Source organism: Aquimarina sediminis (genome assembly GCF_002895435.1).
In the GTDB taxonomy this organism is placed as follows: Bacteria; Bacteroidota; Bacteroidia; order Flavobacteriales; family Flavobacteriaceae; genus Aquimarina; species Aquimarina sediminis.
In genome coordinates, this window is the sequence record NZ_POYJ01000005.1 from 57,672 (window position 1) to 115,342 (window position 57,671).

50 protein-coding genes (2 of these 50 cut by a window edge) are annotated in these 57,671 nt (G+C 32.6%); 11 read left to right on the top strand and 39 right to left on the bottom strand.

Annotated features, from left to right (window positions below):
* From C1X07_RS12775 to C1X07_RS12795, 5 genes are all read right to left on the bottom strand, one after another.
* Positions 1-932, bottom strand: the 5' end (the start) of a protein-coding gene (locus tag C1X07_RS12775) for a response regulator (protein ID WP_103070420.1). It extends 1,174 nt beyond the left edge of the window; the window shows 932 of its 2,106 coding nt (coding positions 1-932); its start codon is at positions 930-932; the stop codon falls past the left edge of the window.
* A gap of 110 nt (positions 933-1,042) precedes the next feature.
* Positions 1,043-2,053, bottom strand: a complete 1,011-nt coding sequence (locus C1X07_RS12780) for a pirin family protein (RefSeq protein ID WP_103070421.1) — start codon at positions 2,051-2,053, stop codon at positions 1,043-1,045.
* 3 nt (positions 2,054-2,056) lie between these two features.
* A complete protein-coding gene (locus C1X07_RS12785; protein WP_103070422.1) occupies positions 2,057-3,550 on the bottom strand; it encodes a S10 family peptidase in 1,494 nt (497 codons plus the stop codon).
* A gap of 25 nt (positions 3,551-3,575) precedes the next feature.
* The gene (locus tag C1X07_RS12790; protein ID WP_103070639.1) at positions 3,576-4,952 is read right to left on the bottom strand and encodes an amidohydrolase family protein; all 1,377 of its coding nucleotides are present in this window, start codon (positions 4,950-4,952) and stop codon (positions 3,576-3,578) included.
* A gap of 179 nt (positions 4,953-5,131) precedes the next feature.
* Entirely contained in the window at positions 5,132-5,707 is a 576-nt protein-coding gene (locus C1X07_RS12795) for a YdeI/OmpD-associated family protein (RefSeq protein WP_103070640.1), read from the bottom strand.
* Between the two features lie 131 nt (positions 5,708-5,838).
* Between C1X07_RS12795 and C1X07_RS12800 the strand changes: the two genes are divergently transcribed.
* The 5 genes from C1X07_RS12800 to C1X07_RS12820 all read left to right on the top strand — a co-directional run bounded on the left by C1X07_RS12800 (position 5,839) and on the right by C1X07_RS12820 (position 10,985).
* Positions 5,839-7,476, top strand: coding sequence for an ABC-F family ATP-binding cassette domain-containing protein (locus tag C1X07_RS12800; RefSeq protein WP_103070641.1), 1,638 nt, complete (start codon positions 5,839-5,841; stop codon positions 7,474-7,476).
* 337 nt (positions 7,477-7,813) lie between these two features.
* Positions 7,814-8,536: a hypothetical protein gene (locus C1X07_RS12805; protein ID WP_128755272.1), complete on the top strand. Its 723-nt coding sequence runs from the start codon at positions 7,814-7,816 to the stop codon at positions 8,534-8,536.
* Between the two features lie 159 nt (positions 8,537-8,695).
* Positions 8,696-9,037, top strand: a complete 342-nt coding sequence (locus C1X07_RS12810) for a VOC family protein (protein ID WP_103070424.1) — start codon at positions 8,696-8,698, stop codon at positions 9,035-9,037.
* Positions 9,038-9,134: 97 nt separating this feature from the next.
* Positions 9,135-9,740, top strand: coding sequence for an FMN-dependent NADH-azoreductase (locus C1X07_RS12815; protein ID WP_103070425.1), 606 nt, complete (start codon positions 9,135-9,137; stop codon positions 9,738-9,740).
* A gap of 150 nt (positions 9,741-9,890) precedes the next feature.
* Complete coding sequence (locus C1X07_RS12820; protein ID WP_164914156.1) at positions 9,891-10,985, top strand: C1 family peptidase; 1,095 nt, start codon at positions 9,891-9,893, stop codon at positions 10,983-10,985.
* Positions 10,986-11,360: 375 nt separating this feature from the next.
* Here the strand turns inward: C1X07_RS12820 and C1X07_RS12825 are convergent, their stop codons facing one another.
* The 3 genes from C1X07_RS12825 to C1X07_RS12835 all read right to left on the bottom strand — a co-directional run bounded on the left by C1X07_RS12825 (position 11,361) and on the right by C1X07_RS12835 (position 17,893).
* Complete coding sequence (locus C1X07_RS12825; RefSeq protein WP_206604240.1) at positions 11,361-12,896, bottom strand: SusD/RagB family nutrient-binding outer membrane lipoprotein; 1,536 nt, start codon at positions 12,894-12,896, stop codon at positions 11,361-11,363.
* A gap of 190 nt (positions 12,897-13,086) precedes the next feature.
* Complete coding sequence (locus C1X07_RS12830; RefSeq protein WP_164914158.1) at positions 13,087-16,524, bottom strand: SusC/RagA family TonB-linked outer membrane protein; 3,438 nt, start codon at positions 16,522-16,524, stop codon at positions 13,087-13,089.
* Positions 16,525-16,759: 235 nt separating this feature from the next.
* Positions 16,760-17,893, bottom strand: a complete 1,134-nt coding sequence (locus C1X07_RS12835; protein WP_103070429.1) for a FecR family protein — start codon at positions 17,891-17,893, stop codon at positions 16,760-16,762.
* 166 nt (positions 17,894-18,059) lie between these two features.
* Here C1X07_RS12835 and C1X07_RS12840 point away from each other — a divergent pair, with 166 nt between their 5' ends.
* On the top strand, positions 18,060-18,611 hold the full coding sequence (locus C1X07_RS12840; RefSeq protein ID WP_103070430.1) for an RNA polymerase sigma factor: 552 nt from the start codon (positions 18,060-18,062) through the stop codon (positions 18,609-18,611).
* 139 nt (positions 18,612-18,750) lie between these two features.
* Entirely contained in the window at positions 18,751-18,882 is a 132-nt protein-coding gene (locus tag C1X07_RS25390) for a hypothetical protein (protein WP_262494915.1), read from the top strand.
* A 27-nt stretch (positions 18,883-18,909) separates the two neighbouring features.
* On the opposite strand, the gene C1X07_RS12845 is transcribed toward C1X07_RS25390, so the two are convergent.
* The gene (locus tag C1X07_RS12845; RefSeq protein WP_103070431.1) at positions 18,910-20,220 is read right to left on the bottom strand and encodes a phosphatidylserine decarboxylase family protein; all 1,311 of its coding nucleotides are present in this window, start codon (positions 20,218-20,220) and stop codon (positions 18,910-18,912) included.
* Between the two features lie 362 nt (positions 20,221-20,582).
* Between C1X07_RS12845 and C1X07_RS12850 the strand changes: the two genes are divergently transcribed.
* The 4 genes from C1X07_RS12850 to C1X07_RS12865 all read left to right on the top strand — a co-directional run bounded on the left by C1X07_RS12850 (position 20,583) and on the right by C1X07_RS12865 (position 25,958).
* Positions 20,583-21,287, top strand: a complete 705-nt coding sequence (locus tag C1X07_RS12850; protein WP_103070432.1) for a DUF4386 domain-containing protein — start codon at positions 20,583-20,585, stop codon at positions 21,285-21,287.
* Between the two features lie 381 nt (positions 21,288-21,668).
* Entirely contained in the window at positions 21,669-23,723 is a 2,055-nt protein-coding gene (locus C1X07_RS12855; protein WP_103070433.1) for a LodA/GoxA family CTQ-dependent oxidase, read from the top strand.
* A complete protein-coding gene (locus C1X07_RS12860; RefSeq protein ID WP_103070434.1) occupies positions 23,710-24,846 on the top strand; it encodes an NAD(P)/FAD-dependent oxidoreductase in 1,137 nt (378 codons plus the stop codon). The genes C1X07_RS12855 and C1X07_RS12860 overlap by 14 nt, the downstream gene beginning before the upstream one ends.
* A 206-nt stretch (positions 24,847-25,052) precedes the next feature.
* Positions 25,053-25,958, top strand: coding sequence for a sterol desaturase family protein (locus tag C1X07_RS12865; protein ID WP_103070435.1), 906 nt, complete (start codon positions 25,053-25,055; stop codon positions 25,956-25,958).
* Between the two features lie 331 nt (positions 25,959-26,289).
* Here C1X07_RS12865 and C1X07_RS12870 read toward each other — a convergent pair whose 3' ends face one another.
* The 30 genes from C1X07_RS12870 to C1X07_RS13015 form a co-directional block, all read right to left on the bottom strand.
* Positions 26,290-26,994: a hypothetical protein gene (locus tag C1X07_RS12870; protein WP_128755274.1), complete on the bottom strand. Its 705-nt coding sequence runs from the start codon at positions 26,992-26,994 to the stop codon at positions 26,290-26,292.
* A gap of 202 nt (positions 26,995-27,196) precedes the next feature.
* Entirely contained in the window at positions 27,197-28,555 is a 1,359-nt protein-coding gene (locus C1X07_RS12875) for a S41 family peptidase (RefSeq protein WP_103070437.1), read from the bottom strand.
* Between the two features lie 72 nt (positions 28,556-28,627).
* A complete protein-coding gene (locus C1X07_RS12880; protein ID WP_103070438.1) occupies positions 28,628-29,422 on the bottom strand; it encodes a helix-turn-helix domain-containing protein in 795 nt (264 codons plus the stop codon).
* Positions 29,423-29,459: 37 nt separating this feature from the next.
* Positions 29,460-30,083 (bottom strand): transglycosylase domain-containing protein, encoded by a 624-nt coding sequence (locus tag C1X07_RS12885; protein ID WP_103070439.1) that lies wholly within the window; start codon positions 30,081-30,083, stop codon positions 29,460-29,462.
* 185 nt (positions 30,084-30,268) lie between these two features.
* Complete coding sequence (locus tag C1X07_RS12890) at positions 30,269-31,078, bottom strand: VanW family protein (RefSeq protein ID WP_103070440.1); 810 nt, start codon at positions 31,076-31,078, stop codon at positions 30,269-30,271.
* 56 nt (positions 31,079-31,134) lie between these two features.
* Positions 31,135-31,707, bottom strand: a complete 573-nt coding sequence (locus C1X07_RS12895; RefSeq protein WP_103070441.1) for a hypothetical protein — start codon at positions 31,705-31,707, stop codon at positions 31,135-31,137.
* Between the two features lie 60 nt (positions 31,708-31,767).
* Positions 31,768-32,445 (bottom strand): suppressor of fused domain protein, encoded by a 678-nt coding sequence (locus tag C1X07_RS12900; protein WP_103070442.1) that lies wholly within the window; start codon positions 32,443-32,445, stop codon positions 31,768-31,770.
* A gap of 131 nt (positions 32,446-32,576) precedes the next feature.
* The gene (locus tag C1X07_RS12905; RefSeq protein WP_103070443.1) at positions 32,577-32,870 is read right to left on the bottom strand and encodes a hypothetical protein; all 294 of its coding nucleotides are present in this window, start codon (positions 32,868-32,870) and stop codon (positions 32,577-32,579) included.
* Positions 32,871-32,913: 43 nt separating this feature from the next.
* The gene (locus tag C1X07_RS12910) at positions 32,914-33,366 is read right to left on the bottom strand and encodes a 5' nucleotidase, NT5C type (RefSeq protein WP_103070444.1); all 453 of its coding nucleotides are present in this window, start codon (positions 33,364-33,366) and stop codon (positions 32,914-32,916) included.
* A 5-nt stretch (positions 33,367-33,371) separates the two neighbouring features.
* Positions 33,372-34,100, bottom strand: a complete 729-nt coding sequence (locus C1X07_RS12915) for an alpha/beta hydrolase (RefSeq protein ID WP_241507256.1) — start codon at positions 34,098-34,100, stop codon at positions 33,372-33,374.
* A 425-nt stretch (positions 34,101-34,525) separates the two neighbouring features.
* Positions 34,526-34,984: a GyrI-like domain-containing protein gene (locus tag C1X07_RS12920; protein WP_103070446.1), complete on the bottom strand. Its 459-nt coding sequence runs from the start codon at positions 34,982-34,984 to the stop codon at positions 34,526-34,528.
* A gap of 271 nt (positions 34,985-35,255) precedes the next feature.
* Entirely contained in the window at positions 35,256-35,552 is a 297-nt protein-coding gene (locus C1X07_RS12925) for an antibiotic biosynthesis monooxygenase (RefSeq protein WP_103070447.1), read from the bottom strand.
* Positions 35,553-35,690: 138 nt separating this feature from the next.
* Positions 35,691-36,815, bottom strand: coding sequence for an aminotransferase class I/II-fold pyridoxal phosphate-dependent enzyme (locus tag C1X07_RS12930; RefSeq protein ID WP_103070448.1), 1,125 nt, complete (start codon positions 36,813-36,815; stop codon positions 35,691-35,693).
* A 4-nt stretch (positions 36,816-36,819) separates the two neighbouring features.
* A complete protein-coding gene (locus C1X07_RS12935) occupies positions 36,820-37,776 on the bottom strand; it encodes a Rossmann-fold NAD(P)-binding domain-containing protein (RefSeq protein ID WP_103070449.1) in 957 nt (318 codons plus the stop codon).
* Positions 37,777-38,109: 333 nt separating this feature from the next.
* On the bottom strand, positions 38,110-39,018 hold the full coding sequence (locus C1X07_RS12940) for an NAD(P)/FAD-dependent oxidoreductase (protein ID WP_103070450.1): 909 nt from the start codon (positions 39,016-39,018) through the stop codon (positions 38,110-38,112).
* 455 nt (positions 39,019-39,473) lie between these two features.
* Positions 39,474-40,076 carry a hypothetical protein gene (locus tag C1X07_RS12945; RefSeq protein ID WP_103070451.1) on the bottom strand — a complete coding sequence of 201 codons (603 nt, stop codon included), beginning with the start codon at positions 40,074-40,076 and terminating at the stop codon, positions 39,474-39,476.
* On the bottom strand, positions 40,066-40,563 hold the full coding sequence (locus C1X07_RS12950; RefSeq protein WP_103070452.1) for an RNA polymerase sigma factor: 498 nt from the start codon (positions 40,561-40,563) through the stop codon (positions 40,066-40,068). Before C1X07_RS12950 ends, C1X07_RS12945 begins: the two co-directional genes overlap by 11 nt.
* A complete protein-coding gene (locus C1X07_RS12955; protein ID WP_128755275.1) occupies positions 40,556-41,395 on the bottom strand; it encodes an alpha/beta fold hydrolase in 840 nt (279 codons plus the stop codon). Before C1X07_RS12955 ends, C1X07_RS12950 begins: the two co-directional genes overlap by 8 nt.
* A 177-nt stretch (positions 41,396-41,572) precedes the next feature.
* Complete coding sequence (locus C1X07_RS12960) at positions 41,573-42,028, bottom strand: nuclear transport factor 2 family protein (protein ID WP_103070454.1); 456 nt, start codon at positions 42,026-42,028, stop codon at positions 41,573-41,575.
* A 144-nt stretch (positions 42,029-42,172) separates the two neighbouring features.
* The gene (locus C1X07_RS12965; RefSeq protein WP_103070455.1) at positions 42,173-43,291 is read right to left on the bottom strand and encodes an AraC family transcriptional regulator; all 1,119 of its coding nucleotides are present in this window, start codon (positions 43,289-43,291) and stop codon (positions 42,173-42,175) included.
* A 58-nt stretch (positions 43,292-43,349) separates the two neighbouring features.
* Positions 43,350-44,051, bottom strand: a complete 702-nt coding sequence (locus tag C1X07_RS12970; RefSeq protein WP_128755276.1) for a hypothetical protein — start codon at positions 44,049-44,051, stop codon at positions 43,350-43,352.
* Between the two features lie 340 nt (positions 44,052-44,391).
* Positions 44,392-44,928 (bottom strand): GNAT family N-acetyltransferase, encoded by a 537-nt coding sequence (locus C1X07_RS12975; RefSeq protein WP_103070457.1) that lies wholly within the window; start codon positions 44,926-44,928, stop codon positions 44,392-44,394.
* A 115-nt stretch (positions 44,929-45,043) separates the two neighbouring features.
* On the bottom strand, positions 45,044-45,862 hold the full coding sequence (locus C1X07_RS12980) for an arginase family protein (RefSeq protein WP_103070458.1): 819 nt from the start codon (positions 45,860-45,862) through the stop codon (positions 45,044-45,046).
* Between the two features lie 65 nt (positions 45,863-45,927).
* Entirely contained in the window at positions 45,928-47,583 is a 1,656-nt protein-coding gene (locus C1X07_RS12985; protein WP_103070459.1) for a M1 family metallopeptidase, read from the bottom strand.
* 103 nt (positions 47,584-47,686) lie between these two features.
* A complete protein-coding gene (locus tag C1X07_RS12990) occupies positions 47,687-49,024 on the bottom strand; it encodes a M28 family metallopeptidase (protein WP_103070460.1) in 1,338 nt (445 codons plus the stop codon).
* A gap of 83 nt (positions 49,025-49,107) precedes the next feature.
* Positions 49,108-50,634 carry a nuclear transport factor 2 family protein gene (locus C1X07_RS25030; protein ID WP_164914159.1) on the bottom strand — a complete coding sequence of 509 codons (1,527 nt, stop codon included), beginning with the start codon at positions 50,632-50,634 and terminating at the stop codon, positions 49,108-49,110.
* 186 nt (positions 50,635-50,820) lie between these two features.
* Positions 50,821-52,203 (bottom strand): DUF4302 domain-containing protein, encoded by a 1,383-nt coding sequence (locus C1X07_RS13000; RefSeq protein ID WP_103070461.1) that lies wholly within the window; start codon positions 52,201-52,203, stop codon positions 50,821-50,823.
* 16 nt (positions 52,204-52,219) lie between these two features.
* Positions 52,220-53,125 carry a substrate import-associated zinc metallohydrolase lipoprotein gene (locus C1X07_RS13005; RefSeq protein ID WP_103070462.1) on the bottom strand — a complete coding sequence of 302 codons (906 nt, stop codon included), beginning with the start codon at positions 53,123-53,125 and terminating at the stop codon, positions 52,220-52,222.
* An 11-nt stretch (positions 53,126-53,136) separates the two neighbouring features.
* The gene (locus C1X07_RS13010; RefSeq protein WP_103070463.1) at positions 53,137-54,618 is read right to left on the bottom strand and encodes a RagB/SusD family nutrient uptake outer membrane protein; all 1,482 of its coding nucleotides are present in this window, start codon (positions 54,616-54,618) and stop codon (positions 53,137-53,139) included.
* Between the two features lie 12 nt (positions 54,619-54,630).
* A protein-coding gene (locus C1X07_RS13015) for a SusC/RagA family TonB-linked outer membrane protein (RefSeq protein WP_164914160.1) crosses the window boundary here: on the bottom strand, positions 54,631-57,671 show its 3' portion. It continues 658 nt past the right edge of the window; 3,041 of the gene's 3,699 nt are visible here — the last part of the coding sequence; its start codon lies beyond the right edge, outside the window — the gene reads right to left on this strand; its stop codon occupies positions 54,631-54,633.

The following is a 57,671-nucleotide window of genomic DNA, read 5'->3' on the forward strand; positions in this document are numbered from 1 at the left end:
ATATCCTTAGCCGTTTTTAAGGCTTTGGTTTTTTGGTGTACCATACAGGTCAAGTAGAAGTTTATGTCTACTATTATTATAATACCCAGTAGAATTATAAAAGTAAGAATAACTAAAAAATTAGCTTTTTTGTAAAAAGGTTTTGTTTGTGTATATAACCAGTTTTCTACTATATTTTGTTTTTCATTATCAGAAATACTATAGACTGCTTTTTGGATTATTTGGTTTAAAAATTTGTTTGATTTATCAACTGCAATGCTGGGAACATAAGAGTACTTTGTTTCTGATACAATTTTAATATTATCTAAGTTTCTGGATTTTATTAAAAAATTAGCTACTGTTTTTGGACCAAAATAGGCACCTATTTTTCCTGTTTGAACTTGTTGAATACACTGGACTTCATTTGGATAGGTTTGAAGTATAATTCTAGGAGCTTTTTTACGCAGATATTCTTCTGATGAATACCCTAGTGGAACAGCAATTTTTTTTTCATAAAAATCATCCAAAGTAAGTCCTGTAGGGGTATCTTTTGAAGCAACAATAACAAATGGAGTGGTAAAAAATTTGGTGTAAAAATTTAAGTATTGATCGCGATCCCAGGTTTGCTGAGCCTCAAGAATCATATCTACCTCTTTGTTTTTTGCATCCTTTACTAGGTCAGACCAATTAGAATAGTACTTTCTCTTGAATTTATGATCTATTTTACTCTCAATGAGGTTAAAATACTCCATAAAAATACCTTCGATTGTATTGTTTTCGTTTATAAACTGGTACGGCGGATAATATGGAAATAATGCAATTGTAATAGAATCATTTTGTTTTAACCAGCTCGTTTCTGTATCTGATAATATTTTTTCTTCTGAGCAAGAAAAAAATATAATTGAATACAGAAATAAAAAAAGAAGTAAACGAAGTGTTTTTCTATTGTACATTTAGATAAAATCTTCTAAGGCAATGATAATGACTTGGTTAAAGATAGTGTAATATTAATATTCTTAAACTAAAATTAGAAATAATTTAAGTGTCTGCTAAATGATACTGATTACTTTTTTATTTCTGTTCCATCAGGAAATAAAGCAAAACGTCCTTTGGTAGGGGAGTGCACATGATCATGACTAGCCCATGGCCAGCCACCAAATTCTGTTTGTTGATATTCTGATATTGCCTCTCGTATTTCAATCTGACTATTCATAACAAAAGGACCATGTTTTACAACAGGCTCATTAATGGGCTTACCTTGTAACAATAATAAATGACCTTCTGTATCTCCATTTTTGAGTATAAAATCTTGATCAGCATTTAGAATAATTTCATGATTGACAGGGATAGTATACCCTTCGGAAGTAACATCATTTCCTTTAAAGAAGTATAAGGATCTATTGATACCCGTTGTTGCTTTAGGAAAAGAAAAAGAAGCATTGGGCTCCATTTTCATAGTCCATATTGCTACTTCATTTTTAGAATCGGCTGCCCACGAATCGGGAGCAGGTGATGTTGCTATCTTACCTTTTAATTCTCCCGCAATTATTGTAATCTCTGTAGTATTATTATTGTTATCTCTTACACTAATTACAGGGATTTCTTCGTTCCAAAGCATTTTGAAGTGCGGATCTACCATTTTTTTATTTCGGGGCAGGTTAAGCCATATTTGAAACAATAAAAATGGATTGTCTTTTTCTGTATTTAGCAAAGGAAACATTTCTGAATGCTGAACACCTTTACCAGCAGTCATCCATTGTACATCCCCATTGCCAAACCGTCCAGCAGCTCCTAAGGAATCAGAATGGTCAACCAGCCCTTTCTGAACTATAGTAACGGTTTCAAAACCACGATGCGGATGAGCAGGAAACCCTGGGATTTTGGTGCCATGGTACATTCTCCATCCGTCTTTAGGGGTAAAATCTTGACCAATGTTACGACCTTCTAATGAGACGCCTGGACCAAGTTTTCCGTTTCCTTTTGGGTAATTATCCTCATGATACGCACAAAACAAAAATGGATCAGTAGTTTCCCAAGGGAAACCTAAAGGTTTTATTTTAATGATAGCAGACATAGTTTAGTATTTTGATCCTTTATTAATATGAGTAGATGAGTTAGTAATAAATGCTCGTATATCATCATTTGCCTTGATCAAATCCTCATTACGAAGATACATCATATGACCACTACGATATCCTTTAAAACTAAGACGGTCTGTGAGTTTTCCATTAGCATTTAATTGCCACATTATATATTTGGCATTAAAATAAGTAGTAGCGCCATCATAATAACCTGACTGTATCATTGTATGTAAATTAGCATTCATCGCCATAGCATTTCTTAGGTTTTCTCCTGTACGATTATCAGACCTGTCCCAAGGTCTCACAGGACCAAACATGTTATATTTTAAGTCGGTTTTAAATTTAAGTTCTTGACTATAATAATAGTTTATTGCTGGAGTAAAAGCATGGAGCCATGATGTTAACTCACTATTATAATCAGGATTATCTCCTGCTTCTTTTATGTCCATTCCTTTATACCGAGAATCCAATCGACCTATAGTAAATCCTTGTTTATCTCGTAACAAGTCTTTCCAGAAATAAGCTTTTGGGATTTCAAGATTATGCTGTTGTATTGTTTTTTGAGAAAGACCGGAGTAATAAGCCATTTTATTGATGACTTCTTCTTTTTTGGAAGCATCCAAATATCCACTTTTTACAATTGCAGGCAGTAACTCATTTATAGTATACTTTTCAACTTCAGGAAGTACATCTAGTAAATCTTTGTTCTGAAGCTCGGGAGGTAACATTTTGTGATACCATGCTGCGGCTGCAAAATATGGTAATCTGTTCGCAACTTCTACAGGTCCTTTAAATTTGAAGCCAATTTCTGTGGGAGAGACTAATATTACCCCATTAAGATACATCCACTGCCGGTTTTGCAATTCTAGCGCTAGACCAGAGACTCTGGTGGTTCCATAGCTTTCACCAATAAGATACTTTGGTGATCGCCAACGATTATTTCGGGTTACAAAAGTATTGATCCAACTGGCAAGATATTTTACATCTGCATTTACTCCAAAAAACAATTTTTTTTCAGGCATCTTACCATCTTTTCTAGGCACCATTCTCGAATATCCTGTATTAACAGGATTTACAAAAACGATATCAGCTACATCCAATACAGAATTTGGGTTGGATTTAATACCATATGGTTGTACAGGAAACCCTTCGTCATCAATTTTAAGAATTCGCGGACCTGTATAAGCTATATGCATCCAAACTGATGCAGACCCCGGACCACCATTAAACGAAATCAATAATGGTCGATTTTCATCATTTTTAATATCTGTCCTCTTATAATACGTATAGGACAAAGAAGCAATAGGCTCTCCTGATGTATTCCATACAGGTTGAAACCCTACAGTAGCTTTGTACGGTATTGTTTTTCCTTTAATAACGGTTGTGTGATTGGTTACAACGGTAGTATCGATAGGAGTTTTTACGTCTTGTGCTTTCACAGAAAGTGAAAAAACAAGTACTATGATGTATATGAAGAATGTGTTTTTCATTTTTTAGTTATTGTAGTTTTTAATTTTAGTTGTTAAGGGCGTTTTGAGCAATTTTCTTTAATTTTTGATCTATAGTCTTTTTAGAAATCCATATCCCTCTTACCATAACTCCAGAAACTTGTTTTAAAGCTTGAATGTTTTCTAATGGGTTAGTATCTAGTACTACTAAATCGGCATCTAGCCCTTCTTTAATTTGCCCAAATGTATCTTCTTTATTTAAAAAGACCGCAGGTCTTATTGTTGCAGATTGCAATATATCTAAAGGTGTTAATCCAGTTTTTATCATTCCATCGATTTCATGGTGAATCGAAAAACCTGGAACGTTGAACAATTGAGGAGCATCTGACCCTAATAATACTTTATGTCCGCTATCATGCAATTTTTTAAGAAGTATTCTTCTTATACTAATAAACTGTTGCCATTGTTTTGTGTTGAAATTAGGATTTTCTTCAGTGTATCTATTTTTTCTTTGTTTCCAGTTTTCTAGAGTTGAAGCTGGCATATATACCATCTCAGGATCTTTTAACAACTCATCTGCAGAGATAGGAGCAAACCACCTTTCGAATAAGCTTTGAGTAGGAACTATCCAAACGTTATTGTCAAAGGCTAATTGGACTAACCCATCTATTTTGGTAGTATCGGCAAGTTGAGTAAAATTATAGCCAAAGAAACCATTGTCTTTGGGATTTACATTTTCAGATTCAGGAACTAATCCTTCCAAAAAACCATCGATATGGTCAATAGAGGCATATTTACTTTCCATTGCATGCTTAATACCTACATCAACAGGAACATGTCCTGAAAAAGGAATACCTATTTCATGAGCAGTTTTTACTATTTGATCAAATACATCTTTGGTTATACCAGGATGGATTTTTAAAAAATCATACCCTTCTTTTTGATAGGCAGTTATTTTGGCAATAGCTTCTTCTTTGGTTTTTACAGAATTTCCATTAAGTGAAGGGCTTGAAGTAAAAATTCTTGGACTAATTATTTTTTTTGATACAGCATGTTGCTTAAGCTCCAGATGAGAAGTATGACCCAGCATGCCACGTATTGTTGTAATCCCATTTGAAAGATACAGGAATAAAACTTCCTTAATACGTTCTTTGGATACAGGAGGTCGCGGTATATGGGCATGCATTTCCGCTAAACCTGGAATGATGTATTTTCCTTCTGCATTAATACTTGTTGTATACTCTTCTGGATTTTTTATAGTATTCGTAATTTTTTTAATTTTTCCAGAGTCTACTACTATTTGTTGTTTTTCAATAACAGTACCTTTATTTACATCAATAACAGTAGCATTGGTAATTAAGATTGCTGTTTTACTAGTTTGTTTTTGGGGTTGCGCACAGGAGTTAAGTAATACAAAAAGGAATACAAATAAAGACGTTCTCATCGTTTGAGTATTAAAATTTATAAACACCCCAACCAATATGGAAGTAATAATATGTTTGCGCATGACGAGTTATTTATAAAAACCGAAAATAAGGATTTATCTCACAAAATATCTTAAAGTGGTGTTAAGGGGAAAAATGTGTTAATAACCTGTGATACTGGTGATAGCGTATTTAATTTTTACCTGTTATTTCTAGACTTTATATTGGCAGAACAAAGTCTAATAACCTCTTTAATACGTTTATCCCGTGTTTCTTGGCGTTTAGCTTGATTAACCCAATATAAGTAGTTTTTACGATATCCTTTTGCAAAGTTTTGAAAGTTGTCAAAGGCTTTTGTGTTATGATCAAAAGCTTGTTGAAGGTCTTTAGGGATGATACCGTTTTCTACATCATCCAGAGCGACCCACGAGCCATTCTTTTTTGCATTTTCAATGCTAATTAGCCCACTTGGCTGCATGAGGTTATTCTTAATAAGATCTATGATATGATTTTTATTGACTTTACTCCAACCACTTTTGGGTTTACGTGGGCAGAAATACTGCCTGCGACGTTGATTATCTAATCTTTTAACCGTAGAGTCTATCCATCCATAACATAGCGCTACTTTTACAGCTTCTTCCCACCTCATACTTGGTTGTTTGCTTTCTACTTTATAAAATATTAGATATACTCCTTGGGATTGATCATGATTATCATGAAGCCATATACGCCACTCCTGGTCATTTTTAAAATACAATTCGGGTTTATCTATCATAAGAAGTATCTGAGTAAATTTAGTTTTTGAAGGTAATAATTTTTTTAAATAGAACATATCTTCAAAATATAGCTAGTTTTCTTTTTGATGATCTGCTTTTTTTTAGTTTTGCATTCTTAAAATTTGAAGATATGATTTCTGTAGATGGTATTGCAGTAGAGTTTAGTGGAGAAACATTGTTTAGTAATGTTTCATTTGTTATTAATGAAAATGACAAAATTGCTCTAATGGGCAAAAATGGTGCGGGGAAATCTACAATGATGAAGATTATTGCAGGAGTACAAAAAGCAAATCGAGGTCATATTAGACGTCCAAAAGAAGCCGTAATAGCATATTTACCCCAACATCTGTTAACAGATGATAATTGTACTGTATTTGAAGAAACTTTAAAAGCTTTTGGAGCAGTCTTGGGGATGAAAGAGGAAATGGATCAATTAAACAAAGAACTAGAAACTCGCACAGATTATGAATCCAGTGAGTATATGGCAATAATCGAAAAAGTAACAGATCTGGGAGAGAAGTTTTATGCTATAGAAGAAGTGAATTATGATGCCGAAGTAGAGAAAGCATTAAAAGGGCTTGGGTTTAAGAGAGAAGATTTCACACGACCGACTAGTGAATTTAGTGGTGGGTGGAGAATGCGTATAGAATTGGCAAAAATATTGCTGCAAAAACCCGATTTGATTTTATTAGATGAGCCCACAAACCATGTAGATATAGAATCTGTTATATGGTTAGAGGATTTTTTAGTTAATAAAGCTAAGGCAGTTATCGTTATATCCCATGATAAAACCTTTATAGATACAATTACAAACAGAACCATAGAGGTGACTATGGGAAGGATTTATGATTATAAAGCACATTATTCTCATTACCTGCAATTGAGAGAGGAAAGAAGAGCTAATCAAATAAAAGCATATCAGGAACAACAAAAATTTATAGCAGATACCAAAACATTTATAGAACGATTTAAAGGTACGTACTCCAAAACCAACCAGGTTAACTCGCGAGAGCGTATGTTAGAAAAATTAGAGATTATAGAGATTGATGAGATAGATACTTCCTCTTTGAAACTTAGGTTTCCTGCATCGGTAAGATCTGGAGATTATCCTGTGATAGCCAAAGATTTGTCAAAGAGCTATGACGATCATGTGGTGTTTAGAAATGCTAATTTATCCATAGCTCGGGGAGAGAAAGTATCTTTTGTAGGTCGTAATGGTGAGGGAAAATCAACCATGATTAAAGCAATTATGGGAGAGATTGATTATGAAGGGGCTTGTGATCTGGGACATAATGTAAAAGTTGGATATTTTGCACAAAACCAAGCAGCATTACTAGACCAAAACCTTACTGTATTTCAGACGGTAGATGAGGTGGCAGAAGGAGAGGTGAGAACCCAGATCAAAAATATTCTAGGGCAGTTTATGTTTGGTGGTGATGATATTGATAAAAAAGTGAGTGTCCTCTCAGGAGGAGAACGAACACGATTAGCAATGGTAAAGCTACTGTTAGAACCTGTTAACCTTTTGATCCTGGATGAGCCTACGAATCATTTAGATTTAAGATCAAAGGATGTATTAAAAGAAGCATTATTAAATTTTGATGGAACCCTAATTCTGGTTTCTCACGATCGTGATTTTTTACAGGGATTATCTCAAAAAGTATTTGAATTTAAAGATAAAAGAGTGATCGAACATTTTGAAACCATTGATGATTTTCTTTCCAGAAATAAAATTGAAAACCTTAAAGAGATAGATCTTAAGTCTTAAAATGTGTTAATTGGAATAAGTTAGGCAATAGAGACACTTTTTTGAGATAGAATACAGAGCTCAAGTCATGTTATGAATCTGGTTTCACTGGAAACAGGGTGAGATAACAAGTATATTATTCTTTTTTTTGTTATGTACCTAATTTTGCATTTTATCAAATTATAAAATGGAATGTAGGTGGTAATAAATCGGGTATAAAGAATACACGATGTTTTTAGAATATAAAGCTAACATAAAGGATATGAGGATTTTTGCGAATCACCTAAGTAGGTTTACTATGCTGTTTTTTATTCTTGTACTTTTTTTTAGTGGGAAAAAATATCAATACATTACTGATATGAATATTATAAGAGGGCTAGCGCCTGCTATTTCCGAATTTTCTGATCTAGAACAAAAACTTATTACAAGAGTAGCTAACAAAATAGAGAATAATGGATTTCCGATTGATCTAATAACACGAGTTCATCTCAAAAATAAAATTCAGAATGATAAAAATTATTATTCTGAGAACGAGATTACATTTTTTATAAACCCTGGAGTTTATAAACAAGATCAATTTAATTGGGGAATTGAAACAATTAGTATAAGATGGGAAGACCCTAAAGTTGTTAGGACACCAGAAGGAGGTATAGAATTTGAAGTGGGGCGTAGAATAAAGGTAGAAAACCTAGAAATGAACCTTTACGGGATGCAGGATTCTTATGTTAATGGTAAGTTTTTAAAAAACCATGATACTATTATAAAGAGAATAAATGATGTCCTGGTTGTTAGTGAATTAGAAGATCTCAAATATTTTGCTTCCAGAGGGATACCAGAACTACTTAAAAATTATTTGATTGTAATCAATTCGAGTAATGAAGGTGAAAATACATTTGAAATGACTATTAGAAGAATGGATAGTGATTTCATCGACCCTAGTTGTTCAGAAGTTGTGAAGCAATATCACTTAAAAATAAACCTAAAAACATATACTATAAAAGTATTGGATAGTTTTTACCCGGGATTTTATCCTAGTCCGGTTTCAGCACCTTCTATACCTTCTATTAAAAAGAAAGGTTAGAGATATACTTCTTTTCAAAAGGATAAGAAAGAACTCCTTTATCGATTTTATTCCCGAACTTTTGTTTTCAATACTAATAAGGGGTATACCAAAATTACTGTTGACATAGGGTTGTCAACCCACCATTTTATCTTTATTCTTAAATCAATAAAATTAAAAATGGAAAATAATAAAATCAACTTTATAGAGCTTCAGGCTTTAGATTTAAAAGAAATCAAAAAGTTTTATGGAAACACTTTTGGTTGGACCTTTACAGATTATGGTGATCAATATGTTGATTTTCATGATGCAGGGATTTCAGGAGGGTTTGCTAAAGTTAAAGAAATCAGCACTGGAGGAACTTTGGTGGTTCTATATCATGAAGACTTATCATTAGCTTTAGGAAATGTAATAAAAAATGGAGGGAAAATATCTAAAGATATATTTTCTTTTCCGGGAGGGAGAAGGTTTGAGTTTCTAGACCCAAGTGGAAACCAAATGTCAATATGGTCTGATAAATAGATATGATTCATATATCAATGATGACTTGATAATAATATGGTTTTTAAAAATTATATAAATGCACCTAATTAGTATGGATAAATAATAAAATACAATAATGACAAAAACATTAGTCGTAAGCTACGCACCAAGAAAAGGTTCTTATACAAAACAGTTAGTAGATGAGTTTATAACACTTTCTCAAAATAAAACAGAGATTTCATTTTTAGATTTGGTGACCTCTCCACCTGATTTACTATTAAGCGATAACCTAAACCTAATATTGTATGGAGAAGAACCTAAGTATACCGAAGAGGAAAAAGAAAGGCTTTCAAATCATTTTATGTTAGTACAGCAGGTTCTGGATACAGATCATATTGTGTTGGCATCTCCAATGTACAATTTTTCTCTACCCGCTACTGTTAAAGCATGGGTTGATAATATTGTGGTTATAAATAAGACATTCTCAATAAGTGAAGATGGAATCTCGCAAGGGTTATGTAAAGGAAAAAAAGCTCTGATTTTGGCTGTAGCAGGAGGAGATTATTCAGAAGAAGAGGCTAAAGAATACTTTTCTCCAGCTATTAAAAGAAACTTTGAATACATAGGAATCCCTTCTGAGCAAATCTCTGCTTTTGGAATAGACCAATACCCGAATAAAGTGGATTCAATTATTTCAAAGGCAAAACATGAAATTCATGAAGTAATCAAACGATGGTATTAATACTTCATGGTTTAACATAATCGTTTGTTGATTTAGGGCGCATAAAAGCAAAATTTTATTATTAATGATTTAAATTTGTATAAGGATATACATGGCATATTTGGCATGTATATCCTTTGTTTTATAGTAAACGTTAATCATGTAAAAAAAATGATAATACATATCAAGATTCCTCAAGTCAAGTTACTTTTAGTAATTAGTTCTATATTTTATTTGTGTTCCTATTTAGGATATTGCCAAGAGAAAAACAATTATCAAATTGTAGTGCAAAACAGTTGTAGTGCAATCAAGAATCAAGGTAATTCGGGAACTTGTTGGAGTTTTGCATCTATATCTTTTATTGAATCAGAAATCAAAAGAACTCGCAATCTTGATGTTGATTTATCCGAATGGTATATTGTAAGAAACATTTATCCAGAAAAAATAAGAAACTATATTAGAACTCAAGGGAATACATTTATTTCTCCGGGAGGGCAAACACAGGATGTATTATGGGTAATAAGGCATAAAGGCATAGTGCCAGAAAAAGTATTCTCCGGCCCTCAAGAGGATGGCGTATTTAATTCTTCTGTTATAGACACTTCAATTACCGATTTCTATAAGGTTCTAAAATGGGACGATAATGGTTTAATATCTACCAATTGGGAAACTAAATTGGATTCTATTTTGAATGCTGATTTGGGAAAAAAACCTTTTGATTTTAAGTATGACCAACAGTTATACAATCCTATAAGTTTTAGAGATTTTTTAGAGATTAATGTAGATGACTATATCCAAATCACTTCGTTTAACCATCATGACTACTATAAGCCTTTTAGTCTAGAGACAAGGTTTAATTGGTCTTATAGTAATTACATGAATTTACCTATTAAAGAATATATTGATGCATTAGATGCGGCACTGCTGAACGGGTATACTGTGGCTTTAAATATCGACGTTTCTGAGAATAGTTTTAAACGAGCAGTCCTAGGTACGGGAGTGGTAGAATCGAATCATCAATTTGTCGACCAAAATATTAGGCAGAATTTATTCGAAAATGGAAAAACTCGTGTTGACCACATTATGCATATTGTTGGTATTGTAGAAAAGGATAAAAGAAGGTATTATCTTACTAAAAACTCATGGGGTGAGATAGGTCCACTAGATGGTTTTTTGTTAATTTCTCAGGATTATGTAAAATCGAAGGCAATGAGTTTAACTATGCATATTGAGGCTCTACCAATAGGAATTCGCAATAAAATTTAGGCACCAACCTCTTCTTTAAAATTTCTATGAACAAACAACAATAAGTACACCTAGTCTTATTGTATTAAAGCATGACCAAATTTAATTATAGTAGCATGCCAAATCAAGTGTGTTGTCTATCTAGTTATAAGAACCATCTCGTTCTTATAACTAGATAGACAACGTCTAAAATAACAATGGTTAAAAAAAACACTTTTCTTTTTGAAACAACAAAAAAACAACCATTCTTAAAACTTGATCTGGCATTGATTCATGTTTTATTAGTACCCTAGATAAATTCGCATACTTCGGGTATTACTAAACTCATGAATTAGTAGGTTTAAAAAGGTTTTAGATAATCTTTTTGAACCTATTTGTAATAGTGTAAAGTGCCCTTTACTCAATATCCCACCACAGAGCAGTAGACATAACATCTGGACCTTGCTCATTTATTGCATTATCCACATTAACTTTATTAGATGTTAACTCTGTACTAGAATATTGTAACCTTTTAGGCACATTACCATTATTTGGTTGGCTAACCCAATAATTAACATTATCCGTTATAGGTGGTATTAGATCTGTTCTTCGTACCAATGCCCAGCTTTCGTATCCATTTGTTAATGATGCCAGCCATCTTTGATTCCAGATTTGATTAAGTTGATCATTAATGGTTCCACTTAGTGTAGCAATTGGCTCATCAGTAATAAAGGTACCAGAGTCGGCTCCCCAGTAATTGATGCTCGAAAGTATTCCGTTTTGATATAGACCATTTGCATCTCCTCCATATCCTAATAGTGCAGCTTCTGCCTGTAAAAAGTAAGACTCGGCAGCGGTTAATATCATAACGGGTATCTGATTTGCTATTTCATCAGTAGCCGTACCTACTATTTTTTCAGAAGGTTTGGACATATCATCCCAATCAGGAGAAACTCTTACATTTGGTGCCCCACCTGTATATCCGCCATTTTCTGCTTCTGTGGCAATTTCGGATAACCTGGGATCATTATTATCTTTCATTAGGTTAACTAGCCTATCAGTCAAAATCCATTTGGATCCAGTAGCACCATTCCCACCATCACCGGTTCCAAAACCCCAATACACATCTTCAAAACCACCATCTAAATTTGCATTAAGTAATGAGGTACGAGATCGCAATAACCCAGCACTATTAGTATCATCGATTAATGGGTTTGATAAGCATTCTTCTATTACACCATCTATAAAGGAGTTTTCGCCATCTGCATTAAACGCATCTCTACTTCTTAATGCCATACGCAATCTTAACGTATTTGCTAAGACTTTCCATTTTTGGGGATCTCCATCATAAATAAAATCTCCTGCATTACCACTAATTGTTGTTGTCGAATTTCCAATTATGGCAATTTGATCTTTTAAATCTTCTAAAATACTTCTATAGATTTCTTTTTGACTATCATATTTAGGAGGAGCAACCTCTATTTGAGGTAGTATAATTTCAGAATATGGAACGTTTCCAAAAACATCGGTCATTTTTTGATAAAAAAGAGACATCATTATTTTGGTCATTGCTTGCCCATTGGTATCATCTAATTCTTGATATGTGATTAACAAATTGCGCAAATTCAAGCTGCTTTTTGTATAAGATTTGTCAAATACAGCATCCGTCCAACCTTGATCATTATCGTATATGTCTGAGCCAGCCCACCAGCTTCCAACTACACTTGTCGAAAATTGGTTAGAGAACTGAGAAGCATAAAGTAAGTTACCTCTCCAGGTTACAAACCTGGGTTCTGCAAATGTAAAATATTGCACTCCGCCCAGTAAGTTATCTGCTCCACTTACTTCGGGTAAATTAGGGTTCTTGTTAATCTCTTCAAAATCATCAGTACAGGATGAGAGTAAGCAACCAAACATTAACAGAATGCTTAACAACTGTATCTTAATGTTCATATAGCTTTTATTATTATTTTTTTTCATAATACTTGATATTATATTTAGTAGGTTTCCCATGTAAGTAGCGAATACATCTATGTATCTTAGTAAGTATTACCGCTACAAAGAATTCTTTCGAATCCTAAATTTATCTTAGCCTTAAAAATTAGCAATTCAAGGGGTACTAGGGTAAACCAGTTATTTTATATTAAAATGATAAGTTTAATTTTATACCATGACTAGATGTCGAAGGAAAATCATAAATTTCAATTCCTTGTATCGCAGTGTTAAACCCAACTTCTGGGTCAAAATTATCTGTATTCTTATGCAGGATAGCCAAATTTCTACCTATATAGCTGATGGATGCATTAGAGATTGATAGTTTACTCAATAGGTTTTGGGGGAAGTTATAGGTTAAAGATACTTGTCTTAACTTAACATAACTTCCATCTACTACCCAATTTTCGGATATATTACCTAACCTTTGATACAAGGTCGCAGGATCTACACCTCTAGAAGCTACATCTGGGTCTAATGTACCCTGTACTACAGCATCATTTGGTACAAAAACACCATTGCCTCCAGTATAAAAATCTCTTCCTTCTAAGGTTCTAATATCATTACCATTCGTACTTGCTACTCTATCTGTAAAAGAAAAAACATCTCCACCAGATTTAATATCGATCAAAAAGCTTAAGTCTAGATTTTTGTATGAGAATGAATTATTAATTCCTAATAAGAAATCAGGAGTCACATTACCAATCACCTTGTTTTCTCCAACTACAGGAAGACCATCGATATCATAAACTAAACGACCTTGCTCATCACGCATAAATGATGGTCCCACCAGGTCACCATATATATTACCTTCTGTAGCTACCAACCGTATAACATCATTAAATTGCCTCGCTATAATAGTGGTAGGTAATTCTTCTACTAATTTTTCTATTCTATTCTCGTTTTTACTAAAATTGAAAGCAGTGTTCCATTCAAAGTTTTTTGTTTTTATGGGAGTTCCAGTTAATGCAATTTCTACCCCCTTGTTAGAGACTAATCCTGCATTAATTATTTTGCTTTGGGCCCCTGTTGTTGAGGGTAATGAGATAGCCAAAATCTGATTTTTTGTCTCTTTATCATAATAAGTAAGATCTAATCCTAATCTATTATTAAAAAATTTGGCGTCTAAACCGAATTCATATTCAGATGATAATTCAGCTTTTAGGTCGGCATTAGGAATTATTGTTCCTGGGGCTGCTCCTTCTTCGGCAGCACCTTGACCCAAAGTAGGATCACCAAAATAGAATATAGAAAGACCATTATAGGCAGCAGAAGATACATTATAGACAGGTCTTAATCTATATGGTTGCGTTGCATTTCCTGTTTTTGCCCAACTCGCCCTTAATTTTAACAAGTTTATATTCTTATTGTCGATTTTGAAAATTTCATTTAACAAAAAACTTGATCCTACCGAAGGATAGAAAAAAGAAAAGTTATCGACAGGTAATGTGGAGCTCCAATCATTTCTTCCAGTCACCTCAATAAAAGCGTAATCATTAAACCCAAACTGAACTGAACCAAATAGAGATTGTGATTTAAAATTACTAAATAGTGTACTAGCTCCTTTGGTTCCAAAATTGTTTACAGAAATAAGTGAAGGATCTAGTAAATTGTCGGCCTGTACAGTAGTTGATTTTAATTTATTCTCAAAACCACTATAACCGAGAGTAGAATTTACCGATATTCTCTCAGTCAAATAATTAGTATAAGATAATAACAAATCATAGTTAGAAGTAGTAGTTTGTTGTGTGATTTCTCTTAATTGACCTGTAGGTGCATTATCAAAGGCTCCTCTGGGTTTAAAAATTGAGGCATCATAATTACTCTGATCTTGGGAGTATCTCGCAGTAGCTGATAAGTCTTCTGTAAGTTTATAAGTTGCACTTATTAATCCAGTATATCTGTTTTTGGTATCTTCATTTAGCTTTGTATTAACAGCATAATATGGATTCATAGTAAATGAGGACCCTCCAAAGTTGTTAGGACTACCATCTTCATTAACATAATTGGCAGCGAGGTCTGCATTAGAAATACTTCGGGATTTTAATATCAAGGCTCTTACGGTATTTGCTTGTCCATCTGTTATATCAGATCTGTTAACTGCTGTGTTTTTTATATAACTAATTTTGGCTTGTACTTTTAATTTATCGGTAACATTCGTGTTGGTATTTAATGATAAAGACTGGCGTTTGAAGTCACTACCGGGTAGAATTGGTTGATTAAATAAATTAGAATAGGATAATCTATAATTTATAATATCAGATCCTCCGGATAAACCTACAGAGTTTATTACTGTAGCCCCTGTGCGATAAAAATCTTTAAAATCATCTGGGTTAGCACTATATGGAGCGGTTCCTACACCATCAAATCGTAGCTGTTGGCTATTATCTAGTGCTGGTCCCCAACTACCGGCTCTCGTAATATCATAAATCAACTCACCCGTAGCTACATCATAACGCCCTTGACCATAGCTATTTTGTAATTTTGGTGTTACCAGTACATTGTCAAAAGTAACCGAAGAAGATATATCTACTTTAACTTTTCCAGATTTACCACTTTTGGTAGTGATTACGATGACCCCTGCAGAGCCTCTATATCCATATAGAGCAGTGGCATTTCCTCCTTTTAATACATTAATACTTTGAATATCATCTGGATTAATATCAGATAGTGCGTTACCATAATCCAGACCTTCACTAAAATTCCCTTGACCTAAGCTACCTCCATCTAGGATAACACCATCGACTACAATTAGTGCAGAGTTTTGCCCGGGAACCAATGAAGTTATCCCTCTTACTGTAACGGCAGAAGATCCTCCAACACCAGTACCATTTTGATTAATTTGAACACCTGTTACTCGACCAGAAAGAGTACTTGCCACATTAACACTTCTTACTTTTGTTAAATCATCTCCCTGAACAGTTTGTATAGAATACCCTAGTTTTTTTGCTTCTTTTTTAATTCCTAGTGCCGTTACGACTACTTCTTCTAAACTAGCAGTATCTTCTTCCATTATTATATCAATAGTTAAAGTATTACCTACAGTTACCGTAGTTGTTTTCATTCCTAAAAATGAAAAACTTAACACATCCCCTGTAGAAGCCGTTATGGAGTATTTTCCATCGAAATCTGTCTGTACACCTCTGGTTGTGCCTGATATAATCACATTCACACCAGTCAAAGGCAATCCGCTTTTATCCTTTACAGTACCATTAATCTCTTGTTCTTGTTCGGGTTTGAGAGGTCCAATTTGATTAGGAGATAAATTATTAGGAGCTTTTTGCTGTATTTTGCTTTTTATTAAAATTATTTGTCTATCTACAACTTTATAAGTTATACCTCGTTCAACAAACAATTCATCTAGTATTTTATATATCCTTTTGTTTTTAACTTTAATAGAAACCAAACGGTTTTGATCTATAATACTTTCATTAACCAAAAACTTATACTCGGTTAATGATTCAATAGTTTCTAATACTTCTAAAACTTTTACGGATTCTAGATTGATGGTGATTTTAGTATTTTGAGAATATGATTCAGCTTGAATTTTAAAAAGAGAAATAAAGGTTAGAATTAGTGTTAATTTCATTTTTAAATTCAATTTGGGAAGGGTGCATAAACGTAGCCCTTGAATAAAGATTTTTTTCATATTTTTGTATGATTTTGGTTAATAAAAAATGATTCACGTCGAAATGATTCATATTGATTAAATCGTATTGTCGAATCGGGAAATACTCCAATATTTCTCGATTTTTTTTACAATACCATTTTATTATTCTTGAAATAGTTTTTGTCTCATGTTTATATCATAGGCGTAGTATTGATTAATAAATTGGTTTATGTATTGTGATCTTATTTTCTTTAATTGTATAAGAAAAATCTTCGCTATTTTGAAAAGATATCAGTATTTGCTCTATAGTTTCTATATCAAATTTTGCAAAAAACCGTTGCTCATTTAATGCTGCATAGTTGTTAACAATAACCACATCATAGTTTCTTTCTAGTATTTTGATAATTTCAGAAAACGATTTTGATTTAAATAGTAACTTTCCTTCGGTCCAGGCTGTATATTCATTAATATCAACTTCATTTACATCAAAACTATTCCCGGATTTATCCCATGTAAATTTGTAACCAGGTTTCAATATGGTAGAAGTATTCGAGTTAAATTGTTCATCTTTTTGATAAACTCCAACAGATCCTTCTACTAATACAGTATTTATCTCATTATCTTCTGTATAAGAATTAACATTAAACTTTGTTCCTAAAGCCCGAACATTGATATTTTGAGTATTTACAATAAAAGGATGTTCTATATCTTTGGCGATATCAAAATAAGCTTCACCACTCAAAAAAACTTTTCGCTCTTTACCTTTTAAGAACTTAACAGGGTATTTTAGCGTACTTCCGGCGTTTAAATGAACGGTAGTGCCATCAGATAGGATAAGCTGTAATTTTTTTCCATAAGGGATTGCCAGTTCGTTGTATTCTAATTGTTTTACCTGAGTGTTAGTTGAGGTATTTTTATAGTCTAATTTGTTGCCCTGTTGTACACTTACTACGGTTCCTTCTTTATTGATTATTTTTTCACTTCCATCTTCCTGAATAACTTTAATATCTCCATTTTCTAATTTTAAAGTAATCATATTATTCTCAACTACTGGTGCATTAGAATTGTTCAAAACATACAGACAACTAAGTCCAATTATACCAATAAAAATAGCAGCCCATTTAAGCCAATTTCGAGTATTACGCTTCTGATTATTAATCGTTTTCATTAATTCAGAGTATTCATTTTCAATATTTACTTCTTGAGTTGCATAATTGAGATCATAATATTGCTTTATATACTGTTTAAAGAGTTCTTGATTTTCATATTTCTTTAGCCATACAGATAAATCATTCATCTCTGATGCACTAATAGTACTGGTGAAATATTTTTCAATTAAGTTTTTCAAGGGGGTAAGTTTTTTAAAATTAATGCAATAATTTATTGATTAAGCATATAACGGTTATTGATTAAACGTAGAATCTTGTAAAAACCCTTAAAAGAATTTATTTTATTTTTTTTGCATATTTGTAATTCATATCTCATAAAAACGTTAAAATTTTGTATTTCTTGGCATGAATGATAATAATTTGGTTATAAGAATTATGAAGAATGATGAAAATGCATTTAGATTAATTTTCAATAAACTATATAAACCATTATTGGCTTATGTAACTACTTTGACTTATGATACAGATAAAGCCAAGGATATCGTTCAGAATTCATTTATCGTTTTATGGAATAAACGAGAAGATCTATTAGAAGAGTCTTCTATAAAGAATTTTCTTTTTACTGTTTGTTACAGACTTTATGTAGATCAATACCGTAAGGATCAAATTAGGAATAAAGCACTGGATGAATTAAAAATAAGTGTTTTAAAGGATCATATGGATGAAAGTGATAGTAATGAAAGAGGTTTAAAAACGAAAAAGATACTGGCCGTTATAGAAGAGCTTCCTCCAAGATGTAAAGAGATTTTATTGCTAAACAAAAGAGATGGAGTAAAATATAAGGAGATAGCAAAAAAGTTGGGAGTGTCAGTAAAAACTGTCGAATCTCAAATGAGAATAGCTTTTCAAAAAATTAGAAATAGTTTTAAAAACGAGAAGTTTTTTATATTTATCTAGAGTCATTTTCAAGAAATTACTTTACAAACCATTGGATTCGTATTAAGTATACTTCAATACAACTGACATGGGATTGTCACACTTGCAATTTATACTTGTTTTGTATTATAAAAGATTAAATAAATTTTTGAGATGAAACATGAGTAGAGAAAAGGGAAAGGGCATTTATCTTCCTAAAAACGGATCTGAAGTAATTACTGTTCTAGTTTTAGAAATGAAAAGAAGTATTAATACGTTAAAAAAAGCTTCCCTTTTTGGAAGCTTTTTTTAACGTATTAAATTCTAATTCTGCCTATTTTTATCTTGCAGTAGCTATTTGAGCGTTTACTAGTACCATAGATTGAGATTGTTCATCTTCTTGATTTTTTTGTACAGGTTGAACTACAAAATTTTTGATTGCATTAGGCTGAAATAATAAACAAAGGGTCGACCCACCATAGCTAAACCGCCCTAATTCATCTCCTTTTTTAACTTTGGCTCCTTCTGTAATATGCTCACCGAATCTTACCGATGATATTTCAGTTATACCAATAGGGATAACACAGACTTTGCCAATTACTTCATCATCACTTTGTATGTATACTAAACCACGAGTATTTACCGAGGCTTCATATCCCAGAGATTCTGTACCTGCACCTGGTTCTTTTTCGCTGTTACGTTGACTAAAAGTTAATCCCTGAACAATTTCTGTTTTAAGAATAGTGCCATCAATCGGAGCGTGAAATCGATGATAATCATTACCACTTAGAAATGTTTGTACCATATCTCCACCAATAAAATCATTTACATAAGGACTATTGTTTAGAATATTAATAAGAGAATAGGTTTGTCCTTTAGCCCAAAAATCTGTAGATTTTTGTATGTTGCTGGCGATTTGAAATACACTACCATCATTAGGAGATACAATTACTTTTTTATCATCTGGAGCAGAAATCGGTCGTAATTCGGGTTTTATTTCTCTATGAAAGAAAGAATTGTACGAAGTAAAACCAAAATGAGGAGCATTACGATTAGGAACAACAAAATTGTCGAGATCTGTATACTTTTGCCCCAGGGGTGATAACCATCCATTTTCTCCTTCATTAAGTACGTATGTTGATTTTTCTGAGTCCAGATAATCACACCATTCTTGCAATACTCCGGTAATTGTATCGTTAAAAGCTTCATTTCTAAAAGCACTTTCGCCAGCTTCGGTTGCCATCATTTCTGTAAACAATGAAGATAAGGGAAAAGTATCTGCACCCGTAAGCCTAGGGTTAGGATTAAATTTTGGGGCTCTATTTATGATATGGTTAATGACTGTTAGTAATTTTTTTATTGATGTAATTCTACCAAATGTACCACTTCTGGTTTTTCCTTTTGATTGTTCGAGCATTTGTGTAACGTACATACGTGCGACACCATTTGTTTCTAGAACTTCTTGCATTTTTAGGACAGAAGGTGAAAATGATATTGTTGTACTATCATCAATTTCTTTTAATATAGTCTCGAGCCAAATGTTTACATGGATACGATGTTTTTCGGTATACGCTGTTCTAAACCAAAGATCATTGACTTGTTTTTTTGCTGTTGATTCAGCAATTTCTGGTTCACTTGTTGTTGCTTCCATTTTATTTTATTTATTATAGTTTAGTTATGAGTATTGATGTTACTGCTTATCTTGTTTGCATTACTATTTGCATCATAGAATTAAAGCAGAATGTGAATATTTTAAAGATATGGCTAAGTTGATCAAAACACTATTTCAGTATATTTCATTTAATTTTTTATCGTTTGGATGGTTATTTTACTGGATTTTGGCAAGAGTTTATGTATAACCAATTCATAGATTGTTCTGCTCTATTATGTAGTAAATACTAACAGATTTTACTAAACTTTTTTAGCCTTGAAATAGTGGAGAGGTATTGCAATCAATTGTAACAAAATAGAATATAGCTCGTCGAGAATTTATAAACATAAAAACATTCAATCATGAATTCAGATAAAAAAACAGCAAGAATTGCAGGGCTTATTTTTCTTATACTTATTGGAGCTGGTATCTTCGCAGAATTTTTTGTTCGACAGAAGATTTTTGTGACTGGAGATCCTGCAGCAACAGCAAATAATATTGTTAATAATCAATCATTATATAGGATAGGTATTGTTAGTGATTTAGTCATGATCGTTGCTTTTTTCTTTTATCCCTTGATTTTGTCAAAAATCTTCAGAAAAGTTAGTGAAAACCTAACACGGTTAATGACAATCTCTATTATGATTTCGGTAGGAATACTTTGTATAATGACACTTATTATGATTGCACCTCTTTTATTAACCAGTGGAGCGGATTATTTAGGAGGGTTTACCTCTGAACAAACCAACGGGCTAACTACTTTTTTTCTTAAACTACACAATAATGGATATTACATATCACAGATATTTTACGGCTTATATATGTTTCCACTAGGGTATATGATATTGAAATCTGGTCTTGTTCCTAAGTTTATTGGGGTTTTACTTATACTGGGGTGTATAGTTGATCAAATTGATGTGATCATATACTTTCTTCTCCCGAATACAGAATCTGAACTTTTGCAAAACATTACTATACCTGCAGATCTTGCCGAATTCTCTATGTGTTTATGGCTGATTATTATGGGCGTAAGAAAGGTTAAACAAAATACTGCTGTTGCTGTTTGATTAAAGGATTGAATGTTTAGAAAACATTAGAATAGCTTCATTTCATTGAAGCTATTTTTTTTTGATATTTTTTACCCTCTCACATCGATGTATAGTATCAGGATGTAATAGGATGCAATATTTTTGAATAAAAACCTTAATTATATTTACTCCACAACAATATTAAGGAATGTCAAAGACTTGTTTTTAATCTCAGATTTGTTGGATCCCCAGGAATCTCATTTAGTTTAAAAAAATGTTTCTGTATGAATATCTCCTTTTCAATTAGCTATCAAAGGCTGATGAATACAAAATTGGAATGTAGTAAGGACTTCAATTTCTTATGAAGAATCAGAAAAACAATTCTTTCAATCATTAAAAAAATTAAAACATAATTATAAAATGAGTACGAAAACAAATGAAATAAGTTATGTAGCTATATATCCACCAATTGGAATATCGCGTATTGGAAATTCTCCAGAACATTTTTTAGCATCAGATTTACCTGGAGTATCCGAAGTGCCAAAAGGAGGTTACAAGGATAGTAAAGGACGTATTAAAAAAGAAGTAGCTCGATTTAGAGTATATGGCTTCAATAGTGCAGGAGAAGTGATCAAAGAGTTGACTCACAATGAAACAAATTCAATTGAGTGGCGAGTAGAAGTTGCTAATCTAAAAGCCGCTTGGTACGAGTTTAACAATGCGTTGGATTTGGGTCAGAAATATGCCATTCCGTCGATTCGAAGAAATAGTAATGTAGTAAATGGGTATAGAGAGCAATTGGCGATTAAACCAAGTTTAAAAACTATTTCAGGTATAAATACCAATACACCTACTATAGTCCCTGCAAACAAAAATGATGAACACAATCAATTATTAGAAGAGTACCAATACGATGATAATTATAGTTTTGATGATGGTAAATTTTATGGGAAAAATGTGGATTTAGGGCATTTACAGACAGATCCTGAAGGAAGGCTATTATTTTTTGCAGGAGATGGAGGAGCCGAATCTACAGATAATATGCCTATAACAACCTTTGCTAACAACAATGGTTGGCATGATGATACCTGTGATGGTGTTATCAGAGCAACAGTTAAAATTGATGGAAAAGAATTTGAAGCCAAACCAGCCATGGTTGCAGTTACGCCTCCAAATTTTGGACAAGGATTATATGGCGTAGTAACCATGAATGATGTTGTACAGAATTTGTTTATTGAAGAAATGAACTATCCTAATCCTTCTGAAAAAGGTGTAGAGTTTTGGCGTGATATTTATCCTGTTTTAGAACGTATGACTAATACTCAGTGGGTTAATGAAGGCTTTTACATGTTGTTTGGAAAAAACTCCCCTTCAGATTTTACAAACCCAAAGATTATTGAAATACTTAAAAATCCAGACACTAGCTCAGAATCTGCAAGAAAACGTGTTTTTGAATGGTTTAGAAATCCAGAATCAGATGAATATACCCCAGAAAAAGTCCCTCCATTTTACGGGGATGGTTTTGGTGATTATAAAAAAATAGCATTAGATGATTTACCAGTTACAGTAACACAATACCAACGACTAAAACTATGGATGGAGGGAAAGTTCACCACTGGAGAACAGAAAGTATTTGTGCCATTTGATAAACTTTCTCCAGCCGAGCAGATCAATGCATTAAACCAGGCACCGCTTGAAGATTGCTTAGGAGGTCCATTTCATCCGGGAATAGAATTAACATGGACCATGCGTGTTAAAAATATGTGGGAAGAACCATACCGTCTTAATATTCTTCCGGAAGGAGAACCTATACAACTTGATTTTGGAGATTTACTAACTCCCGAAATAGCATTGGCACCTGATGGTCCTTGCGCTGTGAATGGACCAGGATCCTTAACTAGATGGATGGGAGTTCCTTGGCAGACAGACGAGGCTAGTTGTTTATCAGGTTATACAGTTTCTACTTATTTGCCTTTACCCTCTTTTTGGGCAGCAAGAGTACCGAATCAAGTATTTAGTGAAGATGGATACTTAAGAATGCAAGCGGGTAATGTAAATATTGCTCAGCGGTTAAAACATCTGGATTACAGACAAGATTGGTTGCGTGATATAGAAGATGATCATTTAAAAAGGCTTGAAAATATGGTGGAAGAGTGGAATCATTTGGGAATCATTACAAAACAAGAAAAACCAATTTCGAATAACATAGAAGGATATCTTCCAGAAGTTTCTTGGGTAGAAAAAGGTAGAAATTTTGCAGAAGAAGAAGTCGATCAGACATTTGCCCAAGTATTGTATGCCGAAGGAGATAAAGATAGTGTGGTAAAAGTTGAAGAAAAGGATGAGGTTAGTACAGTAGGGAGTAAATATCTGGTTACTAGTTTAAAACATGCCGCTGAAAAAGCAGCAGAAATTAGTGCTGAAGCTCCAAAAAGTAATAGAAAACGAAAGACAATGCGACGTGACCAACGATAAAAAAGAGTATCAAGTTATCATAATTGGTGGTGGTCCTTCTGGGATTGCCACCTCTTTGATTTTAACAGCCAAAGGAATTTCAAATTGCGTGATTGAAGCACAGGAACAACCTACAAGAAAGTTTGGTGAAGCGATACCTCCAAATGCAAAACCGTTATTGAAAAAAATGGGTATTATGCATTTAATTGAAAACCCTAAGCATATAGCCTATTATGGTAATAAAAGTTGTTGGGGGAGTGATTTGTTAGAACAAAAAGAGTTTCTTAATGGAATTTATGGGCATGGTTATTTATTAGATCGATTATATTTTGAAAAGCAACTTCGTAAACATTTAAAAAGTAACTCAGGTATTTTATTAGAAGGGTATAGGCTAAAAAAGATATTGAATACAAAAAAAGGAATAGAAGCAAGTATCCAAAAAGGAAATAATAATACTATACTAAGAAGCTCATATATAGTTGATGCTACTGGCAGGAAAGCTTCTGTATGTCATAAATTAGGAGTGGTTAAAAAAAATATGGACACACAATTTGCCATCAGTTTTAAAGCAAATTTAATTGAACCAATTGAGCATCAAATAAATGTTGAAGCTACTAAAAATGGATGGTGGTATATGGCGCCACAGCATAACAATGAACTAACAATAATGTTCTTTACACTGCAGGAACTACTTCCTGAAAAGAAATTGTTAATACCTTTTATAAGAAAAGAAATGGAGGCAAGCTTACATATTTCAAAACTCACCAAAATAGCAAAAATTGATTTTGAAAACATAAATGTAATCCCCAGCGGAACTAGTCGTTTGGATATTCCATACGGAGATAATTGGATAGCGGTTGGAGACGCTGCATTTTCATACGACCCTATTTCTTCATATGGCATTACATCGGCATTAGCTTCAGGGTTTTATGCAGGGCATGCATTAGCGAGTCAACTCTCTAACAAAAAAGATGCTATGCTAACCTATCGTTTTATAATAGAAAAGGCATTTCAAGCTTATATGGAAAAATTAAGCAGTCATTATACTGAAGAAAATAGATGGAAAGACGAACCGTATTGGAAAAATAGATTTTTGAAAAAAAAGGATAGAGATTCAGTGTTAATCAATTTTGCTTTAGAATGAATTGTTCACAAAGCGAACTCCTATAGTGAGGAGTAGAAATATTAAGAAAAAGAAGGTTTAGATTACTTCGTAAAGCTGTTGTGAAAGCACTAAAAAAATACTGTTTTCCCATCAAAACAAAAGATGAGATTTTACTGCGATACTAACTGAAATTTGTAATTTTGCTTTAAGAGAGCCGCGCCATTTTTAATACAAACAAAATCACTATGGATTTAACGTCATTGGTCGGTAGGCTTGAAATGTCCTATATGCCGGTTCTTTTTATTATTATTATTTTGGACTTCCTTTTTTTACTTTCTAAAGGCTTAGCAAAAAGAAAAAAAGAAAGTGTTATGAACGTAGCAAACTATTTGTTGGGAGTGATTCCATACTTTGCCATTTTTTTTGTGCTACAATTCAAAGTTATTTTTTGGGTATATGAAAACCTCAGTATTTGGGAATTACCTAATACCTGGTACGTATTTGTTTTAGGGTTTGTCGTTTATGATTTATCATGGTGGTTTATTCATTTTCTGGGGCACAATGTAAGGTTCTTTTGGTGCATTCATGGAGTTCATCATACCCCAGAGGATATGAATATGAGTGTTTCAATCAGAGGGTCTTTTTTTGATTTTATTTCCTCTCCACACATTATTATCTGGTTACCTATTTTTGGGTTTCATCCTATGTTAATCTACGTTGTTGACATGGTTGCCAGGATATATGGAGTGTTTACACATGCTAATGACAAATATTTTAAACGTACTCCTTTGATGGATAAAGTATTTATTACTCCACATTTGCATAGAGTACACCATTCCAGAAACCATTTATATCTAGACACTAATTATTCAAATATGTTTTCTTTTTGGGATAAATTGTTTGGAACCTATCAAGAGCAAATCCCACAAGAAAAACCTGAATATGGAATTATGGATAGAGATGTTGATAGCCAGAATCTAGCATCAACACAGTTAAAAATGTGGGTTGATTTGTATCGTGATATGAAATCTGCTCCTAACTGGATAGATAAGATTAAATACCTATACAAGCCGCCAGGATGGAACCATCTTGATACAGGAAAATTGGCAATAGATTTGAGAAAAGAAGCCATAAAAGAACATAATCTTTAATGTTTCTCATATTTTCAAGCAAGTCATCTTCTATGATTGGTTTATTTTTTCTTAGTACTACTCAAAATATGGGCTATGACCAATATTGCTTATCCTCTGAGTAGAAATTGTATCTGTAGAACTTTTTTTAACTTCCTGAGAGAATATTTTGCTTTCCCGGGTATGTTTACCCTTTCCCGGGGGGTAGTAGAGGTTTCCCGGGGGAATTTTTACGACTTCAGGGAAGGGTAGTGGTTATCCCGGGATCATTATATCTTATCCCGGCTCCCGGGAAAGGGTAAATAACTGCCGGGATGAGATATAATGGGACCTGAGATATTAGAACTGTTAATTATCTCTTATGATATTGACTGGTATATCCTTTAAACCGCTCAGGATTTTTTTTGAACACATATTTGCCAGCATCACGTACCTCATCTACTGCTTCTTTAAGATGAGTAAAGGCTTTGTCTCGTAGCAGTTTGGCTAGCGAGTTCTCTTGGGTCGCCCCATTGGATTTGGCTAGTAACTCAGCCATTTGATCAGATTGTTGCGCAGCAATGTCAAGTTTGGCAAGATCGAATTTTACTGCGCTTAACTCATTGGTATTGTTTTTACCTAGAACACTTAGGTCACTTAGATCCTGAATCATATCTGCATCGCTACTACCGTCTGCGATCTCCCGCACACGACCTAATAAATCATTACGTTTTCTAAAGGCATACCTAAAATCATTTAATAAATCATCTCGTAATTCGAATGCTAAAGTAGATTTTTCTTTCCAGGCTTTGTTAGCTTCTTCAAGACTGAAGCGCTCGCTTACCCATAATGATTGAGTATGGCGTAATGCCCCTGCACGTACGGGCAAATCTTCACCAAATTGTTGCCAATCTAAACCAGAATTAAGCCCTAGCGTATCTTTATCTTTATTAGCCCAGATATACAGGTTTTCTGCTTCTTGTAATGCAGAATCTACTGGCATGTTTGGAGTTTTTACTTCGTCAGCAGGTATATTTTCTAATACAGCCAACTTACTTTCATAATTTTCTTTTGACATGGGTAGTTTTAATGTATTTTGGTTAAACTTTATAATATACATTAATGACAATGGTAAGAGCGGGGTAGTACTACAATCAAAATGCTAGCTTATATTTTGATATCACAAACTTAAGGTAAATACAGTTTTGTAAATCAGGGGATTATGTCCCTTTTTGATGGAGAATATTCTCACGGGAGATGTCAGGGGTTTCGGGCTTTTATTAATCAGCTTTAACTTTTATAAGTTCCATTGGAGAATCTATTCCTTTTAATTGAATTACTTCTCCTTTTTCATTTAGGACAAATTCAATACGTTCTTTGATATCACCTACTTTAAAAATATGTTCGTCAAGTCTAGTTAGCTCCATTTTACCTCTTTTGGATAGCATTTGGCCATATAAAATATCATCTTCTAAGGTGATAGAGATTTGTATATTTCTTCCTTTGTAGTTGCCTATGTACTTTAAATAATCTTCTGTATTTATGAAGGTATTTTTTTTTGAAGTAGTAATAAAAGAAATCAGATGCTCATAATTAGATGGATCTACACCTCGCTTATTGTTTTCTTTGACATATTGCAAAGCGAGTTTATAACCTTCATTAAAGGCTTGAACACTTGTTGTCTTGATATGTGGTATGACACCCACTTTCTCAAAACTTGTTTTGGTAACGGCATTGATAGTTTCTTCACTAGATACCATGACACTAAAACGATCATTGATTTTATGTTGGGATGCACCATTACCTGCACCAGCAGTTATTTCGCCAATAACAGTAGCTCTACCTAAGTGTTTGAGCATATAGGCAAAAGATTCTGCTGCAGATCCTGTATTTGCATTAACCAGTACATATAATTTGGTATCAGGAAGTTTTGTTCCTAATACATTTGGATCTGTAGAAATCCCATAAGTGTGGTTGTGTAGTGTACATCGATAATCAGAAAGGTGAATTGGTGCTTTGCTATCAAAAAAGTAACTTAAATAATACGCAACCATATCTTCGAACCCACCACCATTATTTCTTACGTCTATTAAAAGAGCATCAGTATTTTTTAAAGACTCTATAGCGCTGGTTATGATAGGTTTAATCTCTTCTAGGTATTGGTGTTGCGTAAAGTGTTTGATTTTTAAATATCCTATATTACCTTCCAGAACTTTGATTTCGCTCAAACCGTAATTGGTCCATAAACCTGCTTGATTTACTTGAATAGCAGCTGTGGTATCAGTAGAAACTTCTCTTGGGGAACGGTAGATCATATTCATGTGTAAATCACCATTAATAGCTCTTAGGTCTTCTCTTAGAGAATCTTTAAGTACTTGCGGGTCGGTTATGGTAAGGTAATGACCATTTTTATCTTTAGTACGTATATGATTTACAATCTGCTTACTTATTTTGGGGGTAATGTGATAGCGTTCTACAATTACAGAAATAGAATCGATAATAGTTTTTAACTCTATAGGTGTTACGGGCTTGATCGTATTTTGCTGTGCAGATACTTCTGGAGATATTAAGAAAATAGTAAATAAAATAATTAGTATGGGGTGAAAAACAGTTGTTTTAATAATAAGGGACATATTCATAAAATTCTTTTTTATAGCTGTAAAATTAGTAGAAGTTATATGTCAAAAAATAGAATGAATTTAGCCAGTTTCTTAAAATTTTCTATAATCTCTTGGTAAAAAACCAGTATGTTTCTTGAAGTTTCTAGTAAAATGACTTTGATCTGTAAACCCACAAAGGAATGCAATTTCAGAAAGAGATAATGAAGTATTCTTAATCAGATCAATGGTTTTTTCTACTTTTAATTTACGACGATATTCGCCTAAGGTACAATGAAAATATTTTCTGAAATTTTTTGAGACTGTAACAGGGTGAGCTCCTACATATTTTGAGATTTCTTCTAATGAAACAACTTCATTCCATTTTTCATGTAGCAGTTCATGAAGTAAAACAACCCATCTTGGGGTGCTTAAATATTTTTTTTGTTTTTGACACGAAACAAGCTCTAGCAGTAAACATTGAAGATGTACATGGTTTATATGCGTAGAACAAAGTAACTCCTTTTGGATCCTAAGGATTATGGCTTTAGTATTTACATTGGTGTCAATGGCTTTTTTTATGTCTTGCTCTGTAAAATTATATTTTTTGAGAAAAGAACGTCCTATTTCAATATTGGCGCTTCTAGAAGTTGGGGTAGGAGATATCCAACGATGTAACTCTTCTGCATGATAAAAAAATACACTGCCATCTTTCTTACTATACGTAGTTTGATGTTTTGTTTGTGCTTTTCCTCCTTCATATACAAAACAGATATGAAGGTTCTCATGATAATGCCAATTAGGATTACTTTTACGTTTTGTATATATGGTATTGGTAATAATACTATCGTCTATATGATGGCTTTGTATAATCTCTCCGGTGTATTCTCCTTGGTTTAAAAAAGTCATAATATTACTTAATATTCAATTCAGTCTTTACACTAATTTATTGTGATGAATTCTTGTCTTTTAATTTGGCTAAGAGTTCATTTGTTTTTTTATCGACCAACTCTTTTCTCCTAAAAGGATTATATAAAGAAGGATTTCTCATCATAATCACTAAACAAGCTAATTCTCTTTCTGTTAATTTATGCAAATTCTTTTTAAAATATAAGTTTGAAGCAGATTCTATACCTATTGCCTCATTCATAAAGTCATATTTTGCGGCAATCCAATTTAAGCATTCTTTTTGCGAGACTTTACTTTCAATTTCCCAACTCAAAGATATTTCACGTAGTTTGTATCTATAAATCACCCCTTTAAATTCCTTTGAATTCTCATAGAATATTGCAACTGAAGAACTTGGAGGTTTTATAAAATCTGACGTAAAAATAGCGGTTACCATTAGTCGATTTAAACTATGAGTTAAGGTGTTTGGGTTTTCAATTTTATATAATTCATAAAACTTTTCAGGAAGCTTTTTTGCATTTCGAATTTCTGTTGTAAGCGCTAAGATTTGAGCTTCAGACGAAAAGTTTTTCCAATAATTTTTAGCATAAAAATAGCACCCAACAAAGAATAGAATTCCTAGTATGAGTACTACTTTTATTGTCTTTAGGTACTTTTTCAAAATAAATTTTTATAAATGCTAATAGTAATACATACGGTAATCATAAACTCTATATTTTTTTCGGATTAAAAACAAGTATCAAATTTACTATATGTTGCAAATATTTCAAATACGTTACCGATACAAAGGATATTATTAAAATGTGATAAGGGGTATATCCTTCTTGATAAGGCTTAAACAATTATTTATTTTTTGTTTTCTAGAAAGGGTTCGTACATCATAATCGCATGATTTTCTACAATCATTTTTTCGGACTCATGACTTTCTTTTTTAGTTATTTTAAAAATTTGATTATGTCTAGAATAACCTCCCCAGAATTGTTGTCTTATTTGATGATTACGTTCTTCTATGCTATAAGATTCTGTAATTTTATTTTTTGATACTAATTCTCCGTTTAAATGTGTTTTATCTAACCACAATTTGATTACAAAACTATTATTAGTTTCATTTTTTATTTGCAGATCAATATAATTATATGATAATGTTGCTCCTGCTCCAAAAGGTACTTTTCTATTTACATCGGGAAAAACATCAAAACCATGTCGATACCTTTCTGTGATAGTTAAAGGGCTATGAGCAAAAATCCAGAAAAGGAGGTTTCCTAGTTGGCAAAGCCCCCCTCCAATATCTTTATCAATTTTACCACTTTTTAGTACTAAACCTTCTAGATATCCTTTTCTTTTTGTGGGTCGCCCTACTAGTTTCCATAGTGAGAAATACTCATTTGGTTTAATTTCTATTTCATTGAGGTGTTTTATTGCAATTTTTAGATTTGTTCTTTTGTTTTCCTGAAGATACATTTCGACATCTTTAAGAGGTCTTAATATTAATGATTTATGGGTAAATACTGAGTTTTCAAATTCTGCTTTGGCGATTTTATTGGCATACTTTTTTTTAGTAAAAATCCAATGCCACTTTCGTTTAAGAATAAAGTACTCTTTCCCTAGTAACTGTCTTAATTTACCTCGTTGTATTGGTTTTTTAATCTCGTTCAAACTATTTCTTTAAAGTATTGATTCTTTATGTATCCTACAATAATAACTAATCACTTTTAATACTCTTTACTTTTTATCTGAAATCTAAAGCCGATGTCCTCGATGTTAGCTTCTATTTTATCAATTTCTTTTTGTAAACAAAACTCTATAGTTGGTTCCCATCCATTATTTTGATTTGTCTCTCCACCTAAGATTTCAACTCTATAATACCCATTTTCCAGGTTTACTTTTGGTCGAATTTTATTAGATTTTAAATTGTGTATTCCGGTTTCTTTTGTCCATTGTTTTAAGTATGGGACAGTCATGAGGTATATCTCATTATTTATGACTTCAAGAGAATAACCAGTTTTTTTGAATTGTAAATCATTCTTATTGGTATCAAATACAGAGTTATTTGTATTAATTTGAAATATAATGTGATATGGGTAATTCTCTATACCTGATAATGGTATCAAAACTCCTTTTTCGACAACTAAATCCCCGCTCTCATTTTCTGTGAATTCATGCATTAAATCATCAGACAATTTATGGTTTGATTTAAACCGGGAAAGATTATCAGGGTCTCCCAGAAAAAAATAATCCCATAGATCATTTAAGCATTCGGTGAATATTTTGGTTTCTTTAGTCATTTTTTGCCAACAAGTTAACTGAGATTTTTTAACGTAACAGTGATATGCTATTTATTCTGTTTAAATAACAGAAGGACGATCTTCTAGTAATACGTTACCATTCTCTAGTGTCGTAAGCTTTTCAGCAATTTCGATTCTACCTTTAGCTCCATTTTCAATAATATACTCAAGCTCTTTAGGTTTAAGTAAGACAACATTTATCAATGCTATTTTTTCAATGCTTAATTCTAGTTTCTTTGGAATGCTCTTACTTTCTAAACCTAATAAGACTCCACTAGATCCATTATCATCAACAAAACCTTCGGGAAGCTTACTGCCATTTACTGTAGTCGAGATATAACTATACTCATTTAGCATATTGATTAAATTAGGATTTGATGCAGATGTATTACTTACTTGTTTCAATAAGTTGAACTCCCATGAATTTATTATTGAGGGTATATCTTCAAATTTGTTTTGACTCACTACATATAGTTCTAGACCTAATCCATTATACGATTTGTTTTCTTCATTTGAGTCATAATCATCATAAGGGTCGCTTAATCCATCACTGGCAACAATTGTAGCATTGTCAGTTTTTACTCCAATATGGGCTTGCCTTAATGAAGGCCATTTAGGACCTCCCATAAAAGAAGGATTGATCATGTTGGATATTACATCTGGATATGGCTCGCCAATGGATCTCCAAAACTCATCTCTTCGATCACAGGAGAGTTTAAAATGTTCTTCGTAATTCATATATTATTCTTTTTTGTTGTATTTATAAAGTGTAAAAAGATGGCAAGTGATAGTAAAGAAATCCATGTATTAACTTACCCTTAAGGTAAAAACTATCTTTCGAAACAGTATTTATAATAAAATTTGTTTGCTTATCTCTTTTCCATAAACTCATAAAATATGTCTTTTTCAATACTTGATGAAAATTTTTGACTACTAGGAAAAGACATCCATTGATCCGTTGTTTCTTTTGCTGATTTTGCGTCCATCCAGTCGATTAGCCAAGTAAATATTGTCGGATCCTTAGGAGATTGATATACATCGAAGCTTTGCAAAGCACCATTGCTAGTATTTTGCATTTCGCTTATCAGTTTTTTGTTTAACTCAATAGCGTTTTCCATACAATTATCCTTAAACTTAAATATTGCAATTTCTTTACATGTCATAATGTTTCATTTTGTTAATTGCTCTTAGATGTTTTTTGATTTTTTATTCTTTGTCGATTAAATAAGTAACCACAGATTGCCAATCTGGAAATTTTTCTGTTCCAAAATGTATGTGCTCCCCTGTAAATTCGCCTGCTCCATTCTTAGTTCTGTCATCGATTAGATAGTGCCCAACATTTAGATGTTTATGATGAGATAGTATTAGCCTTTTGTGAGCTACTTTTCCCAGATGTTTTTTTACCCATTTTAATTTATCTATCGATGCAGTTTCATTTTCCCAAGGAGATGTTGATAGGATATAGGTGTCAAACAACTCACTGAGTTTAATATAGGATTCTATTGCTCCTGGCATTGGTTTCATTTTTCCAAAAATACAGGGAACCTCATCTAATCGTCCTATATATTGAGCTTTAATATGCTCTTCACATAGTTTTATACCTGATTCAAAATCAACAAGTACATTGTCCATATCTACATATACTATTTTCTTTTTCATCTCATTTAATCTTTTTTATAAGAGTCAAAAAAATTATTAAAAAACACGAATTGATACTGTATAGCATTAGACCAGTAATCCCAGTTATGTTTTCCCGGTCTTTCTATATAATCATGCTCAATCTTTCTTTTTACTAGCTTGTTATGAAATTGTTTGTTTACATCAAAAAAGAAATCGTCATAACCACAATCAATTATAAGTTTTAGATCACCTTTTAGCAAAGGAATTAAATTGGTTACAGTGTGTTGTTCCCAGACTTTTTTATTATCAGAATATTCTCCTAATCTTTTGGCGATATCCCAATTATTGGGAAATTGACAGATATCAACACCGCCGCTCATACTTCCTGCTGCTCCCCATACATCTTGATGCTTAAAAGCTAGATATAATGCACCATGACCACCCATACTCAGACCTGTAATTGCCCTACTATTCTTTTCAGGAGAGGTGTTGTATGTTGTATCAATAAAATTTACAAGCTCTTTTGAAATATAAGTCTCATAATTCATTTGATCATCAATTGGGCTATCAAAATACCAGCTGGTTACTCCTGCATCAGGACAGACAATAATAATGTTATTTTTATCAGAGTACTCTTTTATCTTTGGGGCTTTGATTACCCAATCACTATAGTCTCCACCAACACCATGAAGTAGATATAAAACGGGAAATTTTTCTTTTTGAGTAGAATATCCATTTGGTAGAATGACAACATTACGAATGTTCTTATTCATCGATGAACTCATAATAGTTAATGTATCCACCTTAGAAGCAATAAGGTGATAACAATTACTTATAAGAAGAATAAAGAGTAAATTTAGTTTTATCATATAATAAGTATCGTTGGTTTTAGATAATAGGTATTTGAAATGCCAAATACCAGAATGGTTCCAACAAAAATATGAATAAATATAATCTGTTCCGCTTTGTCTTTTTTATTATTATGAAGGGGGGAGATTTTACAAATTATTGTTTGAAAATAAGAAGTAAAGTGTTGATTATTATTAAAATAAATGTTCCTGTTTTTATATGCCAAAGTGTTCCTGTAGAAATAAGAAGACCTACATTGTAAAAATGAGCTTATCGAAGATTAATCGATTACAAAAAACTTCGATAAGCCCAGTTTGACATAAAAAACCTCTTGTGTTTAAGATGTTTTTTAATATGTTGAAATGTATATTTCTGTCTCTCCGTTGGTTGGGTCTATAGCTTTTTCTCCATATGTTTCAAAATCAGAAGTATATGTTCTTTTCATATCCATATCCCATATTTTTTTCCACTGATCGATCACGGCATTATCGGTTAGATCTCCTTTTGCAATAAATTTATGGTAAGAAGCTGATTCAATCTTTTTACCTACCATTCCTTCTGGGATTTCTTCTAAGTTATGCACCCGGTATCCTAAAATTGTAGTATATGGTTTTGTATGATCACCTTCATAGTCGGTATATACGGCATAGATGGTCTGATCAGTTACATTTGGTATTTTTTCATACATATTCTCTGACATGAATTTACCCCATAGTTCTCCTATGTCTTTTTTAGCTTTCCCGTCTTGATTTGAAGTTCTTACCGAAATCCCAACAACCTCAAAAGAATTCATTTTTAGTTTTTCCATTTTTTTGATTTTAGTTTAATAATTGCTTCAAAAGTAAAATCAGGTTGTGACAAAGGTATGTCAGGGGGGAAGGTGTTTTTTTGAAATTGTTGTAATAGTATATTTTACTTAGTTGTAATACAGTATTATTTGAATGATTTCCTAATAAGATATGCTAATAACTATAATATATTTGGAATAAGGTGCTATAGGTTTATAGGTTTTATAACCAAGGCTTTAAAGTTATAAAGCGTGCTAAACCTGTAGAGCCTTGGTTCTAAAACATTAAGTCTTACAAAGCTAACCTGTTATAATATTCAATTTTGGGTTGACCTACCAAAAACTCAGTAAGTTTTGCCATAACTCCGTTATTAGAAATGAATGCTATATAATTTGTATGATGATCTTTACTGATCCATTCTTCATCAAATATCATTTCATCCTTCTCTTTGTTAAGTAAAACTTTTACAGATAAACAACCTTCGAATTCTCTTACATTGGGTAGGTTTTCTTTTAGAAAAACCATAAGCTTATCTAGAACCGCTCTTTTTAACTGTGATTTTAAAATCACTTTACAATTTGTCTCCATGTTTTTTTGATTAAGTAGTAATTACAACAAAGCTATTGGTTAGCGATTTTGATTCTCTTAATCTAAATTAAGAAATGGAGGAATTTTTGAAGTCCCGATTTTAATACTGTTATTCATTTTTAGAACTTAAATATTTTTTTACATAGATAAATTAAATCGTTCTCCTAGGGCTTGTTTGATACGATCTAAACCAGCTAGGATGTACTCTTTTCGTTCTCCTATCCCAATTCTAAAATGATAGTCCATACCATAGCAATCTCCAGCTAAAATAAATACGCTTTTTTCGGTTCGTAACCATTCTGCCAATTCGGTAGAGTTTATGTCTAGATTGTATTTAATAAATAACATCCCTCCACTTTTGGGAGGTACATATTCAAAAACACCTTTATATTGATCAAGCCATTGTTTTACAACAATTAGATTTTCATTCAGCATGGTTCTGTTCCTGGTTAAGATTTCTTTTCGTTTTTCTGGTCTTAAAGCAATCTCTCCAATATAATGACTCATTATACCTGCAGTAATCGATGTATAGTCATGATATGCCCATGTGTCTTCAATTACTCCTTTTGGACCAATTAACCACCCAAGTCGCAGACCGGGTAGGGCATAAGCTTTTGATAAGCCGCCATTAACCATAACTTTATGATACATCCCAACAAAACTATCTATGATTTTACCGTTTAGTTCGGCTCCACGATATACTTCATCGCAATATATCCAGGCATTAACACTTTTTGCAATGTCTACAATTTCCTGCATCTCCAGAGAGGTAAGTGTATATCCTGTAGGATTATTAGGATTACAGAGTGCTATCATTTTTGTATTTGGAGTAACAAGAGATTTTAATTCCTCGAGGTCAGGTTTCCATTTATTTTCTTCTCGCAAATGAAATGCTTTAGGGGTACATCCCATTTCTTTGGCAATTCCCCATATTTGCATATAGTTAGGTACCATCATAACTACTTCATCCCCTTTTTCTAAAAGTGTATGGCAGGCAATAAAATTGGCTTCAGAAGAGCCATTGGTAACCAATACATTTTCTTGATTAGTATCTTTATACAAGGCACTAATTCTTTTACGTAAAGCAATAGAACCATTAGTTTGACCATAGCCCAAGACTGTGTTAGTTAATTCGTCTATTTGATCTTTGTCTAATAATTCATTGAGTGTATATGGATGAAAACCACTTTCTGTTAAATTATAATCTACGGTGTTTTCAAATAGAGATTGTACTCTTTCAAGTTCAAAAATTGGAATATTCATATAGTTATATTTTAATATTTGTATAATTTTGATAAACGGCTTTTGCGATCATGATATCTTGTACCGCTACTCCTGTAAGGTCTACTACTGTAATTTGGTTATTATCGGTACGTTGTAGAGTTGGGTTTTGAATGGCATTACCAAATTCTATTACTTTTTTTTCAGAGATAGTACCATTTGTTATTGCTTTATATATTTCACCTCTATTTTTGCTTTGAGGAATGCTATCGGCAATCACCAAATCTGCCTTTTGAAGCACTAGACTGTGGAGTTCTTGCTTATCTGAAGTATCAGAGCCTACAGCAGTAATATGGGTTCCTGGTTTAATATCTTTGGCATGTAGTAATGCATTTCTTGATGGTGTTGTAGTGATAATTAAATTACAATGTTTGGCTACATCTGATGGACTATTAGCGATATTAACGTCAAAATCAGTACCTAATTCTACTTTGAACCTTTCTACTTTTTCTGGCGTTCTTCCCCATACCCATACGGTTTTACACGGAGAATACTTTTGAAGGTATTGTAACTGTAATTTGGCCTGAATACCGGTGCCAATGATTCCAATTGCATCTATTTTTTTAGGAGCAAAATATTTGGCAGCTAATGCTCCTGCTGCCGCTGTACGGATATCGGTTAGATATCCATCATCTAACAATATAGCTATTGGTTGTCCTGTTTTTTGACTAAACAAAAGCATCATTCCTTGGCTGGAGGCAACACCAAGCTTTGGATTCTCATAAAATCCAGATGCGATTTTTATTACATAGTAGTCATCGTTTTTTATATAGCCATATTTAATATGAACATCGCCAGGAGGGTATTCAAAAAGTAACTCACCTACAGGAGGAACCACGGTTTGGTTATTACTATATTTTATAAAACCATCTTCAATAGCCATGGCTATATCTATATTTTTAATAATGTTTTTAATGTCTTGGATTTCAATATTTACTACCATTTTTGAAACATTTTTATTGAGTTAATATAGTATAAAGAGTTTTCGAAAAAGCATTAATACAATCACCATTACAGTTTCGATCATTTCATTTTTAGATATGTTTCTAATAAAAAATGAAATAAAAAAAACCTCCGTACACCCAATCAATTTTTATTGATTAAGGTATACGGAGGTTTTCCGTAAGAAAATCACTTATTTTTCCAATGTTCTTCCTTAAGCTAAAAAACAAGTGCGTAACACGATAGTTACTAGATTTCTATATGAAACAAATATAGAAAAATATTTTTGAATGCCTACTTTTTACAATTGTTGTAATTTTTTGAGGTTCTTGATTTACCCAAAATCCTCTAACGCAAGACTGTTGTTTATGTGTACTCCCGAGATACTTCCATTAGATACTGCAAGAGAGACAGCACGTTTATTAGAATTGTCACCGCAAGCGTACACGCCATTGATAGTGGTTTGTTGAAAATCATCTACTTTTATCAAACCTTCTTCTGTAAATTGGCATCCTAATTTTTCTGGTATATCAGAATGCTGAATGGCATCTGGACTCGAATAAAGAGCATCGATCTGGATTGTGGATTCGTCTTCAAAAACTACTTGCTGCATTTTTCCATTTTCATGTTTGATACGATTAATCTTTTTTTCAATAATTTTTATATTGTTCTTTCTGATTTTGTTTGTTTGTTCTTCAGTGAGAGTTGATTTGCCATTAGTAATTAGAATAAGGTCTTTCGTGAGGTTAGCAATTAATGGTGCATAATGATTAGCAATATCACCATTAGCCATAATCCCAGTTTTCTTGTTTTTTACTTCATATCCATGACAATAAGGGCAATGTATAATTGATATGCCCCAACATTCTGAATATCCTTCAATATTTGGTGGTATATCTTTCAATCCAGTAGCAAAAATTATTTTTTTTGAAATATACACATCACCTGATTGGGTTTGGATTTCAAAACCATTTTGTATTTTTCTTCCGGTAGTGGCACGTCCTTGTTTAAAAATAACAGTATTATACTGGAGAACTTGCTCCTTTGCAATGTTGGATATTTCTAATGGTGTCTTACCATCCTGGGTAAGAAAGTTATGTGAATGTGGAGTTTGTCGATTGCATGGTTTACCACTATCTATAATTAAGACACTTCTTAATGATCTACCAAGTGCCATTGCTGCTGATAAACCAGCATAACTACCGCCTACAATGATTACGTCAAAAGTATTGTTATTTGCCATGAAATTAAGTTTTGGTAAAGGTAACGTTCTATGTTTAATTGCAACTATGTCGCGTTAATAAAACAATGTTAATTTTGCTACTAGAAGTGTTTTAATTTTTCAATATAGAATAATGTATAAAATGAAAACGGATAGTATTGATAGTACTATCCGTTTTAGGGTATTTAGAATGTTCGATTGATTGATGTTACAATACTTTTACAATTATCATCTTCTGCGTCTAGAAATTTGAATAATAAAATAAAGCGGATAACTATTATTTGATTTACATTTTTGCTTCAAGACGCTCAAGATGAATTGGTATAAACCGCCATGTTTTTATGACCATTTATATCTATAGATGTTACATCTGATAAATTGTTACAGTATTTGGGAAATAATATTATCCAAGTATTAAGAAAACGATCATGGTGCAGAATTAAGATGTGCAAGTCGTTATCATACAGTATTATATATTATGATTTCTCTTCTATAATTTTATTTTTGAGATTAACGATTTCAAGAAGGGTTTGTATTTCTTTTTTGATAATTTTTCTCACAAATAGGAGTGGAACTAATGCTCCGATAATGTATGAGGTATTAATAAGTATCATTTGCCATTTGGTAAAATATAAACTAAATTCTGGAGTAATCATATAAAAACCAATGGTATATAGTACAATAATTGTAATAGTAATTGGTCCGTGTATTCTTTTTCTAAATTTATAGAAGTCAATAGCATCATTGGTTGATTTTAAAACATCATCAACAACGTTCATTTTTTTGGATTTTAGAACACTTATCAGTTCAATAATTATTCTTATCAATAAACCTCCTAGCATTAATCCTACTCCAATTCTACTTAGTAACTCTTTTACGGGAGCGATGTAATAGAAAAAAGCTGCTATTCCTACGAGTACGATGGAGAGAATGATAATATTGTTATAATGAAACCGTATGCTCGAATTTTTCTTTACAATAATAGAAGATAATGTTTCATCTATAACTTGGGTGTCGCTATTAATACTTTCTTTATTTTTTTGCCATTTACGTTGTAATTCGTCAAATTCATTGTTCATGATCTAGTATTTTTTTAAGTCGTTTTTTTATTCTGTGAATTTTTACTCTAACATTAGTTGGTTTAATTCCTAATACGTTAGATATGGTGTCGTAATCCTGTCCTTCTAGAACCATCATAATTATCAATCTGTCTAACTCTTCTAATTGTCCTATAGCTTTATATAATCCTTTTTCTGGACTTGAATCCGAGTGTTGAGGTTCATGGATCATTGTATGCTCTATCTTTTCGAGCGATAGCCTTTTCTTCTTTTTTTCCTTTCTGATATATTGTAGACATGTATTTACTGTGATTCGATATACCCATGTTTTATGGGTTGACTGTCCTTTGAAGTTTTCAAGAGCATTCCAAATGTTAATAAACACTTCTTGGGATAAATCATTGGCGATATCGATATCTCCTTTCATAAAACCAAGGCACATTTGTTTGACCATTGGATAGCATTCATGATAAACAGTTTCAAAAAGTTTTTGGTTCTTTTTACTCATGTGTCAGAAAAGAATTTACTTGTGCATAAAACCATTCTGGTTGATCAAACATAATAAAGTGTTTACTATCTACAGCCATTTTGATAGTTTTGTTTTTTAATGTAGCATATTGCTTTTCAAAATTTGGTTTAGCTATTTCTACAGAAGGAAATGAAGCTCCTAAAATTAGGGTTTTTGCGGTTATTTTATCAGTTACTTTTCGTAAATCTAGTTTTAATAAATCTGTATATCCATATACATATGTTTTGCGATCTGCTTCTAACATCCAGTTGATTAAAGTATTAACTTTGTCTTTATTGTTGGTCATGTTTTGGGCCATCATGGTAGTAGTTTGCTTAAATTGATCTTCTTTCATTTCTAGCATTTGCTTATTATAAGGGCTGTCATATTGTATTTGACTTTCTGGTACGCCGGGCATCATTAATTCACGCATGCAAGGAAGAGCATCAACAATTACTAATTTGGTTATAGTACTAGGTAATTCTGCAGCTAGATCCGTAGCCAAATTTCCTCCCATACTATGACCTATGATTACTACGTCAGTTAAGTTTTTGTTTTTAATATATTCAATCAACTCTTTTTTGATCGTATTATACCACGGCATTGCTATTGGGCTATTACCATTAAAACCAGCATACGAAACAAGATGGGTTTCTTTTTCAGAAGTTAAATGATCCACTGTTTCTTGCCAAATTGATCCAGGAGTAGTAAAACCGGGTAGAAATAATACAGGTTTCCCTTTTCCCATTACTTCGGTTTTTATGGCTGGTGCTTGACCGAATCCTAAGTTAATAATTGCTAATAGTAGAAGTGTAATTTTAAATGTTTTCATATCTCTGTTTTTAGTATTTCTTTTAATTATTTTCCTCTTTGATGCAGGCAACTTTAAATTGTTACACCTTGGATGAAAAAAAAGATATCCATCAAGTTTTTTAATTGTAATGGAGAGAGATATTACTCAAAAGTAAAGGACTATTTTATAGCAAAAGTTTTGAATATATTAATAGGATTAATGTAGAGATGAATTATTATACTGCCACAAAACATTTACAATTTTCCAGGTCCCATTTATTTTTGCAATATGCATATAATCTATCCAATCATCTGCAATGAGTTTAATTGAAGCTGTCCTGTCTGAAACATCTAGTAGAATAACTTCTTTTTTTGGATTTTCAGGAAATTTATCTCCTTTACTATTATAGAATTCTGAGAGAATAACCATAAAATCTGTAAAAGTTTCGCGCAGATACTCTTTACCCGTAGCTTTATTTTTGGCAAAGGTTCTTTTTACCATTCTTGGATGGGCAGCCCGTTCAAATTGTTTTGGGTTTGTATTATGTTGTGCTTCTATGTAATCAAGAGCAACCTGTTTGATATCAAGAGAATCTTGTATGGATTGTGCATTTGTGTTACCTACAGAAATAACAACTATAAAGGTTAGGCTTAGTCTGGATAAAATTTTCATCGAAAAAGAATTTTGTTTCAACCTTAAAAGTATGTGATATATAGTAATAAGGTTTGAAAGTTATCTTAAATATTCTAGAGAATTTTAAGAGCAGGGTTTGACTTAGGTAATCTTCAATGGCGAAAAAGGGGGTGAGGTACTTTTTTAATTGTTTTTTATCTTCAAATCAGAAAAATATTCTTTAGGCGAAATTCCCATTAACTTTTTAAATGACTTATTGAAGGTAGTTTTAGAATTAAAACCAGCTTCTTGCGCTAATCCAAAAAAAGTAAAATTTTTAGCTTCATCTTTTTTTGCTAATTCTACAAATTCTTTAATTCGATAATAGTTAATGTATTCAAAGAAATTCATGCCAATATTTTCATTCAATAATCGAGCAATTTCGGGACTGCTTACTCCTAGCATATCTGCAAGTTCGGCTTTTAATAATTTTCTATTAAGATAAGGCTTCTTTTCCTCCATTAGCTGATCTAATTTATCTTGTAGATTGTCTAAATCTGTTTTAGATAGTTTTGAATGAACATATTTTTTATGCTCTACTTTGGTGACTGTTTTGAATAAATCGGGAGTAATCATATTGTAATAGGCAATAAAAAGTATAATGAGAGCAATACTAAGCCAAATAGTTTCTCTTGCTGACCTTTCTATAGTTTTATATCCCAAAATGCTTATAAAGTAAACAATAACCCAGCATAGTAAACAAATGCCAATTGCAACTAAAAAATTTAAAAAAAATTGTGTTTTTATTGTGTAGCTCAATTCATTACGAAGTTTTTTTCTGAAGGTGTAAAATAGTTGTAGGCTCATTGCCCAATAGGTGATATTGAATAATAATCCTATACCAATAAAAATGGTTATAGTGCGAAATAACTCTCCACTTTTAACTCTTTCACCAATTACTTCATCAGAAGGTAACATAAAGCTGAATATGACAAAAAGTATATAAAACACTCCAGGGATATAATGCAATAAATCTTGGTAAGAAAAGCGTTTGTTAAACAAAGAAGATCTAGTAAATAGGTATATAGTAGATCCAAAAAGAAGAGTTGAAAACTCAGAAAAGGCAATTAACCGAAAGTTTTTACCGAAAATATCCGAAATATAAAGGATTCTACCGGATAGACCAATTACAAGCACAAATACTAAAAAAGCGATATAGCCATTTATATTTTTTCTGTTTTTGGGAGATACTGCGTAGATAAAAAGTAAAAACAGACTCTGAAAGTAGCCAAAATAAACGAGTTGATTTAGTATTGCTTGCATAAAATTGTATTAAGCAGACTATATGTAATAGTCTGCTCATTTATTGGTCTAAAAATAACTACTTAATCTGAAACTGATTTACATGTTTAATTGAACTGTGGTTCATTTCTAAATTTTTTGTGTAAAATTTGTTAAAAGCAGCTTTATCTTTCCATTCGGTAATAACTAAATAATCCGGGTTATGGTAATATCCAAATGGAGAGTTACCATCCATTAATTCTAATCGTATTTGCCCACCAGTATTTTTAACATTCTGTACCCATTCTTGTTTGAATTTTTTAATAGAAGAATTGTCTTTTTTCCAATATGCTGTGACTATATTAAATTTTTCTGGATTAATATCAAATGAAAGATCTTCTTTTAACTCATAATAGGTTAAGTTAAAAGAAGACCAGATGTTTCTTCTTTCCTGATGAAAATCGGGCATAACTTCTTCTATTTTCTTTAAGAATTCTTTTCTGCCTTGTAAATTATCCCAATATCCTAAAATCATTGCCTGTGGGTGATAATTACCTTGAGTTGGAGTTTCTTCTATTTTGTATCCGGGTAAACTATGATATCCAACTTTCTCGGCGACAGGAAATACTGTTTTGAAATAATTTTGAAGTTTTTCTTTGGTTTCGGGTTTAGTACCTAGAAATAAGATATCAAATGCTTGCCCTTTTTTTAATGTATAAGACTTTGTTTTTGATTGAGCATTTATAGACATAAAAGAGGCGGTCAAAAATAGGATAAGCAAAGAAGTTTTTGAAAATTTCATGTGGTTTTTATATTTTAATTAATAATTCTAGTACAAGACAAATGTATACGCTATCATTTGTTAATTGTTGAAAAACCCATGTATAAAGGCACATATACCGTATGCGTACATTTTAAATAGAAGAAAAATACATACTACTTTTTTAAGTACTTGTTTAAAACCAAAATTATGGCATTAAGTAGATATATTTAAAGTCTATGATTACTCATTCCTTTACTAATTTATCTCAAAGAGTATATATTATTAAAAGAAATACCATACAAGCATTATAAAAATATTCTGTCTTCAGGTATGAATAGTTTAGGAGAATAGATTGTAAACAACTTTATTGTTAATAGATTTAAGATGTCATATGGTCTTTCGAAACAGAAAAAATCACATTATCAGGGTTGTCATTATCTTTTCTATGTGCTATATGCTCAAATTTATTTTTAATTAGAAGCTTTTTTGAGCCTTCATTATTTTTATGGGTATATGCTTCTATACTTTCCAGAGATAAAGTATTAAAACCATAATCCAAGATGCATTCTAATGCTTCATTCATAATTCCTTTTTGATGAAACTTGGGATGTAGGTCATACCCAACTTCTGCTATTTTTTTATCTTCAGAGAAATTCCATAGACAAATGGTACCTATAAGTTCGGTGTTTTGATTCGTACTAATTCCCCAAAAAATCCAATCCTCTTCTTCAATTCCTTTATTTATTTTATTAATAAAAGCTATAGCTTCTTCTGTTGAGTTAGTTTTTGGTCTTTTGACAAATTGATTAACAATTTCATTAGATCTTAAAAAGAGAATAACTTTGGCATCACGTTCTTCTAATCGTCTTAGAGATAATCTATTGGTTTGTAATTTTGGAAAAGGAATAAATGTCATTATTTTGATATTCTTGTTTTGATTTACTTTATAGAGAAGAGTATGGTAGAGTATTTATTAGGTATTGTTCTGTTTTTATATTTGGTTGATTAACGTTTTCTAATATAAAAATGTTTCATAGACTCGTATTTGACATTAAAAGATTTAGTATATTTTTTATTGGATACAATTCCGAAGGAATATTGGTAATTGATTCTAATGCACTACTCCCTACAATTGTAAAATTAGCTCTAAGAGATAAAATATATGCTTCGGCATCTTTAACGGTTATGCCATTTGCTACCTTATAGTAAGTTTTATCATAATCAGTTGGGTCCAGACAATCAAAATCGAAATGTAAGTATAGATGAGAGATGTTTTTTGATTTTAATGTTTCTATCAATTCATTTGTATTCATTTGTTTAGGTGCATAAATAGATCCTTCGTTAATTCGCTTTTTTTCAGCGTTGTCGATATCTCGTAAACCTATATAATGAATTTGAGAAGCTTGGATAGTAGAGAATAAAAGGTTATTCATATTCTTTTCTCCTTCCCCTAGCAATGTTCTAAGTGGCATCCCATGAAAATTGCAGCTCGGAGAGTCGCAGGGACGATTGATATCTGCATGTGCATCAAACCAGATAACGCCTAGATTTGGATACTTTTTATTTAAATACGATACAGGGACAATTTCGAGACCACAATCCCCACCGATAGTTCGAATTGTAGCAGGGTTTGAGGTCTCGATTTCTTTTTTTAGTCTGGAAAGTTGCTCTGTTATAGCATCATAATTATTAATACAATATTGTTGGATACCATCTTTTCCTGCTTTTAAATCAGAAAGAGGAATACTAATAAATTCTGAATCGTTTACATATTCAAGTACTGTCTTAGCTCCAGATTCGATATTTGTACCTGTACCAGATCCTTGCCATTGCGGAAAATATATTTTCATTTTTATACTTTTTTTAGATATCTAATAATTAGAGGAATAAAGATAAAAACGAATTCAATAGAATATTACAATGCTTTTATATTTATATAAAAATTAGGATCAATAGTAATTTTATCTCCACTAAATTCTTTAGTTTGCCATTGAGCATTTGGTTGTATCCATTGTGAGGAGCCATCATCAATAAAAAGTCTTACTGGCATATCAAATTTGTCTACAATGTTGGAATAGCGGTATTTTAATTTTCCTTTTTCAAATGCATACTCCAACGTTGGAATTCTTGTATCTCTAAGATACTGGTCAAAAAACTGAGTGAGATCAATATTGGTTTCTCTACTAATAAACTCCTCTATCTGCTGCGTAGTTACGGTTTGATGGTAAAAGGTTTTATTAAGACCTCTAAGGATTTGCCTCCATTTCTCATCATCTTCGATTAATTGGCGCAGTGTGTGTAACATATTAGAACCCTTATAATACATATCACCCGAGCCTTCTTTATTTACATCATAAACTCCTATAATCGGAATATCATTTTGAATACTTTTTCTTGTTCCTATCACATATTCCGAAGCTGCTTTTTTACCATAGTGATAATCTAAAAATATACTTTCTGAATATGCTGTAAAACTCTCATGTACCCACATGTCTGCTATATCTTTATTGGTAATGTTATTGGCAAACCACTCATGACCAGACTCATGTATTATTAAAAAATCGAATTTCATCCCCCATCCGGAGCCAGAGAGATCTCTACCTAGGTACCCTTTGAGATACTTATTGCCATATGTAACAGAGCTTTGATGTTCCATACCTAGATATGGTGCTTCTACAATTTTAAAACTATCTTCATAAAAAGGATAAGGACCAAACCAGTGTTCAAAAGCCTTCATCATTTTTGGAGCATCTTTAAAATGTTCTTTAGCTTTTTCGAGATTATCTCTAAGTACATAGTAGTCCATATCCAAAACTCCTTTTTCTCCGTTGTATTTTTCTCCAAAGTGCACATAATCTCCAATATTAATATTCACGCCATAGTTATTAATTGGATTACATACAAACCAATGAAATGTTTTGGTATTATCCTTATGCTCTTCTACTTTGCGAAGTCTACCATTAGAAACATTTATAAGATCTTTTGGAACATTAACACTAATGAGAAGACTATCTACTTCATCATACATATGGTCTTTATTAGGCCACCATATACTAGCTCCCAACCCCTGACATGAAGAAGCTACGAAATGTTTGCCATTTTGATCTTTTTTCCAAGAAATACCACCATCCCATGGAGCATTAACTGCTTCACGAGGTTTCCCACTATAATAAACATCTATTGCATTTATACTTCCTTCTTTTTGTTGGGTTGGCAGGGTTATAAAATGAGCATTACCATCAGAGGTAACCTTTAACCGTTTATCATTTTGAAGTACTTTTTTTATTTGTAGAGGTGGTTGCAAATCTATTTGCATCACATTATGTTTTTTCAAGACTTTATATTGGATAGTGTTTTTTCCAGAGATTGTTCTTTTATCTGGATCAACTGCTATATCCAAATGATAATAAGTTAGATCCCACCACTCTCGTTCTGGAGTAATTGATCCTCTTAAGGTATCTTGTTTTGTAAATTGTAATTCTTTTGCAGAGAAAAGAGTAGTGTCGGATTCTTGGGCAGACAATAGGCTAAAACTTAAAATACTAAGGGCTATGGTATAAAAGGTATTCATCTGTTTTAATTTATAATTTTTTTATAAGTTGAATTTGAGTCTGCATAATAGTCATTTTGTGCGAGTTTGTGAAATTTATGATTCGCAACTTGAAGGTATTATCCTACCTAAAAATCTCTGAAGGAAACACAACGAGGCTTTCGTGGCCATTTTTTCCTACTGACGCTATCCCAAAAAAGAAATTATCAATAACGATACCATCTAGAACAAAATTGTCAACATCCCCTACAAAACGGCTATGATCCCAGGTTGGAGATGTAGTGTCTCTCCAATAAATTTTATATCCTAGAATATTTGAGTCATTGACTTTTTTCCACTTAAATTTTACAGATGGTTCTACAATTCCTCCTATTTTTACTTCAGATGGAGCAGGAGGTGCCCAAGCTATACTGGCAAGGTTTATAGCATTTACTGCGGTTAGTTTTGCTGCATAATCAAAATTAACATGTTCTATAACATCACCATATTTAATTCCATTTTCTTCTCTTATATCTTGATGTTGTTGTGTGTAATTTTCATGAGCTTCCATGATTCTGATTCCAGCAAACCCTACATCATTAAAGGGCCTGTGATGCCCTCCTCGCCCAAATCGGTCTAATCGATAAACCATCATTGGATTCATTTCTGGCATATATGTTTTTACTGTTTTATGAATATATCTTGCGAGTTGTCTTGATATACCATCTACTTCTCCACCATAGAATCGTCTGGATTTTCTTTGTTTCTCGGTTTCGGTAGGAGGGATAGGCTCTGAAAATATTCTGAAAGTTCTATTATCAATCACACCATCTACTCCTTTGATATTGCCAATCATATCGTTATTCATAACTCCTACGATATCCCATTTTTTTTCTTTAGCATATTGAGCTAAGCCTTTGCCTCCAAATAGTCCTTGTTCTTCGCCTGATAAACCTACATAAATGATACTTTGATCAAATTGATATTTGGATAGAACTCTGGCGGCTTCAATAGTTCCGGCCATACCGCTGGCATTGTCATTAGCCCCAGGAGAATCTGAAGTATAATTGTTTGGGTTAGTTACTCGAGAATCAATGTCACCGCTCATCATAATGAAACGATTAGGATATTTCGTTCCTCTTTGTATGGCAACCACATTTACAACGACAACATCTTTTACAATACGTTGATTTGCTCCTTTTTTTACCAGATCTTTTTGATAAAATACCTCTAAGCAATTATTACAATCTTTAGAAATGTTATCAAATTCTGATTTAATCCATCTTCTTGCTGCTCCAATACCTCTTGTTGTTGAAACGGTATCACTTAGTGTATGACGAGTTCCAAAATCAGAAAGGGTCTTTATATCATTTTTAATTCGTTTTGAAGAGACCGTATTAATGATGTCATAAATTTTTTTATCTGTTTGCCCTATTAATATAGTTGATATTAAAAGTAAAGTTGAGGTAAGAAATGTTTTCATTTGTGTTAATTTGATCGCCTAATTTAAATAAAAGCGGTAAAGAACAGGATACCCTTAACAAATTTATAAGAAGGGGTAAGGACTTATTTTAAAAACGTTACCTTAGAAATTTTACCGTTTTTTACTTCATAAATGGCAACTGCATTTAGGTTTTTTCCGTTAATAGTTAAAAACTCTTCGTCAATAACTTTGTTTCCCATTACTATTCGGTTGTTAATTTTACAATTTAAATCTGGAGTGGTATTAAAAAAATCCGAATAATTTTCTTTTAGTTTTTCTCTACCTTCATATAGAAACTCATTAGGAAAGTTATATATTTTGATATCATTTGCAAAGGTATTTGTAAATGCATTGATATCTCTGGCGTTGTACGCATCTAATTGTTGTTGTACAATTTTTTTGATGTTCTTTTCTTCTATATCTTGCTGAGGTCGAATAAAAGTGACTTTATCAATTTTTTCATTTTTCACTTCATAAATTGATGCAACTCTTACATTTTTATCATTATAGGTAACATATTCTTCATCGATTACTTTATTCCCAAATACGATACGATGTCTAATCTCGCAATGCAAGTTTGTTTGCTCTTTAAATTTTTTGGCATAATAGGGGCGCATCTCTTCTCGTCCTTTGTACCTTAGGGAGTCGGGATAATTGTAAATAGATGTATTGGTAGCATAAGTAGATAAAAACGAATCTATTTTTCTAGAATTGTATGCTTCTAACTGTTTTTGAACAATATGCTCTGGAGAGACATCAGATACTACGGCAAGCATATTTCCTTCTGGATTCGTAGCAATCCTAGAAATAGTACCGATTTCTTTGTCAATAAAAGAGTAAAACATACTCCAGTCAGAATCTGTTTTTGGATTATATTTGAAAATTCTAGTTCCTTTTCCCATCAGAATAGTTCCATCCGGCAACCAACACATATCTTCTGATTCTGAAATTGTATTAATAATTTTTTTGGTAGTTCTCGTTATTGGATTGACCGATTTAATTTCCCAGGTGGTTCCTTCTTTGCTTATATAGCTAATCAGATTCGAATTTGGTATTTTATGTAGTGACCTTCCTATATTTTTTTGAATAGTATTAGTGGTTTTATCCTTGGTATTAGATAGAACAAGAGAGAGAGCATTTTCTTTTAGGACAGAAGAAACTATGATATCTTTATTATACCAAGTGTGATATCCAACTTTGAGATCTTCTAACAAAACCTTGGATTTTCCAGTTTTATAATCATATCGATAGAGTAGCTGTTTACCATCTTTATCCAATCGAATAGAAGAAATTTCGTTCAATCCGGGGATTTTGGTAGGGGAGTACTCACTACCATTTGGTGTAGCTGAGATCCATTGTGTTTTCTTATCATTGATAAGATAGGCAGCGATATCTGTTTGATTATTGCGAGTAGAAGAAAAAAGGACAATAGAGTCATTAATAAAGGAAGGTTGATTATCATACCCTATATTATTAGATATATTTCTTTTGTTGTCAAGAGTGGTTTTTTGTTCTTTTTCAACGAGGTCGAAAAGGTAAACTTCTGTATTGGTCTGAGAAACTACAGAAAGAGTTACTAATAGAAACAAAAGTGCAACTATATTCTTCATTGTTTTTGTTTCTAAAATACATTTAAATCTTGAACATAATCTTAAGTAAATGTTAATGTGATTTGTGTTGGCAATTCAGAATAAGGATTAACGAAAAAACCCAGAACATAAATGCTCCGGGTTTTCGAAAGTTGAGTTAGAAAGGCTATTGAGGGAACAATAGTTTGCCTTTATTTTTTTAATATGTTAGAACCATACTGCATAAACACTTAGAGATGGATCTTGTACACTTAAAAGTGTTCCTGCTAAGTTTGAAAAACTAGCAATATCAGATTGGAAAGAACCTCTATCTGTATAAATAAGTCCGTCTGGATTACCAAAGAAACTTAATAGACCTATTACCCTACTTTCAAAGAATCCACTGTTACCTGGATTACCCTCTGTTGGGTTTGGTCCTTGATAGCTTAAAACTAACTTTTTATCTACTATAGTTGCTTCAAAATCATAAACACCAGTAAAAAAGGCTCCATCAGATGGTCTGGTAAAACCAATAGTAAGTCTTGTATTTATACCATCAGCGTTAGGATCTGTAGTGAATATAAATTGCTCGTAAACCAAACCAAAAGGAGCAACATCTGCATTGATTTGTGCAATTATACCCTTAAACCCATCAGAAGTAAGAGGGCTATCACCTAATGCTCCAGGACGATAAAGAAATCTATTTCCAGAAGCACTTTGACCGATACCAAAAATGTCATTATTGATATAAAGAGGTAAACTAGAAGGTGCAATAACCGCAGTATTTCCATCTACCGTTGAAGTAAAGGTATTTGTCACTTCATCATAAGTAAATACTTGAAAATCAGCGCCACCGTAAGTAACAGGATTCACCAAGGTAAAACCATTTTCTGTTAGTTCAATAGCGAGCTCATCTATTTTTTGATTATTATCAGCATCATCATAGATGACATTACCAATTCTAGTAAGCCCATCATAAGAAAATGATCCCGAAAATACAATATCTGAGGCAGAATTGGTAACCGTAATTCCTCTAAAAAGAAGTGGTGTGTTATGACCATCTTTAACACGTTCATCCAGACCCTGAAGTTTCTCTACATTTTCTTTATCAGTAGCGGTAGCTTTAATCAAAGTAAGAGTTGATTTATCCTCTCCTTGATCAGTTTTACTTCTTAGTTCAATCTTATCACTACTAACACTTTCGATTGTGAACTCGAATTCTGCACCTAATCTAAATTGTTCGGCTTCAAACAAGCTATGTAATGCAGAGTAGTTTTCAAAAACCAACTCTGGTAATTGACTTTTTCCAACTCTGTAGGTAGTTGGTATGTCATCTTCACCACTATTATGATCAGATACTATGGTAACGTTATTATCTGTATTAAACTTAAGGTATATATTATATACCCCTGTAACGTCATTTCCTGGGCGATAATCGGCTTTCCATCCAAACTCAGCATCTGTTAGTGTTTTTTTGTAACTACTTAATTGCTCATCAACACGACTATCAATGTCTTGATCAAATAATGGCTCTACTTCATTATCAGTACTACAAGCCGTAAAGACTATAGCGATAATAAGTAATATATATATATTTATATTTTTTAACATGTTGTTCTAAATTTAATTAGTTAATACTGTTTAGAAATTCATCTCTTAAAGTAAAAAGATCGATTCCAACATCTTCTTTCATATATTTTACTACAGCATCGTATTTCTGTTGGATACGGGCTTTACCTGTGTTAATATCTGCACAATTAGCAGGAGCTGTAGGAGAAGAACAGTCTATTGGAGTAAGGTAAGTTGCTTCAAAAACAGCAGGGTCTGTGGTTACAATATAAGCTATGATTTCAGCAAAATCCTCACCAACTGCCGAAGTACCGTATGGAGTAACCATACCTCTTATAATAGCACTTTCTTGAGTTTCTTGTGTCCATGTTCCTTGAGAAGTGTAGTCATCACTAGAGATTTTGAAAAATGCCTCTACATCAAAATTAAAATTTTGATCTACGATATGAGCAAATTCATGGTGCAAAGTTCTAAACGTCTGTATAATCCATGCGGTATTGTCTGGAGCATATTCATTAGCTTGTGTTAGCGTTACTCTAACCCCAGCATCTGCAACTCCTAGTGTGATTGTTCCGTCACCATTAAAAAGGGGAGAGCCTATTAAAACAATTTCTGCTGGAAAATATGCCCTTAAGAAATCTTCTCCCCGATCAGAAGCTTTATTATACGGTTCGATCCATGCTTGCTTAATTAGTTCAGCAATTGGTTGAACTACATCTCTACGTGGTGGTGTAGCCGATTTTGTAGGGTCAATATATCTATCTACAAACTTATAAATTACATCACATCCATACGGATCTCTAAATTCGTTTTTTAGAAATACATCAAGGGGATCTGTTGATTCTGCTTCAGTTTCAAATATAGTAGTTGGTTGTAATGTTTCTTCTCTATCACACCCAGAAATTATTACTAAACCTAGGATGATAAACAATATCCTTTGTATTACTGTTTTTTGTGTTTTCATAATCAATATTTTTATCTAGGGTTAGGTGTTAATCCGAATGAAAGAGCATCATCAGGAATTTGTATAGCTTTTCTCAAATCGTTGGCAGTAAGTTCAAAAGTTCCTCCACCTTCACTCACAGGTAATATGTGAGTAACGGGGATATTAAATCTTTTGATATCAAACCAGCGTAACCCATGATCTACGAATTCCTTCTTTCTTTCGTCTAATAGTAACTGAGTAATAGCATCTGTTTCATTACTTGCAGTATAAAATGTAACAAGTGCGGCTAGATCTGTATATTGATTGCCTGCATACCTATTATTGGCAATAATATTAATATCTGCAAGGGCAGAAGCCTGATCTCCAAGAAATAAATTGGCTTCAGCTCTGTTTAGTATAACTTCTTCACCTTTAAGTTCTTGAGAAATGTGATAAGCTAATCCTGAATTAGAAGAAAGATTCTCTCTAAAGAAATATTCTCGTAGTCTTGAAAGGTGTCTAGAGTCTGTTCCTACGTTCCATATTCCGGTAGATGTTCTAGCATCTGCTACCCCAAAAATATTCGAAAAAATATTGTTTATATCTGTAATATTTGCTCTGTAACCTATATTACGTCGTTGGAAAGTACTAAATTTTTGTACCACCATGACATTACTATCATCTTCAGGGTTACCATACTTATCTGCAATATTATTATAACCCGATCCTGTAAGTAAAGAGTAGTCTTTTACGTAAACTTCTGGAGTTCCTCCTAGGAATAAGTCACTGTATTTTTTGCAATTAGCATAATCCTTTTTCCATAGGTAAAACCTTGATGCAAAGGCCTGAGCAGCTTTTTTAGTAAAATGATATTTTTTAGTCCCTGTGAAAAAGTTATCATCTATAAGGGCTAATCCAGCTAATAAATCTTTTTCAACCAGATCATAAACTTCAGCTACCGTGTTTCGCTTATAGCTAGGTAGGAATTCTGTCTCAGGCTCTAATACATAAGGTACTCCTAAATTGGTAGAAGCATTTTGATCGTAATGCATACCGAACATATTAACCAACATAAAGTGATTATATGCTCTAGATACAAGGGCTTCACCTTTTACAGCACTTTTTAAATCTTGATCTCCTTCGAGATTATCGATAACCGCTAATACTTCATTGGTTTGGGCAATTGCTTCATATGTTTGATCCCAAAAGTAAGTTGGTGTATCTTGAAAAATAGCAGTTACTTTATCCCAAGTGTATATTTGGGTATCTTGAAGACGTATTGTGTTTCCTCCTGTAGTTTGTATCACACCGTCGCCATCTGGGTTTCCTGTAGGACCTACTAAATCAGTATATGCATCCGTAAAAGCATAGCTACCCTGTGAGTATGCGTCTGCAACAATTTTGGCTGCTTTTTCAACGCTATCCAACTCTAGTCTATCATCAGGAGCTTCATCCAAATATTTCTCGCAACTTGCACTAATAGTAACAAGAAGAAGTAATAGTATATATGGTATTATTTTATAGTTCTTCATAGTTTTAGTTTTTTAGAATCCAACATTTAGTGAAAGAGAAACGGTTTTAGGTACAGGTAATGCAGCTCCTCCTGCATTAAAGAATTCTGGATCCTGACCATTTAAACCTTTATCAGAGTACAGTAAGAATAGATTTTCTCCCTGTAAACGAATTCTTGCCGAACTAAGACCTAATTTTTTAGCATAGTCAGAAGGAACTGTGTATCCTAATGCTATAGATCTCATACGTGCATAGGTACCATCTACTACTCGTAAGTCACTATTGTTGTATAATTGGTATGCATTATCACCTGTAAATACAATACCATTGTTTACAAAACCGTTAAGCTGATTTATTATAATACGGTTATCTAGTATTGCAGGAATGTTGGTTATATTTTCATCACCAGGAAGAGCCCATCTGTTAATAAGTTCTCCAGGAAGAGAATTAAAATCAGTATATGCAGCATCAAAATTACTATTTAAACGAATTTTGTAATCAAACTTAAATGAAATGTTTGTTGATAAAGAAAAACCAGCATATTTGAAAGTATTACTTAATCCACCAGCTCCTCTTGGCTGAGTAGGACCCTCATACTTTAGTATTTTTTCAATATCCTCTCTACTTTGAAGATCGATATTGGTTACTCTGTTATTATCAGCATCAAAGAATGTAGGAATACCATACTCATTTAAGCCTGCAAAACGTACAGAATATAGAGCAGAGATTTCACGACCAGTAAATGGAGCTCCTGATGGAGAGATTAAATCTACCAGACGAGGATCAAATTTTAGTTCTTTTACTTCTTCAGTATTGTAACCTACATTAATATTTGTTGACCATTCAAAGTTTCTAGTTTTTACATTTATAGTAGATAATGCAAATTCATATCCCTCTACGGCTAAATCAGCATAGTTCCCTCTTTTAAAAGCTTGACCACCAATACCACTGGTTTTAATATCACCAATAAGATCAAATGAATTACGGTTATAGTAACCTAATTCACCGGCCACTCTGTTGTTAAACATAGAGAATTCTAATCCAGCACTAAACTCTTTAAGTTTTTCAAAAGTTAAATTTGAGTTTTCTAAGGAATTAATTCTAATTACACTTTCTACATCTTGAGGGCGTAATGGTAAGGTACCTCTTAAATCAAGAGAAGCACTTGTGTTAGATGGACCTCTACCTCCTGATAAACCATAAGTTGCCTTTAATTTTAAAAGATCAACCCATTCTGCTTTGAAGAAATCTTCTTTATCGATATTCCATGCACCACTAATATTATAATTGGTCAAATATCTTGAATCTGGACTAGATCCTTGTAGGTTTGATCCATCATATCGTAATGTACCGTTAAGTGTGTATTTATTGTTTAGTGTATATCCTGCATTAAAGAAAAAACCAGTAAAACGATCTCTAAAATTTTCAATATCAAAATACTGTCTGTTGTTATCTGTTAGTTGATCAATTGCATCAGGATTTGTATTAATCAAATATCCATTTTCATAAGAAATACCAATACCATTATATTCTCTACGTTGCCTTGTAGAGGATTTTATTTCCTGACCTAAAAGGAATGTAAATTGATGATTGTCTCCTATATATGGATTCCACGAAACAGAATTTCTCCAATATACATAATCTAATATATCTTCATTAAAGATATTAACACCTCCTTCTGGTAATATAGAATAAGGTGGTCTGGTTAAATTATCTCTATCTTGATATAAGAACGGGTTTACGTTTGCCAAAACACCTTCGTCCGCTCTAAACGCTTCAGCTTGATTAGATTTGTCACCAATAATATGTTCTCTTTGAGTTATTGCTTTACGGTAGTTAAAAACAGAATTAACAGTTAAATTATTGGCAATTTTATAATCCAAATCTGTTTGAAAAGTAATATCGGTTACATCGATATCTATATAGTTATTCTCTAACTCATGAATAATATTGAAAGGGGCATAGTTCTTTCTAAAAAATTCTAAATTTCCATTTTCATCATATGGAGTAACACTTCTACTGTTTGTTAAAGAAAAAGTGTAAGGATTAATCTCGAATTCACGATCAAATTCACCCGTTAAAGGGTTTAATGATCTGTCATTAGTTCCTGGAGCTCTTTGATCTCTGAAACTACCTGTTAATGATGTGCTTACTGTAAATTTGTCTGTTAGGTTAAACTTAGTGTTTAACTTTGTAGTGTATCGCTGAGCTTGATCTCCAATAGTCTGCCCTTGGTCATTAAGGTAACTTGCCGAAAAATAGTAAACAGCATCATCACTACCTCCAGATATACTTAGAGAATGATTTTGTTGTAATGATAAGTCATTAAAAAGTGTTTTAAACCAGTCTGTATTTGCTACTTGGTAACGTCTAAAAAAATTATCTGCCAACTGCCCATTAGCTCCTATTTCTACATCATTTGTTCTTCTTAGGTTGTAATATTGTCCTAAAACACCGTAAGATTCAGCAAGTTGTGCAGTTGTAAGGTCAATCAGTCCTTTGTCAACTAATTCTGCATATACAGATAATTCTTGTTGAGAATTTAATACATTAAAATTTGTATATCGTGGTCTTAATCTGTAAGCAAAGTTGTTATTGTAGTTTACTCTTAAACTACCTCTTTTACCTTTTTTGGTAGTAATTACAATAACTCCGTTTTTTGCTCGAGCACCATACAAAGCCGTTGCCGAAGCATCCTTAAGAATAGAGAAACTTTGTATGTCATCAGGGTTTAATCCTGCAATAGAAGAACCTATTAACGAGTTAATATCTCCAGATGCTAAATCTTGTTGATCCAACTCTACATTATCTTCCAGGATTACTCCATCAACTACCCAAATAGGGTTGTTATTACCATTAAGAGATGTATTACCTCTAATTCTAATTCTTGGAGAGGCTCCAAATGATCCAGATACGTTATCTACTACAACACCAGCATCTCTTCCTTCCAAAAGTCGGGAAGCATCAGAAACACCATCAATTTTAATATCTTCAAGGTTAAGTTTTGTGGCAACACCGGCAAACAATCTACGATCTACCTTTTTAAAACCATCGGTAATCACTACTTCATCAA

What these genes read in the sequence shown, in the direction of transcription:
- C1X07_RS12920 (WP_103070446.1), bottom strand. Translation starts at nt 34,984, where the DNA reads ATGGAAAAACTAAAAATGAATTCTTTTGAGGTTGTTGGGATTTCGGTA.
- C1X07_RS12780 (WP_103070421.1), bottom strand. Translation starts at nt 2,053, where the DNA reads ATGTCTGCTATCATTAAAATAAAACCTTTAGGTTTCCCTTGGGAAACT.
- C1X07_RS13005 (WP_103070462.1), bottom strand. Translation starts at nt 53,125, where the DNA reads ATGAAAACACAAAAAACAGTAATACAAAGGATATTGTTTATCATCCTA.
- C1X07_RS12935 (WP_103070449.1), bottom strand. Translation starts at nt 37,776, where the DNA reads ATGGTAGTAAATATTGAAATCCAAGACATTAAAAACATTATTAAAAAT.
- C1X07_RS12975 (WP_103070457.1), bottom strand. Translation starts at nt 44,928, where the DNA reads ATGACATTTATTCCTTTTCCAAAATTACAAACCAATAGATTATCTCTA.
- C1X07_RS12850 (WP_103070432.1), top strand. Translation starts at nt 20,583, where the DNA reads ATGAATTCAGATAAAAAAACAGCAAGAATTGCAGGGCTTATTTTTCTT.
- C1X07_RS12790 (WP_103070639.1), bottom strand. Translation starts at nt 4,952, where the DNA reads ATGAGAACGTCTTTATTTGTATTCCTTTTTGTATTACTTAACTCCTGT.
- C1X07_RS12950 (WP_103070452.1), bottom strand. Translation starts at nt 40,563, where the DNA reads ATGAGTAAAAAGAACCAAAAACTTTTTGAAACTGTTTATCATGAATGC.
- C1X07_RS12825 (WP_206604240.1), bottom strand. Translation starts at nt 12,896, where the DNA reads ATGAACATTAAGATACAGTTGTTAAGCATTCTGTTAATGTTTGGTTGC.
- C1X07_RS12980 (WP_103070458.1), bottom strand. Translation starts at nt 45,862, where the DNA reads ATGAAAATATATTTTCCGCAATGGCAAGGATCTGGTACAGGTACAAAT.
- C1X07_RS12855 (WP_103070433.1), top strand. Translation starts at nt 21,669, where the DNA reads ATGAGTACGAAAACAAATGAAATAAGTTATGTAGCTATATATCCACCA.
- C1X07_RS12940 (WP_103070450.1), bottom strand. Translation starts at nt 39,018, where the DNA reads ATGGCAAATAACAATACTTTTGACGTAATCATTGTAGGCGGTAGTTAT.
- C1X07_RS25390 (WP_262494915.1), top strand. Translation starts at nt 18,751, where the DNA reads ATGAGTAGAGAAAAGGGAAAGGGCATTTATCTTCCTAAAAACGGATCT.
- C1X07_RS12800 (WP_103070641.1), top strand. Translation starts at nt 5,839, where the DNA reads ATGATTTCTGTAGATGGTATTGCAGTAGAGTTTAGTGGAGAAACATTG.
- C1X07_RS12990 (WP_103070460.1), bottom strand. Translation starts at nt 49,024, where the DNA reads ATGAAAACATTTCTTACCTCAACTTTACTTTTAATATCAACTATATTA.
- C1X07_RS12820 (WP_164914156.1), top strand. Translation starts at nt 9,891, where the DNA reads ATGATAATACATATCAAGATTCCTCAAGTCAAGTTACTTTTAGTAATT.
- C1X07_RS12930 (WP_103070448.1), bottom strand. Translation starts at nt 36,815, where the DNA reads ATGAATATTCCAATTTTTGAACTTGAAAGAGTACAATCTCTATTTGAA.
- C1X07_RS12900 (WP_103070442.1), bottom strand. Translation starts at nt 32,445, where the DNA reads ATGAATTACGAAGAACATTTTAAACTCTCCTGTGATCGAAGAGATGAG.
- C1X07_RS12915 (WP_241507256.1), bottom strand. Translation starts at nt 34,100, where the DNA reads ATGAATAAGAACATTCGTAATGTTGTCATTCTACCAAATGGATATTCT.
- C1X07_RS12805 (WP_128755272.1), top strand. Translation starts at nt 7,814, where the DNA reads ATGAATATTATAAGAGGGCTAGCGCCTGCTATTTCCGAATTTTCTGAT.
- C1X07_RS12895 (WP_103070441.1), bottom strand. Translation starts at nt 31,707, where the DNA reads ATGACTAAAGAAACCAAAATATTCACCGAATGCTTAAATGATCTATGG.
- C1X07_RS12960 (WP_103070454.1), bottom strand. Translation starts at nt 42,028, where the DNA reads ATGAAAATTTTATCCAGACTAAGCCTAACCTTTATAGTTGTTATTTCT.
- C1X07_RS12925 (WP_103070447.1), bottom strand. Translation starts at nt 35,552, where the DNA reads ATGGAGACAAATTGTAAAGTGATTTTAAAATCACAGTTAAAAAGAGCG.
- C1X07_RS12865 (WP_103070435.1), top strand. Translation starts at nt 25,053, where the DNA reads ATGGATTTAACGTCATTGGTCGGTAGGCTTGAAATGTCCTATATGCCG.
- C1X07_RS12830 (WP_164914158.1), bottom strand. Translation starts at nt 16,524, where the DNA reads ATGAAATTAACACTAATTCTAACCTTTATTTCTCTTTTTAAAATTCAA.
- C1X07_RS12970 (WP_128755276.1), bottom strand. Translation starts at nt 44,051, where the DNA reads ATGAAATTTTCAAAAACTTCTTTGCTTATCCTATTTTTGACCGCCTCT.
- C1X07_RS12955 (WP_128755275.1), bottom strand. Translation starts at nt 41,395, where the DNA reads ATGAAAACATTTAAAATTACACTTCTACTATTAGCAATTATTAACTTA.
- C1X07_RS12845 (WP_103070431.1), bottom strand. Translation starts at nt 20,220, where the DNA reads ATGGAAGCAACAACAAGTGAACCAGAAATTGCTGAATCAACAGCAAAA.
- C1X07_RS12905 (WP_103070443.1), bottom strand. Translation starts at nt 32,870, where the DNA reads ATGACATGTAAAGAAATTGCAATATTTAAGTTTAAGGATAATTGTATG.
- C1X07_RS12945 (WP_103070451.1), bottom strand. Translation starts at nt 40,076, where the DNA reads ATGAACAATGAATTTGACGAATTACAACGTAAATGGCAAAAAAATAAA.
- C1X07_RS12875 (WP_103070437.1), bottom strand. Translation starts at nt 28,555, where the DNA reads ATGAATATGTCCCTTATTATTAAAACAACTGTTTTTCACCCCATACTA.
- C1X07_RS12965 (WP_103070455.1), bottom strand. Translation starts at nt 43,291, where the DNA reads ATGCAAGCAATACTAAATCAACTCGTTTATTTTGGCTACTTTCAGAGT.
- C1X07_RS12815 (WP_103070425.1), top strand. Translation starts at nt 9,135, where the DNA reads ATGACAAAAACATTAGTCGTAAGCTACGCACCAAGAAAAGGTTCTTAT.
- C1X07_RS13010 (WP_103070463.1), bottom strand. Translation starts at nt 54,618, where the DNA reads ATGAAGAACTATAAAATAATACCATATATACTATTACTTCTTCTTGTT.
- C1X07_RS13000 (WP_103070461.1), bottom strand. Translation starts at nt 52,203, where the DNA reads ATGTTAAAAAATATAAATATATATATATTACTTATTATCGCTATAGTC.
- C1X07_RS12810 (WP_103070424.1), top strand. Translation starts at nt 8,696, where the DNA reads ATGGAAAATAATAAAATCAACTTTATAGAGCTTCAGGCTTTAGATTTA.
- C1X07_RS12880 (WP_103070438.1), bottom strand. Translation starts at nt 29,422, where the DNA reads ATGACTTTTTTAAACCAAGGAGAATACACCGGAGAGATTATACAAAGC.
- C1X07_RS25030 (WP_164914159.1), bottom strand. Translation starts at nt 50,634, where the DNA reads ATGAAGAATATAGTTGCACTTTTGTTTCTATTAGTAACTCTTTCTGTA.
- C1X07_RS12785 (WP_103070422.1), bottom strand. Translation starts at nt 3,550, where the DNA reads ATGAAAAACACATTCTTCATATACATCATAGTACTTGTTTTTTCACTT.
- C1X07_RS12840 (WP_103070430.1), top strand. Translation starts at nt 18,060, where the DNA reads ATGAATGATAATAATTTGGTTATAAGAATTATGAAGAATGATGAAAAT.
- C1X07_RS12985 (WP_103070459.1), bottom strand. Translation starts at nt 47,583, where the DNA reads ATGAATACCTTTTATACCATAGCCCTTAGTATTTTAAGTTTTAGCCTA.
- C1X07_RS12795 (WP_103070640.1), bottom strand. Translation starts at nt 5,707, where the DNA reads ATGATAGATAAACCCGAATTGTATTTTAAAAATGACCAGGAGTGGCGT.
- C1X07_RS12870 (WP_128755274.1), bottom strand. Translation starts at nt 26,994, where the DNA reads ATGTCAAAAGAAAATTATGAAAGTAAGTTGGCTGTATTAGAAAATATA.
- C1X07_RS12910 (WP_103070444.1), bottom strand. Translation starts at nt 33,366, where the DNA reads ATGAAAAAGAAAATAGTATATGTAGATATGGACAATGTACTTGTTGAT.